We start from the raw sequence: 57,671 nt of genomic DNA, 5'->3' as shown, positions 1-57,671 counted from the left end.
TATGAACTAATGAAGCAAGCTATAGAAAAAGGAAATTTACCAAGTGCCATGATTATTGCAAGTGATCCAATGGCTATAGGTGCGTTAAGAGCTCTCTATGAAGAAGGTATTAATGTTCCAGAAGATATCTCACTTATTAGTTTTGACGATATTGAAGCAGCAGAATTCCTAAACCCACCCCTTTCTACTGTAAAAATTCATGCAGAGGAAATGGGTAGAATGGCAGCTAAGCTTTTAAGGGATCGATTAAATGGAAGAAATATATCTACTAGAGTGGTTCTTGATACAGAGTTAATTATAAGGAAAAGTTGTCAAGCCAAGTAACAAAATAGAATGTATAAAGAAGGAGGTGATCAAGTATAGCAATGAGTTAATAGAATTACATAACCCATTTAAGAATTACTACCACAAATATTCGAAATATTAAGTGATAATCATTAGGTAAGCGTTTACTGAAGTTATATAGAGAATTAAAGGGGAGAAGAGATATGAAAAAAACCTTAGCGCTATTAATGACTAGTGCCTTAGCAGTTTCCGGACTTGCAGGATGTGGTAATGAAGGAGCAAGTGGAGATGGAAAAGTAAAAATCGAATTCTTTCAATATAAATCAGAAGCAAAAGGAACCTTTGATGACTTAATTCAAAAATTTGAAAAAGAAAATCCGAAAATTGATGTAGTTCAATCTAATCCACCAGATTCCCTTACTGTATTAAAAACACGTGTAGCAAAGCGTGATCTTCCTGATGTAGTTGGGATTGGAGGAGACTCAGCATTTGGGGATATTGCGAAAACAGGTGCATTTGAAGACGTGTCTAAAGACGACCTGGTAAAAGATATTCAACCAGCATACACCAAAATGCTAAAAGATGTGTCTAAACAAACGAAACTATATGGAATACCCTATTCAGTAAATGCCGATGCCGTTATTTATAACAAAACAATGTTTAAAGAACTGGGACTTTCAGTGCCACAAACATGGGACGAGTTCATTGATGTAGCAGAAAAAGTAAAAGCAGCTGGAAAGACCCCATTCTATTTTACATTTAAAGATGCTTGGACAGCATTACCTTCTTACAATGTAATGGCAGCTAACACACAAGGAGAAAATTTCTTCAAAGAGTTAGACAAAGGAAAAACTACTTTCGCAAAAGGACATAAAGAGGCGACAGATAAATTTTTAACACTTCTTAAATATGGCCATGATGCTCAAAATGGGAAAGCATATAATGATGGAAACGTAGCATTTGCTAAAGGTGCATCTGCAATGTACCTTCAAGGGATATGGGCTATTCCAGAAATCAAGAAAGCTAATCCAAATATTGATTTAGGAGTGTTCCCATATCCGATCACAAATACACCTGGTGAATCAAAAGTAGTTTCAGGGGTTGACTTGCTACTTGCCCAAACATCTACGACAAAGCATCCAAAGGAAGCGAAAAAGTTTCTTCAATTCTTATTGGACGATGAAAATATCAAAACATACATCAAAGCTCAAAATGCATTCTCTGCAAAAAAAGGAATTGTACAAGAAGATCCAAGTGTAGAAGGTTTAAAAGAAAGTCTTGCAAAAGGAGCTGTAACTGATTTTCCAGATCATTACGTACCAATAGCAGTAGGGTTAGAAAAGCAGTTACAAGTATTAACAGAAAATAAGGATGCAAAGAAATTTCTAAAAACATTAGATCAAGAATGGAAAAAAGTAAAAAATCGCTAACAGCAATAAAGAAGAAAGGAGAAAAACTCCTCCTTTCTTCTCCTTTGCAAAAGGAGGACAATCATGAAAAAGAATGATGCTCTAGTGACTAGGCTTGATAGTAGCCCTTCAATTCGTATTAAACCAAGGAAAAAAATGAAGAATATCGCTTTTTACTTAATGACATTACCTGCTGTTTTTCTATTTGCTGCTTTTCACACATTCCCAGCTGTTCAGGGAATTTACTATTCGTTTACCAATTGGGACGGATTAAGCTTTACCTATGATTTTGTGGGATTCAAAAATTACTTGAATTTATTTAAGGATGGAAACATCTTAAATTCTTATTTATTTACCTTTAAGTTTGCTATTATTTCAACTATCCTCGTAAATATATTGAGTCTCTCTATTGCGGTGGGATTAAACGCAAAAATTAAAGGTAAAAATTTCTTCCGTGGCGTCTATTTCCTGCCGAATGTATTAGGTGTTTTAATTGTTGGTTTTATCTTCAACTACATTTTTTCAAATGTGGTACCACAATTAGGGGACAAACTACATATTGGGTTTCTTTCAACGAATATCTTAGGAAGTGAGCAGTTAGCATGGATTGGAATCGTGATTGTAGCAGTTTGGCAAGCGTGTGCATTCAATGTCATTTTATATCTATCGGGTTTACAAACAGTTCCAAGTGAATTGTATGAAGCGTCTAGTTTAGACGGGGCAAATAAGTGGCAAGAGTTCTGGAAAATCACCTTTCCAATGATTGCTCCTTTCTTTACAATCAACATGGTACTTTCTATGAAAAGCTTTTTAATGGTCTTTGATCAAGTTATTGCCCTAACAGGTGGAGGACCAGGACGTGCAACAGAATCTATCTCGCTTTTGATTTATAAAGGCGGATTTCAAGGTGGAGAGTTTGCGTATCAATCAGCCAATTCAGTTGTATATTTTATTGTGATTGTCCTAATCTCTGTATTCCAAATTAAAGTTCTTCAGAAAAGGGAGATGAATATGTAATGAAACAGAAAACCAATTGGCCCGTTACCATTTTAGTTGCCGTAGGATCATTATTTATCATCCTACCATTATACATTGCTATCTCTATTGCGCTTAAAACACCAGAAGAGTTAGCGAAATCCGTTTTTTCTCTTCCATTAGGCTTTCATATCGAAAACTTTACGAAAGCAATTGAAGCAACGAACTTTTTTTCTGCGCTTAAGAATAGTACCTTAATTACGGTTACCACGGTTATATTTACAATCTTGACAAATTCATTAGTTGCATACGCCATTGCGAGAAACATGCATCGTAAATTTTTTAAAGTGCTATATTACTATTTTGTCAGTGCTATGTTTATCCCTTTTCCCATCATCATGCTTCCTCTTGTTAAACAAACATCGGCACTTGGGATGGATAATCCAGGCGGATTAATCTTTTTATATATCGTATACGGAGCTGCGTTAAATATTTTTATTTACGTAGGATATATTCGTTCTATTCCAATGGAGCTTGAAGAAGCAGCTATTATGGATGGATGCAGCACTTGGGGAGTCTTTTGGAAGGTGATTTTCCCGTTACTAACGCCCATTAACGCGACAGTTGGAATTTTGACTTGTTTATGGGCATGGAATGACTTTATGTTGCCACTCATTATTTTAAATGACCCAGCAGACGCGACACTACCATTGGTACAATATATTTTCCAATCTGAGTTTGGAACAGACTTTAATTTAGCGTTCTCTTCTTACTTGCTTGCATTATCACCAATGATTATTGTCTACATCTTTGCACAAAGATGGATTATTGGTGGGGTAGTAAAAGGAGCAATTAAATAAGATATTTATACGTAGAAATATAATGAAATAGGAGTTGGATATATTTATGGGAATTCAGTTTAATGAAAAGGATAAATTGTTTCATTTACAGGGTAAAGATACAAGTTACGTGATGCAAGTTATAGGGGATGGTTACCTATCTCACCTGTATTGGGGGAGAAAAGTAAAAGAATATCATCATTCAAATCAACTGCAGTTTATGGATAGGGGCTTTTCAGGTAATCCCTATCCTTCAACGGACCGAACATTTTCATTAGATACATTACCACAAGAGTATCCAGGTTATGGGACTACAGATTTCCGAACACCTGCTTATCAAATACAGCTGGAGAATGGTACTACGGTGACCGATTTACGTTACAAGCATCATCGTATTTTGAAGGGAAAACAGGGTCTTGAAGGGTTGCCTTCTACTTATGTAGAAAGCGAAAATGAAGCAGAAACATTAGAAATAACTTTAGAAGATTCTGTGTCTTACATAAAGGTTGTAGTAGCTTACACTGTTTATGAACAACGTAACGTTATTACACGAACAGCATGTATTGTTAATGAAGGCTCTAGTACCATTAAGTTACTACGAGCATTAAGTGCAAATGTGGATTTCCGTGATGCAGATTTTGATTTTCTTCACCTATCCGGTGCTCATGTAAGAGAACGATATATAGATAGACATGCCCTTCGTACAGGTATGCAGTCTATTGAAAGTCGTAGGGGAGCGAGCAGTCATCAACAAAATCCATTTATTGCACTGTTAAGAAAAAATGCCACGGAAGATACAGGAGAAGTCTTTGCTTTTAATTTGGTCTATAGTGGGAATTTTGTAGCGCAGGCTGAAGTAGATCAATTCAAAAATACACGTGTGTCTTTAGGAATTAATCCATTTGATTTCAGCTGGATGCTTGAGGCAGGTGACGCCTTTCAATGCCCAGAAGTAGTAATGGTTTATTCCCATCAAGGGATAGGAGATATGTCCAGAACTTTCCATGATCTGTATCGTACCCGCCTTTGCCGAAGTGAGTTCCGTGATAAAGAAAGACCTATTCTCGTGAATAACTGGGAAGCAACCTACTTTGATTTTGATGCAGACAAAATTGAGGAAATTTCCACAGTCGGTAAAGAGTTAGGAATTGAACTTTTCGTGTTAGATGACGGATGGTTTGGAAAACGTGACGATGATAAAACATCGTTAGGAGACTGGTTCGTGGATCAAGCAAAACTTCCAAATGGCCTAGGGGATTTAGCAGATCGTATTCGAAAGATGGATATGCAGTTTGGGCTATGGTTCGAACCAGAAATGATTTCAGTTGATAGTGATCTTTACCGAAAACATCCAGAATGGTGTCTTCATGTACCAAATTACAGTCGATCAGAAAGTCGAAATCAGTTGGTATTAGATTTATCCAGAAAAGATGTTTGTGACGCCCTAATAAAAATGGTTTCAGATGTATTAGCGAGTGCACCCATTACTTATGTGAAATGGGATATGAATCGTCATATGACAGAAATTGGTTCTGCTTTACTACCGACTGATCAGCAAAGAGAAACAGCACATCGCTATATGCTTGGTTTATATAGAGTAATGGATAAAATTACATCATCTTTTCCACATATCTTATTTGAAAGTTGTTCGGGTGGTGGAGGCCGATTTGATCCAGGTATGCTTTATTACATGCCACAGACATGGACAAGTGATAATACAGATGCGATTTCAAGGTTAAAAATTCAATATGGTACTAGTCTTGTCTACCCAATCAGTGCGATGGGCGCACACGTATCCGATGTGCCAAACCATCAGGTTCATCGATATACTTCACTTGACATGCGCGGAGATGTGGCCATGTCTGGAAACCTAGGATATGAGCTTGATTTAACGAAACTAACTGAGGAAGAGAAAGAAATTGTGAAACGACAAGTGAGTAAATATCAAGAGGTTCGACAGTTGATTCAATTTGGTGATTTCTATCGTTTACTCAGTCCATTTGAAGGAAATGAAACAGCATGGTCATTTGTGAATAAAGATAAAACCGAAGCAATGATTTTTTATTTCCGTGTACTGGCAGAAGCAAATGCACCATTTGAAAGTTTTAAAGTAAGAGGGCTTGACCCGTCCAAAAAGTATAGAGTGGTAGAAACAAACAGTGTATATGGTGGGGATGAACTTGAATATATTGGTTTGAGTATTCCTGCAGAACTAAAGGGAGATTTTCAAAGCGTTGTTTACCGTTTGAAAGCACTTTAATTCAAACTAATATTCGGAATATATAAGATAACCCTCATTTTAATAACACCGATGACAGTACATATTGCTATGTCAGTCATCGGTGCTTTTTGTAAGATTAATAATTTGTTAATTTTATATGATTATAAGGAGAAAATAGGCGGAATATATTTAGGGTGCTTTTTGAAACTCAGTTCAATATTACTTTACTTTCTATTAAGGGATGATCATTCTTATGGGGAAATGGGAAGGGAAAATAAAAGGGTATAGTCAATCAGGTCGTTATGTGGGTACTTATCAAGCTACTATCGAACAACAGAATAATTTTCTTTATAAAATGACATTGTCTTTCGATGGTAATATTTATACAAAAAATAATCGAGAAACAAAGTATTACTTAAAGGAAGAGATGGTATATAGCTCTAGTTTAAGAGTTCTTAAAAGAAGATTTAGAGATGCTATACTCCTTAAAATTAAATCAAAAGTCATATGGAAAGAGAAATTGATAAGCTAGTAAGACTTTACAATCATTTGATACTGAAACACATAACTAATAAGGATAAAGTCCAGGTTATTACCTAATTTGATACATTCTTTCTTTTGACAAGTTTCTTCTATCTTATTATATGAGAAGTTAATGAACAAATTAATCTCTTTAAGGTGTAAAATGTATCAAAAGTAAATTTTATACTCACAATGAATATCTACTTACCTAAAGCATTTATATTATTTAATCTAATTAATAATTAATTTTATATTTTACGTAAAGGTAATTATTTATATCTTTTATAGGCAAGCTGTCTACTATTAATCATATAAGCCTTACTTGAATATAATATTGCCTATGTTGATTAATAAAGAAGGCAGAAACGTTGAATGCGAATTAAATAAGGTAGTAAAATACCAAACATAAGAAAGAGGAAACTTTAAAACGAACAATAGAACAACAGTTATCACTAGCGCAAATTATTAGTCAACTGTTGGTTATTATAAAGCAATTTTATAGGGGGGATTGGGGTGAAATTAGTAATCTATAGTTACAAAAATACATATTATAAAAAAAGAAAGGGTTGTGAAACGAAAGAATGGAAACCACAAGTTATAAACAATCTACTATTGTAATTCTTCTCCTAGCAGGGGCCTTTATCTCTATATTGAATCAGACACTTATGATTACGGCTATCCCACCTATTATGAAGGAAATGAATATTACGGCAAATAGCGCCCAATGGCTTACGACTGTATTTATGCTCGTGAATGGGATTATGATCCCTGTGAGTGCCTTTTTATTAGAACGTTTTTCAACAAGGCAGCTCTTTATATCGGCAATGAGTATTTTTGCCTTTGGAACATTAGTGGCAGGAATCGCTCCTAACTTTGAACTCCTATTACTCGGGAGGGTCATACAGTCAAGTGGAGCAGGCGTTATGCTCCCACTTATGCAAACGGTATTCTTAATGATTTTTCCCGTTAATAAGCGTGGTGCAGCCATGGGGTTAGTTGGGCTTGTTATGTCTTTTGCACCGGCTATTGGTCCAGCTTTATCAGGATGGGTAACCTCCCATTATTCTTGGAGGATCCTGTTTTTCATTATTCTGCCGATTGCTCTTATCGATATCATAGTTGCATTTTTTGTAATGAAAAATGTAACAGAGGTAACGAAACCAAAGGTGGATATTCTGTCGGTTATCTTATCTTCATTGGGGTTCGGAGGCCTGCTCTATGGATTTACGTGCGCCGGAAATGATGGTTGGATAGCCATCAGCACACTTACTTCGCTAGGGGTAGGAGTACTGGCACTTGTATTATTTATTACAAGACAATTACGTCTAGAACATCCTATGCTTGAGTTTCGAGTGTTTAAGAATTCTATTTTTCCGTTAACTGTGCTTGTTGGAATGATTGTTTTTATGGGGTTGATTGGTGCAGAGACGATTATCCCACTGTTCATGCAAAACATGAGGGACTTTACAGCTTTTGAAGCTGGCTTAGCTCTTTTACCTGGGGCACTAATTACTGGCTTTATGTCACCTATTACAGGAAGGATTTTTGATAAAATAGGTGCAAGATGGCTAGCACTTACTGGTTTAATCATTATTACAGGGTCTTCATTTGCCTTCGCAAATTTAAATCCCTCTACATCTTTTACTTACATCACGGTTTTGTATGGAGTGCGGATGTTCGGCTTATCGATGGTAATGATGCCAGTCGCAACTGCTGGTTTAAATCAGTTACCCAAACGGTTAATTCCTCATGGAGCAGCCATGGATAATACCATGAAAATGATTGCAGCGTCGGTTGGTACGGCAATTCTTGTTACCGTAATGACTAGAACTGCTGAGACTGCTCAACAACGACCAGAAATCGCCCATCCGGATATGTATGGGGCTAATGTGGCGTTTATCGTCATTGCTATTCTCTCCTTAGTAGGCGTTATTATATCTTTCTTTATTAAAGGAAGTAAGTTGCCAGAAAAAGAACTGGAGAAAAACAAGCAGGCAATATAAGTCTAAATGAAAGAGAGATTTAACATGTAGGTCCATCTTTAATAATGTATATCTCTTATTCCAAAAATGTTAAAAAACCTTTGCTTTAATAAGCAAAGGTTTTTTATTGTCTACTACGTTATCTAAAAATCATGTAGAATTGGTAGAGCTTTTTAACTGAACCATTAATATGAGAAGTTTACTTAACAGCTTCTTTTAATTCTTTTCCTGGCTTGAAGGCTGGAACTTTTGAAGCTGGAATCGTCATTTCTTCACCTGTTTGAGGGTTACGGCCTGTACGCTCTGCACGTTCACGCACTTCAAATGTCCCAAATCCAATTAGTTGAATTTTTTCTTCTTTTGCAAGTGTATTAGAAATCGTTTCAAACAAAGCGTCTACAGCTTTTTTCGAATCTTGTTTTGTTAGTTCTGCTTTTGTTGCAACTGCATCGATTAATTCAGCTTTTTTCATAGTTAAATACCTCGTTTCTTACTGGATATAGTATGTATAGGTAAAGAATATATCATATCTTCTATATACTGGTCAAACATACGTTCCTTCTCTAAAGTGATGTGAAAAATATATGATAAAAAATATGTTTGAGATTAGCTCTGTGGCGAAACGAAACCTGTTTAAGTTGGACAATAAAAAATATTGTGTTGCTGAGAAGCGCTGTGACGCAGTTAACTATTCATTCACAGGTATTCCCCTTATTCTTCGTGAATTTGAGCGCTTCTGATTTTATAATTTAACTGAAAAAGAGCAGGAGGATATTTAAATGCCAAACTATGTTATTATATCTCTTATCACAACCTTAGCAATTATTATTGTGTTTCAAGGAATCAGTAAGATGAATAAAAAATTAGAAAAGGACTATATTGCGAAGAGTCCAGAAAAAATTAAAGAGTATATCAAGAGAAATGAAGAGCTTTTAGAAAGAACAAATAAGTTAAATAAGAAAATACTTAATTTTTTAACCTTCACCATTATTGCAGTAATTGCTGTATTTATTTTATTTCCGGTTTTTACACCTATATTTTTCATAGCATCTTTATTTGCATTTACCCTACTAATTTTAAATATTATCTTGAGAAGTAGCTTAGAGGATAGGTTGAAAATTTTCAAAAATTTATCTTTGAAAATTAAAAATAAAAATAGCAATCTAAACGGCTAAAAGAACAGGAGTTAATTTGAAATGGATAATTTGCACTTTCTAGGAGAAAAAATCTTAGAAAAAAAATATAAAATTGCACAAATGGTACATACGCATAGATTGGCTAATCTTAAAGAAGTAAAAGACGTCAATGTTACAAAAGAAGAAATTATTGAATTGAGAGCAAACTTCATCAGTTATTTTGGGCAGGCTCTCATGGGAAAAATTGATCAAAAAACAATTTTTGATCAAATAGTGAAATGGGCAAAAGAGTCAGGCGAATTTGCATCAAATCTAGGTATTTCTCTGAGTGAGGCTTTAGAAGATACGACCTATTACCGAAAATTCATATGGGAAGTCCTTAAAGAAGAAATAAGAGATCATAATATACCTACAGACACAATATTTGAATTAATCACTATCATTGACCCTTTATTAGATAAAGCTGTTTATGTTTTTAGTTTGACGTATGTAAATATTCATCAAGAAACACTAAAAAAAGCAAAGAGTGCTTTCCTTGAATTATCCGTACCGGTGGTTCCAATCACCAAAGGTATTGCTATACTCCCTCTCATTGGAGAGGTAGATACGGAAAGAGCAGCGCTTTTACTAGAAGAAACACTGAGAAAAGCTAATGAACTAAAATTATCACATTTGCTATTTGACCTCTCCGGAGTGATGATTGTAGATACCATGGTTGCTCATCAAATTTTTAAAATTGTAGACGCATTAGGTCTTCTTGGGGTAAAAACGATATTAATTGGTATTCGTCCTGAAGTTTCTCAAACAATGATCCAACTTGGAATTGATTTTAGTAAAATAACGATAAAAGCAAATCTAGAGCAAGCACTTCTTGGTTTAAATTTAACTATAGATACTTTAGAATAAATGTTCTTATTCAATTTGGATGAATAAAAGGCAAATGAATTTCATATACATCTTTAGTTGATGCAATCACCGTTATTGGTAATCATATATTCATTCTTTCTGTAATAATTAGTTTCTTTTTTTATGTTTATTTTTCAACACAAAGGGTAAAGTAATACACTGGATTGGGATTCTAGAAGAAATATGTCTTTATTTGTTGAAGATTTGTTTCTTTCTTTTTATTAAGGGATACCAAATATATATCCTTAATTAGGATATATATGAAGATGATAGGGGAATTTTTAAATGATACTTATTAAAAATCAGGAAGAAGTAATTCGAGAAGCAAAATATCAACTACATACAACTATGGATGACTATCAAACAAAGATCATTTCCATATTTGATAAACAAGATATACCTATGAGTAAACGAATCGATTTAATGATTCTTCTATCAGACATAAAAGAGCAGGCTGTATTGATTGGAAAACAGGCTGCAATTAAAGGGAAATCAGAATACGAAGGACAAAATCAATTAATTACAGAAGTTGTAGATGAAGTTCCCTTCCAATACAGTGAAAAAACGGTAACTGATTTAGAAAATAATATACAAATTATCAAAAAGAAGATTGAAGATATGGCAAGAGAGTACGGATTAGATTCTGAACTAGTTAACCTAAAAGCCCTTTTACTTAATCTAAAGGTAACTAGTTATGTAAATGGGCATTATGAAATGTATGTAAAAGATAATAATTTATCTACTAAAAGAGCCTAGTGTGCTGGGATCGTTTTATTTGATAAAATGATTAAAATTTTATATTTGGAATAAACTATCCAAGATGCAATAGAGCGTCACCTAACGACTACCATTCAACGAATAGAAAAATACTGCCTCTTTTAATTGGGAAGAGGCAGTATTTTTCTGCTTTTACACCATATATTATATGCATTTTTCGTAATCATACTACCTCTTATAAGGAATAATAAAGCTCGTGAAATTGAAAAAATATAAGTATTGCAATAGAGTTGAGCTCTATGTAAGTGACGCAAGTAGACTGCCAAAATTACGGTAAAAAGATGTAAATAAAATATATGTTTAAAGGGTAAAGATAAAAAGTGCCTTATTAAAATTATATTTTTGAGGAGGTATTTACAATTGAGTAGTACATCTAGATTCAAAATGCAGATTTACAGTCCTCAATGGGGGGATAAGGACCTTTATCATTTTAAAAAAACCAAAAGAGGATGGGAATTTGAAAACTATAGATGTAAAGGTGAAGTAGATAAAGGGGGTAATCCATTATTTTATAAAGCCCTTGTTACTGAATCCCTTTCATATCCTAATCACTTAGAGGAATATCTCTCCATCGTTTGGGAAAAAGTTGAAGTTTTAAATAAGGAACAAGTTCAGAATATTTTTGATGAAATATCTGAATGGGTATCGACTAGCAAAAGTGACCTCAATTAACCCATTATAATTCTGAGAAATTAGGTGCAGTCATAGGAATATTACCAGTTGGATCGAAATCGACATACTGGACACGTTAAACAACGTATCAAATCTACACCTTCCTACCAATAGTCATGCTATTTACAATGTTACTAACTATTTCTTAAAAATTTATTAATTCACTTTAATTAAACGCACTTATACCACTCTTTAGAAGGTTAAAGAGTGGTATATATGGATGCTTCTAAATTTTTTTATAAAGATATTCACCCTTATTTTTCATGGATAAAGGGTACTTGATCCTTTTTGGTTTTAGTTAGATAAATAACCAAGCTTAAGATTACTAAAAGAAATATTGCACTTGTTCCCATTGTTCCTAATCCAAGTCCACCAGCATGATGAGGCTGTGACAGGTAGTCTCCTACAGAAGCTCCTAAAGGACGGGTTAAGATATAAGCAATCCAAAAAGAAAGGACAGCAGGAAGCTTAAAACGATAGTAAGCAATTGTTACAATTCCAATTAATACAGCAAATATTAAGGCTGACTTCCAATAACCCATGTGAAGGCTTTCTGCTATAAAGTCTCCTGCTGCAGTACCTAGCGCAAACGTAAAAAGAATTGCTAACCAATAAAATGCTTCTCGTTTGTGTGTGAAAATAGAGTGAATAGATAGTGTTTTTTCTTTTGCATACCATACAAAAAATGTAATGGACAGTAAGAGAGCAAAAACAATATTGCTAACCTCAAGAGACACTCCAAAATGATCAGTTAGGTTATCCGTAACGAGAGTACCCACGATGCTAATTAATAGGACCGTTAGCCAATAGATACTAGGTATATATTTTTTTACCTTAAATTGTAAAAATAACACGATAGCAAGCAGTATACTCATAATATAGGTTGTATTCGTTAATCCTAGATGTAAGTTTTCATTCAAAAAATCAGCAGCTGTTTCTCCAACCGTAGTTGCCATAATTTTAATAATCCAAAAGAAAATCGTCACTTCAGGTACCTTATTCAGTATTCGCTTTGTTAGAGAATTAGAATTCGAAGTGTTTTCCAATTGGGGCGAGTTGACATCATTATTTTCCACCTCTGAATTGAAATCCATTTATAACGCCTCCCCTGTCTTTTTAGTGTTCACTCTTATTTTTCTTTTTTGTTTTAATGTGTTTCATAAATTTAATTTAATAGACAGGGATGAAATTAAGATGAGAATAATATGAGAATTTCATAAAAAATATATTATCTATTGGTTCTAAATTGATTGTTATATTTTAGGGACTCAATTAGGACAAAGTAGGAATATCCGTTAATAAAGTTGTTTCATTAAATATATCTCTTTCGTTAAAACCTATTATCTTAACTAAGGTATATATCAGGTGCACCTTAAAATAATCTAAATCAAAAAATGAACGATGTTTTAAAACGTTTCTTAGATGTGAATATTATCTATAGACTTTCAAAATCGTATAGGATTGGATAAGTTTAGGTATATTAATTGAAGTATTCCGTCCTGATACATATTACAAACTTCTTAAAAGGTGGATGATGTAACATGCTTGATTCCAAGACAATTGAGATCGTTCAATCAACAGTGCCTGTTTTGAAAGAGCATAGTAAACAAATTGGGAAAAGATTTTATGAGTTATTATTTGAAAAGGCACCAGATTTATATAATATGTTTAATCAAACAAATCAAAAAAGAGGGATTCAACAGGAAGCTTTAGGTTATGCGGTATACGCTGCAGGAGAACATATAACCAATCTAGAAGCCATTAAACCCGTCATTGAAAGGATTTCACAGAAACATCGCGCGATAGGTGTAAAAGCAGAACAATATCCGGTTGTTGGTGAAACCTTACTTCAAGCAGTAAAGGATGTTTTAGGAGATGCAGCTTCAGACGATATTATTGAAGCGTGGGGAAAAGCCTACGGGTATATTGCCAATGCTTTCATTGAGCTAGAAGAAGATCTCTACAAAGAGACAGAGAGCCAACCTGGAGGTTGGGAAGGATATCGAAGCTTTTATATTGATAAAAAGGTAGAAGAAAGTGAGAATGTGACGTCTTTTTACTTAAAACCTAAAAATGAGAAAGCCATTGCCTCTTATAAAGCAGGACAATACCTTACATTAGCAGCAGCTGTTCCTGGAGAGAAATACACGCATATTCGTCATTATAGTCTTTCTGAAGCACCTGGAAAAGATTATTATCGAATCAGTGTAAAAAGAGAAGATGCACATGATGGTGCCCCAGCAGGGATTGTCTCAAACTATTTACATAACCAAGTTGAAACAGGAAGTACGCTTAAGTTCTCAGCTCCAGCTGGAGATTTCGTGCTTGATGATAGCGATCAGCCTGTTGTACTCATTAGTGGAGGAATAGGAATTACACCTTTGCTTAGTATGCTCAATACCATCGTAGAAAAACAGCCAACACGGCAGGTTACCTTTATTCATGCAGCCATCAATGGGAAAACACATGCTTTTAAAGAACATGTAGCCCAATTAGATAGTAATAACGAAAATGTCACCTCCTTCACCTGCTATAGTTCACCTAGTGAAGAAGATCAACTTGGTAATGATTTTGATAAAGAAGGTTACGTTGATTTAGAGTTGTTGCAATCGATTGTTCCTTCAAAAGAAGCCGGTTTTTACTTCTGTGGATCGATTCCTTTTATGGAAGCCATTCTGAAAGCATTGCATAGATGGGATGTACCAAACGAACAGATTCATTATGAGGTATTTAGCCCTGTAGCCATTTTAGGAGAAAAGTAAATAAAGTGACCTCCAATGCGTTTAATTATCTACAGGTCAAGCCCCTGAAATCTTTGTGAATTTCAGGGGCTTTTGATATTCTCGATATCCTTTCTTATATAGACTAGATACATGTAGGATATACATGACTTACTATCTAAATAGAGGGATTGTTTTTAGTTCTTAATCGCTTTTGTGATTAATCGGACAGTTCCCATTGATAATGTAACTTAATCAATAATGATGATTTAAAATACTCAACAGGATGTTTCTATGAAGCTTCCTTCACTATAGAACAGATTTAAGTATGTCTATAAGCGCCTTTATAATCTTTTACATATAATATTATAAGAAAAATAATATTTTTGATATGTTTGAAAATTTGTTAAGCTAATCGAGTAGTTTTCTGATTTATGAAGATAGAAGGGTCTCAAATCAAAAAACTTTTCATCTTAACTTATATTATTGATGCTAATTATATCCATAGTATTGTTCTATTCAATTTCAATAGATTTCTTATCTGAGAGTTTTAATTTTTATAACTTCTCTTTACTTTTTAGGGTTGCAATTAATATATGGGATATTCATTGTCATGATTTTTATATAGGAGGAATTTAAATGGATAAAGAGATGGTTAAATTTATAAGAAAAAGTTACAACATGAATCAACGTAATTTCGCTCAAGTAGTTAACTGTAGTTTTTCATTAATTGCTTTAGTGGAAGTTGGTAAAAGAAGAATAACCGAAAACCTATACAATAAAATTACAGATGCCTTTAATTTAGATGAAAAGCAATTGAAAGAAATTCATTCTCATTTAATAGAAAGTAATCAAAACAAACATTAAGGAAAATAAATTGACAAATGTAGGATAAGTTAATTTATTTTACAAAAGGAGCGAGTAATAGTGGATGTAAAAGAAAGCGAAAAAACTATTCGATTAAAAGTAATGCTTGAAGAATCTTTAAAGCCGATGACGGAAAAATTAGAAAAGCTAAATGAAGAAGTTGAAACAATTCGGAAAAACCAACAGAACTTACAGAAGATGTTAGAAGAAATAATAATAAAATAAAAGGAAAGAATCTTTCCTTAATGGCCTAATAATACGTCTACATACTCTAGTCTAGTTACAGAAAACTTATGATTTTTATTCCTATTTTAGCCTTCTATAAAATAGGAATAAAAGAGTTAGCAATGAATTGTCATTTAATTGGTGGATTTTCATCAGATAGAGAACATAACAACACATTATGATATACTTTTTAGTATAGATACTCATTTTCTTGTAAAGAGGTGTCTTTCTAATGGATTATCATTTAATTGGTTTATCATTTGTATTTTTTATTGTCTTCTATTTTATTGGAATAAAAAAGCATATTAGATGGCTATCAAGATGGAAACAATTTCGGGTCAAAGACCAGGAAAGGTTTGCTCAGTTAGTAGGAACATACTTATTAGTAGTAGGTATCTCCTTGTTAATAAGTGGCTTTGTAAATTACCCTTATGAAAACGCTATCATTTATATATTTACATTAGGTTATGGCGATTTACTTACCGTGTATATAAGTAACCATATTATTGAATAATCATTTTTAGAAAGAGCTCCCTAGAAGCTCTTTTTTTGATTAGAAAAAATGTTTGCTTTGAAATTCACTTTTCTAAATAGACTGGTACTTATTCAACTGTAAAGTGATTTAAAAAATATCTTGCAGCCTTGGTAAGACTATTTCTTTTAAGTGAAACAATAGCTGGCTCAATGTAGAGCTGGAAGTTTTCTATTTCAAAAACTTCAATATCATGTTTAAAACTTGCCTGAATTCCCGATTTTGGGACAATTGAGATACCTACCCCGGCGGCAACTAAAGAAAGTAATGTAGAAATATCTTTACACTCCATTACAATATTGGGGGAAAATTGATGTTTATGAAAATTACTCAACATATTTTCGTAAACAGAGTATCCTTTCATATGACCTAGCATAAGGAAGGGGTATTCTATAATATCTTTTAAATTTACAGTGTTTTTTGAAAAACGCTCTTTCCAACTTAGAGGGACTACTAGCACAAAGGGTTCTTCTGGCAAACATGTCACCTGGTAATTTTCTAATCTTTGGGGAAGAAGCATCAATGAAAATTCAATTTTTTGTTCAATTAGCAATTCTTCTAAATGAGAGGAGTCACCTTGCCAGACTTTAATAAATATATTTGGATAAGCTTCCCTGAAAGCATTTAGGTGTTTAACTAGATAAGAACCGCAGGTATAAGCTATACCGATAGATAAAGTTCCCCTGAGTCCTTCTTCCATTTCTTTAATTTCCTGTTTAATGATCTTGCTCTCTTGCAACATCTGCACAGCATGACTATACAATATCTTTCCAGTTTCAGTTAACTCCCATTGCTGGGTATAACGTTTAATTAAAGTTGTTTCAAGTTCTTTTTCTAAACGCTGAAGTTGTTGACTAAGTGGGGGTTGTGCCATATGTAACACTTGGGCAGCCTTCGAAATCCCTCCTTCATCTACAATGGTTTTAAAATATTTTAGTTGTTTAATATCCATGTCAATCACCCAATCATATGCAATATATATAACATTATAACAATAAATATATTTTTCATATAACATAAATATTGATAAGATACTTTTAGGATTCTTAATAATAGAACAAAGTATAGTAAAGGTCGGTAAATTATATATGTAAAGCTATATTTCATCTTTAAAATTACCATCATAGCAAATAATAGGCTTATTTTTCAGGTTCCATACATACTTCATTATGTCGATTATTTGCACAGCAAAAAATATGAAAGTTTATAGGGTAAATAACATTTATTCTTTTAATAACGAAGGTAAGATAATCTATCTTTAGTTCCAGAGTGATATCTAGTAACCTACTTAATCTTCGATATTACTACATGATGAAGTAGATCTATAATTGTTCAAGTAGAATATTAAATCCTACTTTATTTATGAGATAAATATGTTATAGGTAATTATACCAAGTTGGATGAGAGCCAAGAAAATGGTTAACGACATACTAGCAAAAGGAGAAGATAAATTATGTGGATTCGCTTTTTTATTATGGGTTTCTTTTCTTTAACAGCAATATCTCTCATAGGTTATCAAGTTATAGAGATTTTTCATGCATATGATGATTTTTTTTATAAGAGTCCTAAATAAGAACAATTAAATTTAAAATACTTAACAAGAAAAAGAATGATAATAAAAGGGAACGATATAAAGTATTAAAAAGAGAGAAACCTATTATACGGAGGAACAAATTGACTCTTTGTGTTTTTATAAAGCTTTGAAAATAACCATTTCTTATAAAGAGGTGTCTTTATACATGAATTATCGTTTAATTTGTTTAGCATTTTTGTTCTTTTTTCTTTATTACCTTATTGGTGTAAAGAAATATATTAGATGGTTATCTGGATGGAAGCAATTTCATATTAAAGATAAGAAACGATTCACGAAATTAATAAGCACTTATTTATTAGTAGTGGGGTTCACAGTTTTAATAAGTGGATTCATTGATTATCCGTTTGAAGCTACTATACTATATTGCTTTACATTAGGTTATGGTGATTTACTTATGGTTTATATAAGTAATCATATAATTGAGTAATAAATTGGATAGGTGGCATCCTGAAATGGAAACCTTCAAGTATTTAAGGAAGAATTAAAAAACTTGAAGAGCATATTAGCGAATTATCAATTATCCTTCGTTTATGTAAACCCCTCTGAAGAAGATGTAAAGGATATTCATTTTGGTAAACAAGGATATATTTACGAGGAATGGTTAAAAACTAAAGTTATTGACGGTGAAGCAGGTTACTATATTTGTGGTCCAGTTCCATTCCTTCGTTCTATTGTAACAAGTTTGAAAGAGTTAGGTGTTAATTCGGAACATATTCACTTTGAATATTTTGGATCTGCGGTAAATCTATAGGATGATTAATTAAGTATAAAAATACCTTATTATCTAGATGCAAAAGTAGGGGTTAATAAGAATAGAAAACAATGCTTTTTTAATAAGGTAGGAATGATAATAGATACCTAGTTTCAAGCCTGATGAGACTGAAACTAGGCTTTTTAATAAATTTATTTAACTGATAATAGGCCTAGTCTAGCCTAACTCTTATCCTAAAATAACTACATACTTCGTAATGAATCTTTTCTTTCGGTAATTCACATTTATTTAAAGTTTTATTCTTTGTTTCACTCGTTTTTGTACACTTTACAATATAAATTCGAACCATTAAATAAATTCAATTTAATTTTTAGATCTAAAAAACAATGAAAATTCAGATATCCATTTAAATAATCAGGGTTTTCTTATAAAATAACTTTATATGTTAGAAGTTTTGACAAAGTACTTGCCAAACTAGTTAGAAAGGATAATAGGATATTAAAATGGAGAAAAAACTTGAAAAGAATTGGAGTCATCACTCAAGCATAGGATTAGCTGCATATCTAAAAAAAATGAAAGGGACGATTAGACAAGAAGCTAAAGTTGATTATATTGATTCTATTATTTCAGCTGCAGGTGCACTTATTGCTATTATTACGGTTAGTTTTATGGCTATTCATCTAGGCTATCCTATGGCATTAGCTCCCCTTGGAGCGAGTTGTATCTTAGTATTTGGTGCTCATAAGGGTGCTCTTTCTCAACCAAGACATGTAGTTGGAGGGCATTTGCTTGCCACTACCTTTGCTATTATTATTTGGTGTTTATTAGGGAAAAGTTTATTCACTCTTGGTCTCGTATTAGCTCTTGTATTAATTCTAATGGCCCTTACACAAACGATGCATCCTCCAGCAGCAGCTAGTGCACTCGTTGCTGTTAACAATCAAGTAGGTTGGGGATTCCTTATTCCTGTTCTATTGGGTTCCCTACTGATAGTAGTTATCTCAATTATTTATAATAATTTATTTCAATCAAGGCAATATCCAAATCATTGGTTATAAAGGTGAATATAGCGAAACAAAGATCCTATGTTAAAGAGGTGATTTAAAAAATGGAAGAGTTTATTGGAAGTTGTACTATATGTATGAAAGAAATATATTGCATAAATGGCTTTTTGAATGGAATTATCCAGCCATATGGGGCGTTACGATGCTTTTCTTGTAATAAAGAGCAGTTCCTGGAAAGTAAACATTAACGAGGGTTTTGATTCAAAAATCCCAAGATAATTGTAAGTAACCTGAAGTTTTTGAATCAGAACCACTCTTACCAATTTGATTATAAATAGTTAAACTATTTATAATCAAATATTTTAACTATTCCTTACTTTGTAGAAAATTGTAAGATATTTTACCAAAAAGTCGGCTTACCGACCATAAACCAAAGCATAGTCATTAATAGAATGATGTAAATCCAAATAGATTGCTTTAGTTTAGTTGCCAGTTCTTTTTTATTATGCCCTTCCTCCTTGTACTTTCGAAGCGTGGGGGAAAATGCACGGGCCAGAAAGAACAATGAGCAAAAGAGGAAAATCAGTGTCATTATAATCCACGGAGTAGTCCATGTCCATGGACCACACATAACAAGGAGTATCCCTGTGATAACAAGAACATGGCCTGTATGTTTTGCGAGCCTAACGACAGATTGAAATGTGCTCAAATAGGCATTCGTTTCTTCTTCTCTTGAATTATGTAGTTTTTTAACGAGTGGTAAGAGAATAAAGAAAGGACCAATAGATAAAATGACACTAGAAATATGAATATATACTAATATACGGTACAACCAATCCATTTCTTTTACCTATCAATCGTTAACTGATCTGAACTCATGCACCCATACTCTCATTTGAGGAAGCCAGGGCATTCCAGGATGATAAGATAAAATAGATTGCTTATATTCCTCTACCGTATCATAGCCCTCCTGGCGAGCATTTTCATCCGTTAATTCACCTAGTGATTGAGAATAAACCCGTTCCACTATAAACTTTTTATCCCCTAAGACCATTATCTCTCCTACATCAGCATACCTTCCATTTCGACGGGTTGCTGTTTTGCTGCCCTTGAGTACTTTATTTACATCATCCGGCATCGTTACAAGTCGATCGATTGTACATGTTTTTGGTGGTAATTCATTTTGTGCTTCATAATTATTCATAAAAAAACTCCTTTCATTTCTTGTCTCTTATTTAATGTATCACACTTCCAATAACAAACTTCACTTGAATTTATTAGTTTGAAATTCCCTCTAATAAATCTGTTATAATTTATCCCTTTTCTTATTCGATGATCTAATAATAGAGCTTTTTCTTTAAATAAGTTCCCCCTTTAATCTACGGATGTTCATTTCCCTCTAAATTCCCTCTTTTTTAATTGCGTATTCCGCTAAAATCCATTATGGTGCGACAAGAAGTCGCTTTTATATAGTGTGGCTTACGCCACTGGTTTAGACGCAAAAACTATCCCCGTCCAAAACTGCGGGCCTGGTAACGGGCTCGTGGGTTGCATGCGGAAATGCGGAAACAGAGAGTCAGTGCACGACTCGGAACACTGCTAGGGGAAGATGAGTATGGTGAACATTAGTGAAGGTTTATAAGCTTCGTAAATTTTAGCTCAGGATAGTGCACAGATTTGTCTGGGTATTGGTAAGAGGTAAAGCAGATTCATAATGCTGCTGTGACGCGTCCCGTATCTTGCCCGGAGTAAAGAACCCACCTAACCTCGTCGTATCTATAAGATGCGGAACTTGGTAAGCCCTTTGTCATCTGTGTAAACAGTAGGGAGGTCGTAAAATCAAACGATGTGACAGAGGGTAAAGGATACGAGAGAAAGCGAATGCTGTTGTTTCGAAAGGGAACAGGAAAGCAGGAAACTGTATAACTGGACGGATACTATCATCCTTACGGACAAACCCATGATAGGCCCGAAAGGGAGCTGACTTCTTGTTGGTCTCTCGTAGGCACATAAGGTTGTGGCTATCTTTTGACGAAAGAAACGTACTGTTATGTATACCTCCACTCGGAGCGTCGGCGTACGTTTTACTTACCATTATGGTATGTGATGAAGATACGACAGCAAATGGACCTGCAATGGGAGGCTTGAGCCGTATGAGTTGAAAGGCTCACGTAAGGTTCTTAGGGGAGTCAGGGGCAGTGATGCCCCTCGCTTACCCGACTTAACTACAAATGCATACCATATACAGCTTAAAAAACCGAAAAACCAACCTCTGAGTCCTAAAGGTTGGTTTTTCTGCTCTTGGAGAAGAGATTCGTGTTGGATTATTGGATGCCTCACGGCGTCTTGAGTAGTTTGCTCAAGACGTTATTCATTATTCAATTTTGTAATTATTAAATAAAAAGAAACAGACTTGTTAGGAAGTCTGCAACTGCAACAAGAAATAAAGCTATTTACATACAACAGGTATTGTATATGATCAAGCGAACTTTAGCAGTCTACCCTATTGAGGAGATTTTATACTTTATTGATCTTATGTAGACTAGGTTTGTATACGGTATATATCTTTAAAAAAGAAAAAAGCTACCTCTTATCAGACAGAAGAGGCAGCCTTTTTCTATACAGTAACCACAATGTTGTGTTGACGCTTTGTCGCATCTGGAGTAGTTTGCTCTAAATATATAGCTTTATTCTTTTTTCCTAGCTAGTTGTTCCTTGTCTTTTGTTCCAGGTGGTTGCTCAAGCCAGTTATGGCTGATCATGATATCAGCGCCATCTTTAGCATATTGGGCAATTTCAAACGATAATCTTTCATAACTCAAAAAAAGGTCACTTCTTTGACTTGCTGCAGCTGCTGTTGCATAGTTTCCTGATCCTGCTGCAGTTAGAAAGCTCATATGAAACATGGTAAGCTTATCCGAAAATGCTGGTATTGTTGAATCACTAATAGCAATATCTGATGAAATAGGCGATTGTATATTATTATTAAGAAGAACTTTAGCGAAAACTTGAGTATGTTTTTCTGCGATTTTACTCCCTCTTATCATCCAGTCTTGAACATCCTTTCGTGGGGATGTTTGAGCAAATGCCAGTGAAAGCTTAGCACCTATGACGTTGGTTTGAATATTCATGAATAAATGGGATATTTCCATTGTATTCAATGGCCGTTGTTTACTAAAAAAGGAGAAGCCACTTAAATATTGTTTACTATCTACATAATCGGTTGTTGTTGGATAGGCTATATAGGGAGATCGAATGAATACTCCTTTTGAAAGTGCAGTACGTGAACTTTGATTGAACAAAGCCGATACCTCTTGAAGTCCTGTTATAAAGTACGTTCGGATATCTTCTCTAGCACTCATTGAAACAAACCCACTATAAGCTAACATGCCTGCTTTCGCCATGTGATTAATATATGTGAGCATAAAAGAATCTGTAAAAAGACGTGGCGCATTCAAATTAACATCATGTCCCATAGTGAAGGCTGTTGGAATGGGTAATTTCTCTTGCTGAAAAATATTCGTCAGTTTTTCTAAATGGGTAAACGAAATGTCATATGCAAATTGAATAACTGGACGAATATCCTCATCTTCTATTTGTTTTAGAAAATAACTTAATATACATTTGGACATACTATCATTCATGTAACCAGTCCAAATAGAAGCTATTTCGGATGAGGTAAGTTGTGTCTGATGCTTAGTCATACATGGTTTCCTCCAAAAGAATAATTTTAGACATAAATATATTCTTTACGGAAACCAGTATATTATGAGTCAGGGGCTTTACCCCTGACTTTTTCACTGTTGATTAGCTAGTATATTCGCAAAGATGTATTTTTTTCTTTTAAAACCAAAGACGCAATTTTTGATTACCTATAATACGTTATATGTAAACTAACTTTATGTATGGTATTCATAAAGTTAACGTCTCTTTTTCTCATGGTCTTTTTGGGTGTCTTTTAGTGTTTTAGCCATAGCTAGAAATATAATTAATACAATGATGATACCCAGTATAATACCTCCTGACAATAAGCTCAGCCCCTTTTAAAATTCCTGTTTTTGTTAATTATATCATGTAGATTAAAGAGGTATCTTAGAAGTATTAAGTACCTAGAACGCACATTATGGTAACTAGCTCTATAAACTACAAATAAAGCTAGCTGTGTTAAGCTAGCTTTATATTTTCATGGCGTTTTTCTATAAGTTTTTCAATTACTTGTTTATCTTTAAGTAATTCTTCTTTATTCTCTTTTACTAGATCTTCAAATGATTTTGTATGCTTACGCATGTTAGCACTTCTTTCTTTTATAGTGGATCGCTTTAACTATACCTTATCTAGGGAATTTCAGGTAATAAAACAACTTCACTGTTTACACTGGTTCTCGTACAAAATAGGTATATTCTTTTTATTTTCTCCCATTTTGAATTTCAATAAGATTTCCTTCAGGGTCTTTTGCAAAAAAATAGTTATAATACCAATATCTCGGTATTTTTTCAACTATCTCCTCCACTCTTGGTACAAAAACCAGAACTTCATGAGTGATGATACTAAAAGACGAAAAGAAATGATTTAATAGTAAGAAAATCTGACAAAGTGCTCAAGTGAAAAAGCCCGAATAAGGGACACTTTTTATATAGTGACCCTTATTCGGGTTATAGTTCAGCTAATCCAGGTATTTTTTTATTAAAATTGAATGATTTTATCGTATGGATATTCAATTTTTATCGAGGTTTGGTCTTTTGTTATTCAAATTCACACGCGATTTTTTATTGTCTAGTAGATGCTTAATTTCTTTGAAGCTTACAAAACGTTTATTTTTTTGATCTAAAAGTCGAAAACGAAGAGACTTCAAGCTTGTGCTTAGTGTAATGGTTGTTGCTTTCTGTAATGGTGGCGTAGACTCATGCGCCTTTTCTAAATTATAGTTGGGAACTCTTGGAGCCAAATGATGTACATGATGGAAACCAATATTACCTGTTACCCATTGTAAAACTTTAGGAAGCTTGTAATAGGAGCTACCATCAACCGCAGCCTTCACGTAATCCCACTCTTCTTCTCTTTCAAAGTAGGAATCTTCAAATTGATGCTGTACGTAAAATAGCCAAATTCCAAGTGATCCTGCTACAAAAAGGATGGGAGCTTGAACCAGCAGAAAAGCTTGCCAACCAATACCCCAACATAAAAGTGCATATACTGCAACAATTGAGAAATTGGTTAAATATGTGTTCAAACGTTCCTTTCGTTTTGCGTCTTTTCGATTCAATCGGTTAGAAACGAAGAAAAGATAGATGGGACCTAGTCCAAACATAACAATTGGATTGCGGTAAACTCGGTAAGCTAACCGGCCCCAGTAGGAAGCTGCAACATACTCATCAACCGTCATGACCCACACATCACCAGTTCCTCGTTTATCTAAGTTGCTGCTCGTAGCATGATGAATCGAGTGGCTTCGTTTCCACTGTTCATACGGAAACATGGTGATAACCCCACTGATTGTACCAAGGATATTATTCGCTTTTCGGCTTTTGAAAAATGATTGATGACAACAATCATGGAAAATAATAAAGATTCGGACGACGAACCCGGCTGTAACAATAGCTAATGGCAATGTTATCCAATAAGAAACGGACAAACTTTGATAAGCTAGAAACCAAAGTAGTAAAAACGGAAGGAATGTGTTTATTAATTGCTTTATACTCGATTTCGTATTGGGTTTTTCAAAAGGTGCTACATTTTTTCTTAGTTCAGTCGTTTTTTGTTTGCTCATGTTGTCCTCCTTAAATCTTTACCGTGTTTAATATACAGCTCTTCTTTATATTTATAGTAGAACATAGTAGCTGGTAATAAAAGATATAAACGTCAAGTAACTAGTATGACAACTGTCATACATGTGTGAATGTATTTTCTTAATAAAAGGAAAAGGGTGTGGGAAAAATTCAGTTTCATTAAAGCATTATTTCAGTCCTAGCTATGTAAAAGTGCTCATAAACCTGTACCTTTCCAAGAGGTATTGAGCTACTATTTTTAAAATATAATGCGAACAAAAAACCACCTCTACTATGATGACTAGGATTGAAGGTAGTTTTTTCAGAGCTATGAATGTTCAACTGTCGTTCATTTTGCTATAAAAACTCTTTAACAATTTCATCATGTTACGCCCAGAAGTTCTTGACATTTTATGATTATCTCCATCATCACGCGTACTCAGGTACCAGCTTCCCTTGTCATCTTCATTTAATCTATATACCTTGTTGGTTCTACTATCTGTATAAAAGTCTCCATCCTTCAGTCTCAAACGATCCCCCCTCTACCACGTATATACCCGGTATTATACCCAAGATATCAATTTTATAAAAAATTTCATATACACAAAAACAGCAGGTTTCTTAACACGCTTACTATTGATTTAAACTTAGTGAAGAATTTTCTCTGTTTTTTATGATAAATGGTCACTTGGTATGTATAAGAGATTTCTAGTTAGGGAGCCATAAAGATATAAAAGTGAAATAAAAAAGGGAGAAGAATGATGAGTGAAAACAAACAAATATGGTCTGATTTTATTGAGGAGGACCGATTTGAACTACATTCGTACCTTACTTATTTATTTAAACAATGTCACGATGAGAACCTAAGACAGTTAGAAGGTGAAAATATAAAAGAATAAACTTATAAATAAAGCAAATCGGAAGGATAAAAAATGAAAATGAATATAATGTAGGCGACCTTATGATTCTAATCGGATGAATAGGTCGTTTATTGCTGTTATAAACCTTTTTATAAGAAGCTGATTTGATGTCAAAAGAAAACGAAATGTTAAATTCGAGGATTAATTTATGTAAATAGATTAAAGATTTACTAGAAGAAACAGAGCAGGGGAATTTAGTTTAAAAAAGAATATATATAAAATAAAACCTCCTAATTCTCTTTGAAGCTGGTAAGGAGAAAGTCTACTTATTAGTTTATCAATGATTTCTTTTTAGTGATCTTAATATGGTATTAGTGCAAAAATCATCAAATCAAGCTAATTAAATTGCCCATTGGATTAACATTCCTTTGCTGCAGGGATAATTTTTCTCTTCCCCACTATCTTCTACACGTATCCATACAAGTTCCCGTTTTCTAATATAATACGCTTATGTAACAGCTTGCAATATTACGTAGCATTTTCATTATAGAAAGTAGAGTGTTTTTTCTATACGCAGTTAAAAAGTTTTCCCGTTCAGCTTATAGTAACTATGTGTTATCCGGTTTTTAACCGTCTGAATTTTAGGAGGAGGAATACCTTGTGAATACAGCTGTTAATGAATTGTATGATTTTGGAACAGTCGTAAAGAGGAAGCTATTAAATAATAATCTTTATGCTCATTATTTGAGTGATGCCATGAGAAGAGGAAATCATTTTGATTTTTTATATTATTTTTTGACAGCAACTATAGATAGTCGAACACCTATACCTGAACATGTCTCTAATGTTTTTTTGAAGGTTCTTAGCGATAAAACAAAGTTGAGTGATCTTACTCCATTTATCATGGGAATGGTCGGGAAATAAACAAAAGTTAAGAGGTGTATGTCTTAAATCCTTTAATTGAGGCACCCATTTAGGAATCGATTTAATAGTTCAGTTTAATCGGGATATGAATATGATTTAAAGATACGTCAACTACATTCGTTCCAATGATCAAATAAATCGATTAAATAACAGGAGGAGCACTTTATATGGATACTATATTAAGAGTATCATCAATATCAAATCCAAATTCAGTTGCAGGTGCAATTACAGCAGTGTTTAGAGAAAGAGGTAATGTAGAAATTCAAGTAATGGGAGCCGGCGCTTTAAATCAAGCGATTAAAGCCGTTGCGATTGCAAGGGGATTCGTAGCTCCCAGTGGTGTTGATTTGGTTTGTGTTCCTGGGTTTAGAAATATTTCAATCGATAATGAAGAACGAACAGGAATCACATTAATTTTAAGCCCAAGAAAAAAACGATAGATTTTCGTTAAATAAAAAGGACTTTTTAGCATGTTATTGCCGATAATTGCTGTTATGTAAACTAAAAAAGCATAAAGTATACATTTTCAAACGCAAAAAAAACTACCTTCTGTGGTAGTTTTTTTGAGAATATACACCATAATAAAATTGGAGTTGATGTTTCCATCTCTATAATTAATTTTCAATTTATAGTGATTTTATTAATCAAAAACTATAGTGATTTAATAGCTTCTTTTAATTCTTTTCCTGGTTTAAATGCAGGAACTTTTGAAGCTGGGATGGTCATTTCCTCACCTGTTTGAGGGTTGCGACCTGTGCGCTCAGCACGTTCACGTACTTCAAATGTGCCAAAGCCAAGTAGTTGAATTTTCTCTTCTTCTGCAAGTGTATTAGAAATCGTTTCAAACAACGCATCTACGGCTTTTTTCGAATCTTGCTTTGTTAAGTCGGATTTTGTAGCAACTGCATCGATTAATTCAGCTTTATTCATGTTTAAATACCTCATTTTTTACTGTACATACAGTGTGTATATGTAAAACATATCATAGTCTTTAGAAAATGTTCAAACATAAGCTCTTATTCTGATGGTTTAAAGGGTCATCATCAAGATAAATACTGAGATTCGCGTTGTGGCGAAATGAACTCCGTTCAAGCTGGATAATGAGTCATTCGCTGCAAAATCCCTCACTATAATGTATATCAAGTTATAAAACTGGAAAGATTAATAACTGACTCGACCTTTGTTAAATAAGCGTGTATCTTACTATTTAAGATACACGCTTATTTTATGACGAGTTTCTTCTATTTTATTATGTACGGCTTAATTTTTAGTAGATAAGATAAATATGAATAATTTAACCTTTTTAACTAACTTGTTCAAATTAATTCGGAAAATTATTTTTATTAAAAATGATTAAGGCAAAGAATAAAAGATAAATTTCTATTTGTGTATCTTAAGGTACAACTTTTTATACAAGTAAACGTCAAAGTAAAAACAGTAAATGCTGGATAAATAGAAAATATCTATTTGCGTAAAGAAGATATTATATTAATCTTATGTATTAAGTGATAATTAAATTTATATTATACATTTGAGTAATAGTTAACGTATTTTATTAAAAAGTAGTTTACTTATTACCTATTTTGTAGAAAAACTCACAATTTGTCGTCACAGGAAGTAAATGATAAAACATTAATAATATATAAAATACTTTAATATTTACTCAGGTGATGAAATAACTTAAATAAGGTTATTTTTTTAAAAAAAGAATCGACCCCACTATTTATTTTTAAAGTTATGTGTATATGAATCTACAAATCTGGACAGACTAATAACGTATTCCCCCTATTCCAATAAATTTGAAAAACCTCTGCCTAATATGGGCAAAGGTTTCTTTTTTTGTTATATGTAAGTTTATGGTGAGATTATGTAATGTTAATTACTGAAAATAAAAAGTAGTAACTTTTCATAACTTCTAGTAATAAAAATTTAAACTTCCTTTAGGAATGGACTACTTATTATGGTATATCTTGAAGTAAGACTCTTATAAGAGATTTCTGTAAAATTATTTCTTTTCTTTAATAAAAGGGTGTGATGTTTATCGTCTTTTTCTGTTAAGGTGTACCCTTTCTTTTTCATCATTTCGATGTACGTATCTAAATGTCCTTTAGGTACTACATACATAATATTATTATCAACATCTGTTGTTTCAGCTATATCCTTATCTTTAAATTCTAACTGGTACATCGCTTTAACATTTGCTATAGGTCTAGTGTCACCAAAGATATGCTCCCAGTTAATAAAAATAACAGAGAGTACGATAATGGTTGATATAAGAATAGCTAAAAACAATACCAAAACCTTTTTTATTTTATTCATTATTCTTTCCTTTCAGAGACGCTTGTTTATGCATTTTTCCTTCTTACCAAGACCTCTCTTAACATTTTTGTTTTCAAACTCATTCCTATATATACAATCCCCCCCACAAAGACACAGAATAGAGACGTAGTAATAGCTAGATGATACATACTAAGTTTTGTTGCTAAATAAGTCGTTACAAGATAATTTGCTATTAATACGACTATTGACATCACGATGACCAATGAGACAGGTAAAGCAAATGCTCTTACTAAAGGGAATAGCTTGTAGTTAATCGCTTTTCTTATGAGGTAGAAATTATATAAAACCGAAACCATGTACCCTCCGTATGTAGCAAGAACGGGGCCAATTTCTTTAAAGTTAGTAAGCAAAATAAAGTTTAAAATAAGTTTAATAACAATTCCTAAAAACATACCTATAATCACTTTTTTCTGTTGGTTAATACCTTGAAGAATAGAAGCAGTTACTGTAAATAAAGCAAATAAGATAGCCATTGGAGCGTACCATTGGAGGATAAGGCCACCTAAAACCGGACTATTTTTCATACCAAAGATCATGATATAAATAGGCTTTCCTAGTAAACATAGACCAATGGCTGCAGGTAACGTAAAGAACATTAAGATTTGAAATGTTTTATTCATCTTTTCTTTAACTTCTTTTAAATTGCCTTTTACGTAAGAAGAAGTAATACCTGGAAGCAAAGACATCCCAAATGCAGTGGCTAGAGATACAGGGACCATAACTAATATCTGAGCCAGACCAATTACTGAATTAATATTCTCAGCTTGATCTTGTTTGTACCCTATAGATTGGAATAATACGTTGATCGTAAATGTATCAATGTTTTGATAAATAGGTATCGCTAATCCAACAAGGACAAAGGGGATAGCATAGCTAATTAACTCTTTAAACATTGGTAAAGGCTTGATTTTTTGATTAAAGTCACTTTCTATCAATTGCTTGTTAATTAAGCTGCGGCGCTTACGATAAATGATTGTTAGAAAACCTAGACCAGCTATGGCACCCACAAATGCTCCAAACGTACCAATGCCTACAGCTTCTGTCACACTATGACCAAATTTGATAACAATATAAGCACCCAGAACAATAAAAATTACTCTCACAACTTGTTCTAAAATCGTACTTAGAGCAGATGGTCCCATAGATTGATTTCCTTGAAAGTATCCTCTCAAGAGACTCATTGGAGGGACAATTAGAAGAGCAAAACTTACTAACCTGATCACATATATAACGTCTTCTAGTTTATTTCCTGTTGAATCATGTTTACTTATGACCATTTCTGCCAAAAAGGGTGCAAGTGAATATAGAATAATGCTGGATAACATCCCTGTAAAAATCATGAGATAAAGTCCAAACTTTAATAAATCTTGTCCTGCACGATAATTTCCCATTCCATTGTACTTTGATACAAATTTGGAAACAGCAAGTGGGAGACCCATAGTAGAAATGCTTAACATTAATGTGTAGGGTCCATAGGCATACTTATATAATGCATAGCCTGTGTTACCTACTAATGCCGTAAAGGGAATGATGTAGATAAAACCTAATATCTTAGAAATGAGGGTGGAAGCAGTTAAAAAGAACGTACCTCGAATAAATTTAGTGTCCATGTAAAAATTCTCCTAATTTACGAAATTAACACATACAATTATTACATAAATTAGTAAATATTTAAATTTTTATTTTAAAAATAAACCCAAACGTATACCTAAGTTCGACATAATGTAATTTATTAGCATCTTTACATAATAAGGAATTTTATAGTAATGTAGGATCAAGATAAATTAATAATAGAAAGATAGGTAATTACATGATTCGTGAAGCTGAACCAAAAGACAGTAGTGTAATTGAGAATCTATATAAAAAATTAGCACCTCATAGTAAAAATCTCAAGGTTTTACCAGAAAGGATTGAACAAGTAAGAAATGACTCTAATAATTTCTTATTTGTGTATGAGGAAGATCATGTTATTAAAGGGAGTATATTTATAACTTTTTGTCTTGATCCGGGATATGAGTTTAGACCTTATACAATTGTAGAATATGTAATTGTAGGTGAAGGTTACAGAGGGGAAGGGATAGGCAAGAAGTTATTAAAACATGTCGAAAAAGTATCAATTGTAAGGGACTCCACACGAATTGTCTTATTAAGTAGCGTGACCAGAACAGAAGCACATAAATTTTTCACTAACAATGGTTACGATGGAACGATTAGTAAAGGTTTTAAGAAATACATCCCCATTGTTTAATGACTATATTCTTACTCAGAAATCCTGTTTATTTTCTTAGAAATGAAACAGGGTTTCTTATATGTTATAAATTAAAGGCGAATATTCAGCTTTAAACTTCTTAATTAGCTTCCGAGGCATGCACCAATAGATCCAATAAAAAATATAAAAATAATCCCTGTGGAATAAAATCTCAAAGGGATTATTTCGGTAATAAAGCAACTTTAAACCTTTCTTTGTTTAACTTCCTATTTGCTCAACATTCTGTTGCTCTTCAGCTGTTACATGAATTTTGACGTCTTTATTCTCTGGTTGCAGATTTTCACTATTTTTAAACATACTTGCTCTAACACTATTTAATTCTGCTTGTTTTTGTTGGTCTGCCGTTATATGAAGTTCAACAGCTTCATTCTCTGGTTGTAAGTTTTCACTACTTTTCAAGAGACTTGCTCCAACACTATTTAATTCTGCTTGCTTTTGTTGCTCAGCTGTTATATGAAGTTCAACAGCTTTATTCAAAGCTAAATTTGATTCAGTAGACGATGAGTGAATAGTACTTTGAATAAGAGCTCCTGCTGTAGACAGACCCAAAATACACGTACAAATTAATAAATGTTTTTTAACGTTAATTTTAACCAATCCTTTCCCTCTATGTGATCATTATTTTCAACTATACCATTATATCTTTTATTTTACATAAAAGTAATTTATTAACCAATTATATTTCCATTTACACTCTATATTTAATCTTGTATAAGTTATACAAAGTTAGTTACCATAATGTACTTTATCGGTATGAAATAGAAAAGACACCTTTTAGTTTTAATATTAAGTAACCGTTTTCATTTTCTGCTTTCTCAAAATGATTTGATAGGTTATAATAAATATCTACAAAAATATTAAATGATATGTAAGTAACAAGCAATTACACCCTTAATATTTAGCTAAAAGAAAAGCCCACCTCGGACAAATCAGGTGGGTTTTTCTTTTTAGATGTATATGATACACATTCTTAGTTAAGTCGGGTAAGCGAGGGGCATCACTGCCCCTAACTCCCCTAAGAACCGTACGTGATCCTTTCAACTCATACGGCTCAAGCCTCCCATTGCAGGTCCATTTGCTGTCGTATCCTCATCACACACCATATCGGTAAGTAAAACGTACGCCGACGCTCCAAATGGAGGTATACATAACAGTACGTTTCTTTCGTCAGAAGATAGCCACAACCTTATGTTCCTACGAGAGACCAACGAGAAGTTAGCTCCCTTTCGGGACTATCATAGGTTTGTCCGTAAGGACGATAGTATCCATCGAGTTATACAGTGTTCCTGTTCTCTTTCGAGATAACGGCTTTCGCTTTTTCTCATATCCCATACCCTTTTCCACATCGTTTGACTTTGCAGTCATCCTACTGTTTACACAGATGACATAGGGCTTACCAAGTTCCACTTTCCACAGATACAATAGGGGTAGGTAGGTTCTTTACTCCGGGTAAGATGCGGGACGCATCAGAGTAGCATTATGATTCTACTTTTCCTCTTACCAAAACCTAAGTGAAACTTATGCATTATCTTAAGCTAACGCTGACGAAGCTTACAAACCTTCACTTTCGTTTACCATGCCTATCTTCTCCTAGCAGTATTCTGGACCATGCATTTGTCCTCTGTTTCCGCATTTCCTCATGCAACCGACAGACTCGTTACCAAGAATGCCGTTTCGGATGGAGATCATCTTCGCGTCTAGATGAGTAGCGTTAGCTACACTGTAAGAAAGCGACTTCTTGTCGCACCATAATGTGCGTTATCGGTAGTAAAATCTTTTTAAATAAAAGGATTTTACCTTATTTATTTTTTACGTGTGCTTCTTAGATATTCATTAGACTTGTATGTCTAGCAATCGAGGGAGTTCAATAGTGTGTGGTCTTTACTATGAATGCGCTTTGTTACCATAATGCATAAGTGTAAAATATTAGGATAATCTATTGTGTAGCATTTATATCTTATCGGAGGTAACGAATTTGAGCAGAAACGACAGTAGATTAACTTCCTCAGAAATTACAAGCCTGTGGGTACAATATATTCGGGAAACAATGGCGATTTGTATTAGCAAATACGTATTAGCAACCGTTAAAGACTCCGAAATTCGATCCCTTTTCGAATTTTGTTTAAGATTATCTGAAAAGCATCTTAAAGTGTTAACGAAGATTTTAAATAACGAGAATTTCCCTCTACCAAATGGCTTCACGGATAAAGATGTAAACCTGCAAGCTCCTTCTTTATTTACAGATTCCTTTTGGCTACAGTACATACATGATATGACAATTCATGGATTATCAGGACATGGTATGTCGTTTAGTGGCTCAGTTCGAAAAGATATACGGGATCATTACTATCAATGTAATATTGATGCGATGGACGTTTATAATAAATCAATTGATATTCTCTTATCTAAAGGAATTTATGAAAGAGATCCTTATTATTCTACGCCACAAAATAGTGAATTCATTACGGACTTAGGGTATGCGATGGATATATTAGGGAAGAAAAGGCCTTTAAATACGATGGAGGCTTCAAATATATACTTTAATTTGAGAAAGAGTATTGCAGCAAAGGGGATTATTCTTGGTTTTCAGCAAGTAACTAAGGATAAAAAAGCATATAAATTTATGGGTGATGCTTTAAATTTGTGCAACAAACATATTGGTATTTTTTCTTCGATATTACATGAAGACAACCTTCATTCTCCAGGGTTATTAGACACCCAAGTTACAAATTCGAAAGTAGCTCCTTTCTCAGATAAATTAATGTTATTTCATGCCGGGTTTATGTTTAATTTAGCAATGGTATATTACTCCAATGCTATGGCTGCAAGTATGAGGGTAGATGTAATAACACATTGTGAAACATCTATTCTAAGGGATTTAAAACTTACTACAAGTTGGGGAAACATTATGATTGAAAGAGGATGGATAGAGAAACCCCCTCAAGCAAATGATCGAAAGGAATTGCCTAATAATTAAAGTTTAGAAAAAGATATCAAGAAGTTAATCGAGTATCATACTTTACCAATGAACAGGTTGAGATTTATTTAAATAATTTTTTCTGGAAATACTATAGTTTAGGGATTAGAAGAATGTATATTCTTTTAATGGTAAATCTAAGAAAAAATCGGTTTAGGAGATTTTATATGGAAAAATTAAATTCTGCGGAAATAGGTAAACTTTGGGCTACATATATGGGCAATAGCATGGCTACATGTATTCTAAGTTATTTTCTCCAACATGTTGAAGACCAAGATATAAAGAAGCTATTAGAAAATGCATTAAACTTGAGTAAAGAATTTCAGAGTACTATAAAAGATACTTTCATAAAAGAGAACATTCCTATTCCACATGGTTTTACAAAAGACGATGTTAACCTTGAGGCTCCAAGATTATTTGAAGATGAGTTCTATATACATTATTTGAAATATGTAACTAAAGTAGGGCTTAGTCTTTACAGTGTAGGAATACCGTTAATGTATAGAGAGGATATAAGGAAATTTTCTCTTTATTGTATGGAATCAACTATAAAATTGGGGGAACATATCAAGGATATGTCAATAAATAAAGGGTGGGTTATTAAGTCGCCTATTATTCCGATACCACAAAAAGTAAATATAACACACAAAAATTATTTAAAAGGTTTTATTGGAGATGTGCGACCTTTACATGCATTAGAAATTGCCCATTTATACGATAATCTAGAGACCAACGTGGCAAGCAAAGCCTTAGTAATGGCGTTTAGTCAGGTTACAAAAACGAAAAAGATTCGAGAGTTATTTATAAAAGGAGAAGAACTTACTTATAAAGCGATTGAAGGTTATATAAAAAAACTTCATAATGATAACTTGCCTTCCCCGGAATTAATTGATCATTTAGTAACAACTTCAACATCTTCTCCTTTTTCCGATAAATTAATGGTATTTCATAAAATGGATATGTTTTCGATGAGAGTAAGAAATTTTGGGAATTCAGTAGCTGTAAACGGAAGACGCGATTTAGCGCTAATGTATGCTAACTTTTTAAAGGATATATCAGGATTTGTTAATGATGCAGCCGATATTATGATAGAAAATGGATGGATGGAAACACCACCCGAAGCTGCGGATAGAGAAGATTTATCTTCAAATTAGGGACTACACAATTTTCAATGGTAGGCGGTCCGGGAAGCATCATCATGCTAATTCTCCCGTTTCCTTACGAGAACAGAAAAAGCTACTGCTGAGGACAGTAGCTTTTTTCTGTTTTTAACCTGTATATTATACACCTTTAGTTAACATAATCACAGTTATCGGAAATAAAAAAAGGATTTCCAATTCGATATTATCTACTCTTATATAGTAAACAATAAATTTATTGAAATGAATCTTTAAGTTCGAATGAATTAGAATAGAATTTAGCTTTTTATGATTGAACACTGCTGATAAATAGTACAATAGATACCAAAAACATTATAAATGCCCCTGAAACTACAACAGATCGTATAGATACAAGCTCAGAAGAAATACCATAGATTGCAGTAACGACAATAATTAAAAAAGCCTCAATAAACCCGTAAATACTTACAACTCTCCCCATCATATCAACAGGTATATTGTTTTGATAAAACGTGTAAAAACCAGTGTTAGCAAAAGCAGTAGCAAATGACGCAACAAAAACTCCTACAGCTACTATAAAAAAGGTATTAGAAGATGTAAAAACCATATAACCTACTGCAGCTATTAAGGAGCCCATACCAATAAGCCATGAAGTAGGTGTTTTTTCAATAATTATTGCATTGGATAAAGAACCTGCTAATACTCCTGCTCCAGCAATACTGACTAAGACTTCGGCAGTGCATAATAGTTAAAAGCTAAATCCAGCAAGGCACTTGCTTCTTGACGCAGTAACAGATCTTTCGGACGGAACATAAAGGATCCGTCAGCATTGATGGAAGTATCAGGGTCTAGAATTCCTTGGGAGGCAAGTGCCTGAATCGATTGAATTGCCCAGTCATCCGCAGCATCAAGTAATTTAACTTTAATAGCTTTGTCAGGTTGAATCGGTTTCATGTCATGAATTTGCTTTAAGTTTTGAATCATGGTTGCTGCGACCTGTCGGGTAATCGGAGTAGCACGGTCATACCCTGGAATTCCTTTCATAACTTTTTCCCTTGCCTCCTTGGAGTCGTCTGGAAAACCGTTCCATCCATAAGCAAGTAACAACGTATCCGCAAACTCTCCTTGTGTCATGATGTCCATCGGATTGAATAGATTACCTGTTTTAGCACCCATAATATTTAGAGCATGAAGATTATTAATGTGACTTCTATAGTTACTCTTTTGTGGAACATCATCAAAAGGTGGTTTGTTGTTAATTCTCTGGGCATCTGCTACAAAATCAAGGCTTTTAGGAGAGTTGTAGTGAAAATATGCGATTTCTCCAGCTGAATTCTTTTTGAAAGCAACTTTGCTGCCTTCCGAATCTTCAAATAACAACGGATGAATCATTTTGAGAACTTGTTTTCCAGTTCCACCCTCCATGACCAAGTTCCCATTTTCATAAGTAAAATGAGTGCGAAGTGCAGCGAAACGCGTATTTTGGAATAGGCCCAAGTATTTATGAGCTTCTTTTTCCTCTAACGGGAGATAACTTGTTTTTCCTTCATTCTTCTTAGCAGGGAAATAGTGATCCATGAGAGCTTCATATATGTCTACACTCATCATTGAATCATTATTGTAAGACATGAAGAATGCTGTTTTTTGTTCAGGCACTAAAATCAGCAACGATTGATGTCCAGGCATGCTCCCCCCTTTTATTACAACGTGTTGACCGTTAGCAAATTCATTAAAAGGCGTTTCAAATCCAATTGTCGCAACAGGAATCGTCTTATCATCAAAAACTTGATAGGCATGCATCATATCCATGCTTTTTTTACTTACAATTTCCTTGTCTTTAAACTTTCCTTTCTGTAGTTGCATAATCATGTATTTTGACATGTCTTCCGCAGTAGATAAAATACCTCCTTGTGGTGTATCCCTTAAACCGCTTCCACTTGTTGGAATCGGATCGCCAGTGGGACCATAAGGTGTAGCTAGTTTTTCGAGAAGATCAGGCGTAAAGCTCATGCTTGTAGATTTCATATCTAATGGTTTGAAAATATTCTTTTCCATATATTTCGAGAAAGGGGTGTTAGTAACATTCTCCACTGCAAACCCTGCGAGCGCAAATCCGACGTTGTCATACGTATAAACTTCTCCTGGTGGCCGTACCACAGTTGGCATATGTTTAGAGAAAAATTCTTTCATCGGTATACTATTATTAATATATTCAGGTCCAGTTATGTTTGTGAGATCGGGAAAATCTACCCCGCTGGTATAAGTGAGCATATCAAACAGGGTAAGAGGTTTCCCAGTTTGATTAGGCATTTGTAATCCACCAAAATATTTCTGTACGTCTTGATCTAGTTTAAGCTTTCCTTTATCGACTTGCTGCATCACAGCTAAAGCAGTAAAAGTTTTCGTGACTGAACCGATTTGAAAGACCGTGTCCTTAGTGACGGGGATTTTCTTTTCTTTATCGGCATATCCATACCCTTTATTGACAACGACCTTTCCATCATGAACGGCGACAAAACTAGAACCGTTCACATTGTACTTCTTCATTTTTTCTTCAAATAACGGATCAGCAAAAGATTCTATTTCTTTTTTATTATTAGGTCCTTTCGTCATTTGGATATTAGTCGTGGATGCCGATGGTTTTGATTTTCCTGCTTCTAACGATTGTTGGGAACACGCAGAAATCATGTTTGAAGAAGAAAGAAGAATTGCAACGATCCCCAGTTTGTTAATTGCTTGTTTCATTTTTGTACGCTCCTTTATTTGGTTGGAATTTTTTGTTACCACAACGAGTTAGCTGCTCGTTAGCGTATGAACAGAGTGTAGCAGGCAGCGAGTCATAGTCGATAGTGAACTTTTGTCATATTTATAAAGAACAACAAAAGGTGAACGGATAAGGCTGTATTGATAGTTATGTCATAAAAATCATGACATTTTGACACTACCGTATGTGACAGAAAAACACTTAGAATCAAGGAGCAGTTTTTAACACATTAACAATAAATGAGGAAGGGAGATCTACATTGTGTATGTTAAAAATATAAAGAGGCTTGAAAGGGGAAACAGGTATGACCTATTTATGAAAAACAAACCAGTAACAAGAGTGTTCTAAGGAAAGGAAGTAATTTCTAGGGTTAACATGTATATGGAAAAAGAGGGATTTACTTAGGACAGAACGGCGATTGTAAAAATAATAATTATGAATATGATTACGAATTCAATTTTGACCTTTTGTCATTGGTGGAGATAATAGCTGTGTGGTTAATACGAAACAGCAAGCAACTAACTATACAAGATAAATAGAGATGAGGAATACCTTATGAAAACACGTAGCCAAATTACATTTGCAAGTCTTGCCCTTTTAATAGCTGGAAGTTCCCTGTTATACACAACGCCAACCTCAATTGTAAAAGCAGGGCCTCCTAAAAGTGTATCTAGTTCGTTACAAACAAGTACTCAACGAGATCGTACTGCTGTCAAGCAAGCAATGCGGGATACGCTACAACTTGGATACCCTGGGATACTTGCTAAAATTCATAAGGGTGGAAAAACGTGGAGTTATGCTGCTGGGATAGCAGATCTGAGAACCAAGAAACCGATGAAAACAGATTTTCGCTTTCGCATTGGCAGTGTGACGAAGACATTCATTGCAACAGTTCTACTTCAATTAGCTGGAGAGAACCGCTTGAATCTAGACGACTCCATTGAAAAATGGTTACCTGGTGTCATTCAAGGAAACGGATATGATGGTAACCAGATTACTATCCGGCAGATATTGAATCATACAAGTGGTATCGCTGACTATGTAAATTCAAAAGACTTCGATATTATGGATACAAAAAAATCGTATACAGCTGATGAATTCGTAAAGATGGGGATTTCCCTTCCTCCAGACTTTCCCCCAGGAAAGGGGTGGTCTTATTCAAACACAGGATACGTAGTACTGGGGATGCTTATTGAAAAAGTAACTGGAAACAGCTATGCGGAGGAGGTTGAAAATAGAATTATTGAACCACTTGATTTGTCAAATACATTCCTACCTGGCAATTCAAGCGTGATTCCAAGCACCAAGCATGCCCGTGGCTATTTCCAACTAGACGGAGCAAGTGAGCTAGAAGACGTTACTTATATTAACCCAGGTAGCTCGGATGGAGATATGATTTCTACTGCTGACGATTTAAACAAATTCTTCTCTTACTTACTCAGTGGTCAATTATTGAAGGAACAGCAACTAAAACAAATGCTTACTACAGTTCCTACAGGAAGAGAAGGAACCGGATATGGTCTTGGAATCTATGAAACTAAGCTTCCAAACGGTGTCTCGATATGGGGACATAGAGGTATCGTTCTAGGGTTTACCACCTTTGCTGGAGGCACACTTGGAGGCAAGCATACATTGGCCGTCAATTTGAACAGTTTTAAAGCCGATAGTCCTGATCCGTTTAAAAATATTTTACTTGCTGAATTTAGCAAGTAGGCAAAAAGGAAAACCGGATAAGTTTTGTCATAGTTTTTATAGTTTAAAATATGCCTTTCTGGTTCAAAAAACAACTTACTCTAAAAAAATTGAATAGAGCAAGTTCATAAGAACCTATTAAGAAATAAGTGAGTATTAGGAAATAGAATAAATTTATCTTAACAGTAATAAGAGAGCTAATGGTTTAAACGGAAGTCCTTAGAGCATGTCAAAAATTAATAAAGAAGTATTTCAGGAGGTTTTTATGAAAAAGAAAATGATTATTGCAATTGTTACTTCTGCTATAACACTGACTAATTTTGTAGGAAATACTTATGCAGATTCGAAAACAGAAGCTTCTGTTACAGCTCCCTACAATACAAATCAAATAGTGAAATGGTTAGAAGCAAATGCAAAGCCTTTAAAAACAACTAATCCAACCGCATCCCTTAATGATTTAAAACCACTTAAGAATATGGTAGGTTCAGCTTCAATTGTAGGTTTAGGTGAAGCTACGCATGGGGCTCATGAGGTTTTTACAATGAAACACCGTATTGTTAATTATTTAGTATCTGAAAAGGGCTTTGTCAACTTAGTTTTAGAAGAGGGATGGGACAGAGCTTTGGAACTTGATCGATATGTTCTTACCGGTAAGGGAAACCCAAGCCAACATCTATCACCTACATTTAACACGAAAGAAATGTTGGATCTATTTAGTTGGATTCGACAATATAATGCTAATCCAAAACATAAATCTAAAGTGCGTGTCATCGGGATGGATATTCAATCAGTAAATGAGAATGTTTATAATAATATAATAGAATATATAAAGAAAAATAATTCGGATCTTGTGCCTAGAGTAGAAGAGAAGATAAAAGGTCTGATTCCTGTAACAAAGGATATGAATACTTTTGAGAGCCTTACGCAAGAGGAAAAAGAAAAGTATGTTTCAGATGCTAAACAAATTAGTGCTTTATTAGAACAAAATAAAAGTTCTCTAAACGGGAAATCCAAAGAGTTCGCATGGATAAAACAAAATGCTCGTATTATTGAACAGTTTACTACAATGTTAGCATCACCCCCTGATAAACCATCGGATCTTTTTTTAAAACATGATATTGCAATGTATGAAAATGCGAAGTGGACTGAAGAACATTTAGGGAAAACCATAGTTTGGGGACATAATGGACACATTTCAAAAACAAATATGCTTCCTTTTATATACCCTAAAGTAGCTGGGCAGCATTTAGCAGAATATTATGGGAAACGGTATGTATCTGTTGGAACATCAGTTTACGGAGGACAATATAATGTCTATAATAGCAACGGTGAATTTGGTCCATTTGGAACATTAAAATTAGATGATCTAAATAGTTATAACTACATTTTGGGACAGGTCAAAAAAGATCAATTTTTTATTGATTTACGTAAGGCGAACGGAGTGGCAAAAACTTGGTTAAACGAACAACATCCAATTTTCGCTGGAATAACTAAAGAAGGCCCTGATATACCAAAAACTGTTGATATACCATTAGGTAAAGCGTTTGATATACTTGTTCAAATTCAAAAAGTGAGTCCATCTCAACTACATCAATAAGAATCTCTTAAAATATAATACTATGTATTATTTAGTAAATAAAATGAGGGACTAAGGAATTTATAAGTATGATGCACGAAATCAAGGAATTGATTATGACACTTCGTTTCTTTCAGGAATCCTTATTATAAGGATTCCTTCTTTATATCAAAAAATCTGCAAAGAAAAAAGATAAGATTGGGAACACAATCTCATTTTTAGCACAACGAGTTAGTGGCTCGTTAGCGTATGGACAGAGTGTAGCAAGCAGCGAGTCATAGTCGATAGTGAACTTTTTGTCATATTTATAACCGATAACAAAAGTTGAGTGGGCTAAGGCTGTATTGATAGTTATGTCATACAAACCATGACACTTTGACACTACCATATGTGACAGAAAAATACTTAGAATCAAAAAGTAGCTTTTAACGCATTAGCAATGAATGTGGAGGAGAGATTTTAATGACGAAAACATCAGCTCAAAAAACTTTGCAAGATTTTTATTTCTTGTTATTTACCTTTGTATCCGGATTCTTTTACTTTTGTTTCTATCTGGTCAGCATTACATTGGCATTAGTAATGACGATTATCTTTTTGGGTATTCCCTTGTTGGGATGGGTGCTACAAACAACACATACGTTTATTCAGTATGAACGTATTCAGACGAAGGTTTATACAGATATATCGATAGATTTATTCGAACCAAGAATAAAAGAGGAGGGAGATAGATGGATTAAAGCGAGAGATACAATCCTTAATAATAGCAACTGGAGAGCTATTTTTTGGCTCATGCAGAAATTTTTTGTCGGAATAATGAGTCTTATATGTGCTGTTTTACTGTATGTAATGCCGCTAGTATGTATCGTTACCTCCTTACTTTTTCGATGTTTTAATATATACTTATTGGGCATTGCTGTGAATTCATGGGAGAAGGCAATTTTTGTCATGATTGTTGGTTTCATTCTCATTTGGATACATAATCTTATTGGAAACTGCTTAGTTCGAATTATTGGAATGTACACGCGTTCCATGTTTAAAGCTATAAAGGAGTGATAACTTGTTTAAGACTTTGAAACTATGGTTTTGGTATGATTGGGCCTTACTTTGTATACGTTTTATCATTTGGCTATCATTGATATTTGCGACTACCCGACAACAAGATCATTTGACAGTACCACTTTGGATCATAATTCTTTGGGAAGTCGTTTCATTTTCAGTACCTTGGATTTGTTTAATGTTCAGTTATCGCTATTATTTGTTGACTGAAATAATATTATTTGGCGGAGTGTGTTTCTATTTAACTTTATTATTTCCGTCAGCGTATCTTGCTTTTTTAATGCCAACTTTTATGATTGCGGCAAATAGCGCTCATAAATCTTACCGCTGGTCGGGTCCTATCACAATTATTTTGTTTCCGTTGCTCATTGCGATATTTTCCAAAGTAACAGATTTATGGGTAATCATCCCACACCTCAGTTTAGCTTTTGCTATGGGCTCTTTCTTTCGTTTACTAGCTATTAATTACCGTCAAAGTGAAACCATTCGGAACCAGAAACATGTATTGGAACAATACGTATCCCAGGTTGAACGGATTACTTTACTGGAGGAACGTGATAGGCTCTCAAAAGACTTACACGATACAATGGGGCATTCCTATACTTCAATTATTATGGGTATGGAAACATTACGTATGGAATTAAAGACTAAAGGAGGAGAGCAACAGCTCGATTCATTATTACAATTGACCCGTAACAGTATGGAAGAAGTAAGACTGTATTTGCATCAAATGGATTTATCACAAGAGTCGCTTCCCTTACCTATCACATTACAACAATTGACAGAGGAATTTAAGAAACATACAAAGGTAAATGTACGTACTCGAATAATAGGGGAAGAGTATATGGTCTCCAAACAATCAAAAATGACACTATATCGGATCTTGCAGGAATCACTAACAAATGCTGTTCGCCATGGGCATTCCACAGAAATTACTGTGTCACTCCACTTTGAACCACAACAGATAAGATTGGATGTACAGGATAATGGATGCGGGGCGGAAGAGTGGAAGGATGGTTTTGGATTAACTGCAATGAAAGAGCGCGTGAGTCAGTTACAAGGAAGAGTTATTGTTTATTCCAAAAAAGGGGAAGGTACGTTAATTTCATGTGTATTACCGAAACAAGTACAACTGTCTAGTGAACAAATCCGCCTGTGTATTGTCGATGATCATTCATTTATTCGAGAAAGTCTGCATACAATTTTGGATGGGCAGGAGGATTTACAAGTAGTGGGAATGGCTGAAGATGGAGAACGGGCTATGGAATTGTGTGAAAGACTAAAGCCAGATGTAGTATTAATGGATTTAGAGATGCCTAATTTGGATGGACTTCATGCGACTAAAATGATTAAGGAACAATGGCCGGACATTCGTGTACTCATTCTGTCAACCTTTCAGAATACAAAAAGGGCAAAAGAAATCATACGAAATGGTGCGGATGGATATTTGTTGAAATCCATAGATTCGCGTGAACTAGCTGAATCAATTCGTCTAGTCTATCGAGGAGGTACGATGATTAATCATGACTTGTTCCATAGAATGTGGGAAGAAAATGAAGAAATAGGATCATTTGAATCAAAATCAGATGGAAAAGAGTATGGATTAACGAAACGAGAATTAGAGATTTTGGAACTATTATCACAAGGAAGCCGTTATAAAACAATAGCTTCGAAACTTTACTTGTCAAACGGAACGGTAAGAAATTACGCCTCCAATCTCTATGAGAAGCTAGGAGTTAAAAATCGAGAAGAAGCCGTGCAAAAAGCAAAAGAAACAGGATTACTTTTGTAAGAGGGAGCGTAGTCAACTGCTAGGATACGTAAACAATTCTATATTTAAGAGCTATATTTTAAAAAGTGTAATTTGAATGTCTCTATTTGGGATCCACCTAATAAATATGGCTTTTTTTAGAGAAAAATGTTACTATCTATCCAGGAATATAATTCCATAATGATATCCCAAAAGCTATCTCACTCCACCACTAAACTACTATTAGTAAAAAGGAGATAGCTTTTTTGTTTTGTTAACGATAATAATTACTTTTACATCTTGTAATAGATTTAAATATCTTGTCCGTAAAAGTATACCTTTGTAGAAACATGAAAGTCGCAGTAAAAGAAAGGACTGTCAATTAATAATTCATACTCCGTCATTTAGAAGTGTAATATTTTGTAGAAAAAATGTAATTTTGTCTACACTAGGTGTAAAAGTAAAACCATAAATATATTATTTATACTTTAGTATATATATCTTATTTTAAGTAACTGTAAAATAATGATTATTATGGATGATGCCCTTTCCGGAGGTTAAACAAGTAACAGGCTAAGGCAAGCGAGCTGTCAATTTTCTTTCTAAAAGAAGATTGACACACATTGATTACATGTGTAGTATTGTATTACACGTGTAATCAATGTGTCGAGAAAGGAGAAGTTGACTATATTTATTAAAAAGAATTTTAATAGAGATTAAACTTCAAAGAGAGTGTGACGTATATGTGGAATAAAAAAAAACTAAACTTCTTACTATTATAGGTCTTACTATCATAGTACTCGTTAGCTCCATAGTGTATATATATTTTACTGGTAAAATGAGGCGAGAATATAATAATGCATCAGCTGTTGTAGAGAGTTTTACAGAAAAACTTACAACACAGAATTTTAATAGTTTATCTGAAGATATTTCTATCGATTCATTAAGAAACAATAATTTAACACCAGAAAAATACAATGAAAAGTACAGGAACATCTTTTTAGGTATTCATGCAAAAAATATAAAAGTAACTGATTTAAATGTTAAAAGGCATAAGCCAACAGGAAGATACACATTTTCTTATAATCTGACCATGGATACAAGTTTAGGAAAGATGAAAAGGCAATCTTACCACGGTTTCCTAATAAAAAAAGATAAAGAATGGAAAATACAGTGGAAGCCTAACTTAATTTTCCCCACGATGCAGCAAGGGGATCGAGTTAAGTTTGTGACACAAGTCGCTACAAGAGGAAAGATTTTAGATCGAAACGGCCACAATTTGGCTGAAAATGGATATGTTCAAGAGATGGGGATTATTCCTAGACGGTTGGGATTAGGAAAAGAAAAAGAGCAGGCTATTCATCATATAAGTATGGAATTTTCTATCTCTGAAGAGGATATTCTAAAAAAATTAAATCAGAGATGGGTAATGGAAGACAGCTTTGTTCCATTAAAGGTACTAGAAAATAATACACTTTCTAATACTTCCACTGTAAAGGGAGTAATCTATTCTAGGAAAGAAGTACGGGTATATTCACTTAATGAAGCAGCTGCTCACTTAATAGGGTACGTAGGGAAGGTAAGTGCAGAGGATATACAGAGGCATCCTTCTTACTCTGAAGGAGAATACATTGGAAAATCTGGCTTGGAATATACTTATGACAAAGAGTTGCGTGGGAAAAATGGTGGAGAAATTCAGATTGTTAACCCACAAACAGGGCGAGAAACGGTACTGCAGTCTTTAAGTAAAAAAGATGGGAAAGATATTCGTATAACCATTGATGCTGGGCTGCAACAAAAAACATATGATCAATTAAATGGTGAAATTGGAGCTTCTGCAATTATGAATCCACAGACAGGAGATTTATTAGCATTAGTGAGTACTCCTTCTTATGATCCTAATCTAATGACTAGGGGTATTTCGTCTGAACAATATGCGGAGTATAGCGAAGATCCAAGACTCCCTTTCCTAGCTAGATATGCTACTCGCTACGCACCTGGTTCTACATTCAAAACAATTACTGCAGCAGTAGGGTTAGAAACTGGTGTTACAAAACCAGGAGAAAAACGTCGAATATCTGGACTAGAATGGAAAAAAGATACCTCATGGGGTAATTACTTTGTGAAGAGAGTACATGAAGTAGACCAAGTGAATATGATAGATGCCCTTGTGCATTCAGATAATATTTTCTTTGCACAAGAAGCACTTAAAATAGGTAAAGAGCGATTTGAAAAGGGTGTAATGAAATTTGGTTTTAATAAGGACCTTTCTTTACCTTTTAGTATGAAAGAATCACAAGTATCTAATAAAGGAATTTCGTCAGAAGTCCTTTTAGCAGACTCAGCCTATGGCCAAGGGGAGATGCTATTATCGCCTATACAACAGGCAATGGCCTATTCACCATTTGCAAATGGAGGAAAACTAATTTATCCGAAATTAATTAGTAATCAAAAAACTCCTAATTCTAAAAGAATTATAGAAAAGAATACCGCAAACACTATTAAACAAGCTCTTCATGAGGTGGTTTCACGGCCAGATGGGACAGCACACTCTTTACAAATCAAGGGGCAATCTATAGCTGCAAAAACAGGAACGGCTGAGTTGAAGAAAAAGAAAGGAACAGATGGGAGAGAAAATGGTTTCTTATTCGCATTTGATGACAAACACTCTAATTATGTAGTTGTGAGTATGATCGAGAATGTAAAAGGAAGAGGAGGAAGCTCCTATGTTGTTCAAAAAATGAAACCTGTTATTGAATTCTTCTATCAAAAGTAATCAATAAGTTTTTTAAGAAAGAGGTTAGATATTAATGAAATCATGGAACACAATCTTTAGGATTTCTAAATTTAAAAAAATTGTACCTGTATTACTTCTCACATGTGTAACACTTGCAGGATGTTCAGAGGGTAATGACCAATCCGTTCAAGCTAAACAAAAAAATAAAGAGTCTGTAATTAAACATCATTTTGTCAAACTTGAGGATAAATTTGATGCGAGACTGGGTGTTTTTGCTTTAGATACTAGTACAAATCAAACAGTTACCTATCGAGCAGATGAGCGTTTTACATATGCATCTACCAGTAAAGCTCTAGCTGTAGGAGCACTTTTACAACAGAAAACAATAGAAGATCTTAACCAAAGGATTACCTATACCCAAGATGACCTTGTCAATTATAATCCGATTACAGAAAAGCATGTTGATACAGGAATGACTCTTAAAGAGCTTTGTGATGCTACTCTTCGGTATAGTGACAATACTGCCATGAATCTCATACTTAAGCAAATAGGTGGACCGAATGGATTAGAGAAAGCACTAAGAGATGTTGGAGACAATGTTACTATGCCTGAGCGATTTGAACCTGAGTTAAACGAAGTTAAACCAGGAGAAACTCATGATACTAGTACACCAAGGGCACTTGCTACAAGCCTTCAATCCTTCACATTAGGGGACGCACTTCCAGTTGAAAAACGTGGACTTCTAATAGATTGGATGAAGAGAAATACCACTGGCGATTCATTAATTAGGGCTGGGGTGCCAAAAGGTTGGGTGGTAGCTGATAAAACTGGAGCAGGCTCATACGGAACGCGAAATGATATTGCCATTATTTGGCCACCAAAAGGAGATCCTATTATGCTTGCTATACTGTCTAGTCGAGATAAAAAAGATGCTAATTATAATGACAAACTTATTGCTGAGGCAACAAAGGAAGTAATTAATGCTTATCAAGCTAATCACAAATAGAATCTTAATTAATAATTAAAATTCCTATCTAATCTAAATAGAAAAAATACTGTTCTCCAGGGAACTGACCAAAAAAGTTAGACGATTATCTATCCAGCTAGTAAGGATTGAATTCTGTATTATACAGAGCTCAATCCTTTTAATTTATTCGTTTTCATAATAGATAATATAAGACTTATTATGATGTCGATATTAATGTCATAAGGATTAGTCAGAACAATATTAAATGTTTCATCTATAGTTTTATGATAAGTACTCTTTTAATAAAGTGTAGGTGTTAGTATGAAAAGGAAAAGGAAGTTATTGCTAATGAGGTAAATTAACAAGTATAAAAAAGCGCTGAATATTCAGCGCTTTTTACTAACCCATTTTTTAAAGTAAGCCTAGTTATATTAAATAAAAAACACACTGAGGTGTGCTTTTTACGAGTTTATCTAGTAGAAAAGGTTCTGCATATTATAAAGTGTTATGAAAAGCCCATTAACATAAATAAGATAATGAACCATCCCAACTTTTGTCTTCCACTAACTTCCTTCAATTTGTTCTTCTAAGATTTTTTAGACTTCTCATCCAAAATGGAGCGTAATTCTTTAATATCCTCACCAGATAAGGGCTCCTCCTGGATGAACTGAACTAACATTGACTTCAGCGTTCCCCCATAAATTCTCTTAATGAAAGACTGTGCCTCGGCTTGCTGGCATTCATCCTGCGAATAAAGTGGAAAAAAAGTATACACTCTCTGATTTTTATTTACACCGACCACCTCTTTTTGGACCAGACGATCTAAAAGAGTGCGTACTGTTTTCGGCTTCCAATCCTTTTGCTCTTGTAAAGAAAAAGTCACTTCGTTGGCCGTTTGGGGAGCCTTTTCCCAAAGTACGTTCATAACTTCCCATTCTGCTTCTGAGATGCTGGGGACTTTTTTAGACACTCTTTTCCTCCTCCTTTGATTACATACGTAATATATTAAATTATTTGATTTATAATATAGAGATGTCAACCCTCTTTTCCAATTCGACTAAATGAAAGTTATCCAGTTTTTTACTTTCTCAGCAACTGCTTAATATATTCCTTTATCTCTCAGAATAGATAATGTTATTTCTGCTGCCTTACTTCCGTTGCTGTTATCTTCATTTTGTATATTAGTTGCAAAGAAATAAGTGTCGTCTTTGGTCTCTACATATCCAATAAACCAACCATTCGTATCTTTATTGTTTACAGTACCTGTACCAGTTTTTCCAGATAATAATGAACCATCTTTAGATTCTAATTTAATAGCATCTTTAACAGCTTGAATGTTTTTGTCTTGAAATCCATGTTGATTTGTATAAAAAGCTTTTAATAGTTGTACTTGTTCTATAGGAGATATCTTTAGAGAAGACTCTAACCAATATTGACCTGGTCCACCAGACAGGTTTTGATTTCCATAGCCTATAGTCTTCAAATAGAATTGTATATCGCTCTGATTCGTCTTTTTATCTAAACTTTGGAAGTACCAATTCACCGAATTCTTCATTGCTGAATCTAAATCCTGATCTGCATTCCAAGAAGTATAAGGATAACGAATTCCGTTCCATTTCATTGTAGAATTGTCAACCGTTATTATATTTTTTTCTAACCCAAATAAAGCACTATAAATCTTATAAGTAGAATCAGGCGAAACTCTTAGCGTACTGTTACTCTTATTATAGATACTATACTTATTGGCTTGCAAATCATATAACACAAAGCTTCCGTCATATTTTGAAAAATACCTACTCAAATCGTCGTAGGCTGTCCGTTCACTTTTAAAATGGTAGCGATTGTTATCATCAGCCATCACAGAAACGAGTGGAATTTGACTTGCAACAAATACTCCCATAAGCATAAAGATAGCTATACTCTTTATCTTCAACAACTTTGATTCAACCGTAAAAGATGCAATCCTTTCAATTCTTCTTTTTATTTGCTCCTTAGAACCGTTCAACTCATTGGCCAAAGCGAGATTCTTGGGTAGTGATACTCTATCCACAAAATTAATGATTGCATTCCCATATTCTGTATAACAACACTCATCTAAAGATTTTAAAACAGCATTATCACAAGCTATCTCACGATCCAGTCTCATCTTCTTAAAAGCAATCCAAACAAGAGGATTGAACCAGTATAAAATTTGATAAATGACAATTAGGTAATTTGTTGCCATATCTTTATGTTTATAGTGGTTTAATTCATGTAAAAAAATGTATTCAATGTCTTTCATAGAGAGCCATTTATCAAAATGAATGGGCAACACAACATAAGTTTTAAAAAGACCGAACATCATAGGGGATTTAACAAGAGGCGATTCCCCCACCATCAATTTTTTTGATATACCTACACGTTTCTTGCACTTTTCAAATAAAATTAGAACTTCTTTCGTTTTCAGTAAAGATGTAGTGTCTTTAATTTTTTTTATCTTTAACCAAGCATTTATGAACAGAACAGACAAAATTAACACCCCAACAATCCATGTACATGCTACAATTATGTTCACGGATTTTAAACTTGGGTGGTTTACAGATATCGTAAAGTCCTGCATCCAATTTCCATTTTTTAAATTATGATCACTAACAGAGATATTAGAAGAGCTTGTTCCATTGCTCTGATTAAGATCCAATAAAGTAAAGTAATTTCCAAAATTGAATAAATGATTCGGTATAAAAGGAAGCGTTAATGCAACCAATACCAAAAACCATAAATTATATTGCCATTTCGCTGATAGTTGTTTTTGGAATACTTTTTTAACAATCATAATAACTGCAATGGTAAAAGAAGAAACTATGAAACTTATTAAAAAATGAGTAAAAAACATACTATTCGTCTCCGTTTCTAAATCTTCCCCTGTATTATTTTACATTATTTTATAGTTGTTTTTCAAAAAAATATCATCTTATATTCTTTTTTTAAGATTTGCTGTTGATAATTTTCTATTTAAAATATGAAGTAAATTAAGGAAATTTAATACGTGACTTTTATCGTTTAACCTTATCAGTTTATTAATCTAACAATTTTTTAGGAACAAGTAAATAGTAATCGAATGGAATCAAGAGTTCTAATGTGAAAATATTTGCTAAAGCTGTATTTGAGGTGATATATCTTAAACAAACCAATTAAATACAAGAATTCTTGGGGTAGTAAGCTTCTACCACGTATTCTTTTTTGGAGCGTCTAACTTTTGCATATTTTACGGATATTACAGCCCTTTAAAATATAGTATTTTTTGAAAAAAATCATGTTATTATGCGTTCTCCCATAAATTTTATAATGAAAATCTACTTGTCTTGCAAGCACTAGGTGGCTTTTTATTTTGTTAAGGATAATAATCACTTTAACATCTTGTAATAGATTTAAATGTTTTGTCCGTAAAAGTATGCCTTTGCGAACAAAAATAAAATTCAATTAGCGAACGGTTTTTTATGTTCGTTTAAGTGTGAAAGTACTATACGAACACCTTTAATATAACACACAACTTTTATGAACGTTTTTAGTTAACTTATATAAATGATAAAACCTTTTATAAAAATAAGTTTTATTTATTATCTATTTTGTAGAAAAAGATCATATTTGTCGTCACTTAGTGTAAATGTTAAAACATTAATAATGAATGACGTAATTTAGTGTTTACTTAACGAATGATAAAACGGAGTCGAGGTTATTTTCTATAAATATAGTTAATGACAACATTTGTTTTTAAAGGTATATGTATATGAATCTACAAATCTGGCCAGACTAATAACGTACTCCCCCTATTCCAATAAATTTGAAAAACCTTTGCACTTGTAGCAAAGGATTCTTCTTTATTTCATTTCATACTCTTTACTATTCTCCCACCCTCGTTTTCCCATTCGTCCAGACTTACAGTGTCATTTGAATCAGGAGATTTCTCGCTGTTTTCTGATATGAGTAACCATTTCTTTTCCATAATATAGCCCCCAGTATATAAGTTAACTAAAAACAGTGTTTTCCTAATTTTTATCGTAATTCTTCCATTGTACATACACACAGCCCCCAGAAAACTTATTCATTACTCATATAAATATGATATATTTGTAGAGGAATTGATTATTTTTTTACAAATTTCATCTAATATTTAAAAATAAAAGGCTACATCATTTCAGGATGGTATTGCCTTTTATTTTGTTAACTAGATTAGTCACCTTTAGGGTGATTTTTTATTTAATATAACTATGTATAGTTAGTCTACGGGAAGGGTTTCCCACTATAGATAGTCCCAAAAGGTACACCTTTTTAGATTCCGGAAAAATCAATAAAAAAATGTCTATTTAATCTTAAAAATAGATGTTTCTGTACGTATAAAAAATAATTAACCTTTATATACGATATGTCATATTCAATTTTAGATCATTGCATACTTGCGATAATGAATAACATTCTATATGTTGAGCAAACTACATAGGAGCGTGAAAACTCCATGCGCGAAAATCCTTTTTTCTTTTTACACAAAAAAACTATCCTACTCCCATCGGATAGTTTTTTCATTTGCTGTTAGTATATTTTTTAGGAAATAGGAACAAAATGTAATCGAATACCTTCCGACATTGGTATTTCCAACCCACTTTATTTAATGAAAAGCTACTGTTGAGGCACAGTAGCTTTTCTATTTTAGGCTGTATATGATATACAAGGTTAGTTTACATAAGACCAATTATAGGTAATTGTTTATTTTATAAAATCTTTATTTATCCTTTAGGTTCTTATTTTTGCTTATAAGTTTCTCCGTATATTCGTTTGATTTCCCCATAGGGACAGAAAGGCATTTCCATTTCTCGTTTTTAAGCAACTTTCCTACATATACAATTTGGCCAATGTGATAGGAATAATGGGATACTTGTCTTTCAATGGCTTCAATAACTGAATGTGCCTCCCCTCGTATATAAATTGTTTTTTCTAAATCTTTTTCTTCCAAACTATTCAATGTTATAAATAAAGCATCCCATCCTTGATTCCATGCTTGATATAGGGATACCTTAGAGGGAAATCCACCACTAAACTCTTCATCCCGATTTCTGTTTATTTTTTCCCCATCTGTTGTTAAAAAATCGGTCCATCTAGAAAGCATATTTCCCCACATATGTTTTACAATAATCGCGATACTATTGGACTCTTCATTCGGAGATATATGAAGTTCTTCTTGATTTAATTGATCCATAGCACGTTCACCTAATTTTTTCATGGATTGAAATGTTTTTAATGTGCAACGTAAATAATTAGTTTCAATTCCCAATAGAACCATCCTCCTAAAAAAACACTTTTTATAAGAGATTAAATATTCACCATTTTAAACCTTTAATCTATATTTATTATGTAAAAGAGGAGAAAAGTACATTGTATACCATATACATGCCCAGTTAACATAATGTTCCTTATCGGAAATGAAAAAGGATAGATGAGCAGTAAAAATATGCTCCAACTATCCTTTTTTTGTCCAACAAATGACCTCAGTTACTAAAACAAACAAAATATTGTCGTGTTAACGCACCGGTTGGTATAAGTGCAATATTTTAAAATATGCTCAGGTAATGATCAAAATGTAAGTACTACTCTTAATATGATTTATTTCTCATAGGTCTTCTTAACAGATTGTTTTTTTATGAAGGACGGTTTCAGCTCAGCAATTAAGATTGCTACCATAATCAATACCGCCCCTGTAACCATACGTGCGGTTAATACTTCGTGTAAAAATAAAACAGAAAACAACATCCCAAAGAAAGATTCAGTAGATAAAATAATGGCTGCTTTTGAAGCTGTGGTATATTTATGTGCTTTATTTTGAAAAAGATAGGCAATCGTCGTCGAAAAGACTGCTAAATACAAAATCGAATAAATTCCTTCACTCTCCAACGATGTTGGTATATCTCCTTTAATGAGGACCACAACAACACTTAATAGGGACGCCGTTATGAATTGTACAATGGTTACTGATATAGGATCTTCTTCTTTGATAAATAGATTTGTATAAAAAATATCGAAAGCAAAAGCGACTGCACATGCAAGTGATAATACATCACCAAAGTTTAGAGTCATAGAACTCTGTAGTGATAGCAAGCCAATACCCACAATGGCATTGACTGAGCCAACCATTTCAAATCGATCAATTTTTCGCTTATATAGCAAGTAAGCAATGATAGGTACAATCACAACATTAACGGCAGTTAAAAATGCATTCTTAGAAGGCGTCGTATGTTGCAAACCAACCGTTTGTAAAACGAAGGCAAGAAATAAAAATGTGCCTAGTATGGTTCCTTTCCACCAAACTGATTTGGTAAATGTTTTAAATTTGTATCCGAATGTTAACGTAAGTAAAAGTGTAGCTAAAACAAACCTTCCTGCCATTACCTGATATGGAGTTAAATATTGCAATGCAATATCGGTTACAACAAATCCACTTCCCCACACAATCGCTGTAATCAACAGCATTCCATCACCTAAATAGTGTTTCAACTCTTTCCCTCCTTGACTAAAACTAAGAATACCATAAGAGAGAAAGCAATAATTTGATAGTGATTCTAAAATTTTTCGCTTATTTTTGTAATTATTCCAAAAGGGGCCCTTCAATTTCTTTATGGAGTAAGTACAATTTTACTACTGCGGATAGATTCTCATAAAAAACAAACTCATTACCAAAAGGCTCTAGTAGTTGACGTATTTTCGCCATACGATAACGGATCGTGTTGGGATGACAATAATGAGCGTCGGCTACTTCCTTCACATTGCCTTTCTTTAACACAAATGTAACTGCGGTATATAGTAAATCTTTATCTGTTTTTTCAGCCAGAAGAGGTCCCAAATATTCTTTCACGTACCTGCTCGTGAATTTTGCATCTTTTCGATAGAGTTCTATCAGTAGCCGTTCTGATGCTAGTTCCGCATAGTTACAAATAGACTTTGTTTCCATGTCTGCTATAATCCGGGCATAGTACGCTTCTCTGACAGCTTGATGGAGTTCTGTATGTGTCTGGTGCACTTGACCGTAACCAATTGTCAGCCCATCGGTTGAAATTCCATATAGGTCCATCCATTCCTTTAGTAATTTGGAAAACTGGAGCTTCTCGGATTTGTCAGTCAACAGGATCAGAATACTGTTTTTATAGGTGCAGACAATACCTGACTTCAAAAATGACTGGAATTGAAGAAAGGAGTCCATCCATTTAGAGTTCTGTGATTGTATCATTCGAATATTGGCGGTAAATACGTATTCTTCAAACGGTTTATTCATTTGTTGTAAAAAGGACTGTAGTTGTGACTCTGATACCTCATCTTCGATTAGACACCGCATGATTTTTTGTAAAAAGAGGTCATTTTCTCTGCTTTTAATATAAGTCATCACTTCAAAAATGACCTCTTCAAAATATTCATCTCCACCAAAACGTAAAATCGGAAAATCTTGCTCATTTGCGAACTGTAAGAGCTCGTCCGGTAAATCCTCATAAATAACCGGCTTATAGGCTAAGGCACTCACCCTTAACTTAATCAGCTCTTTAATTGTCTCAATTAAAAGTTCCGGCTTTTGGTTAGCAAATAATAAGCTGCTGAGTACAAGGCTATGAGGTTCAAAAGCTGCCTCTCTCATTGGCTGAATCCCCTCAGTAAATTCAAAATCCAAAATTCCGACACTTATAATTTTTTTATGTAATGCATTGTAGCCAGCTACAACTGAAAAATTCTTAGTAAGGGACAGTTGAAATAAGTCCTTCACGGTCATCATAAAAATCACCCTTCTTTATAATAAGAGATAATCTCATTATAAAGTATCCTAGTCATTGAAACATAAAGAGTCAATCAAATCGTTCGTAAAATTATACGTTTGTAGTTAACATAAAACAGATTTCAGGAACACATTACAATCTTCAACATCTGGACTATTCTTTTTTTACTCTTTTAGCAGTACTGTTATCTATAAAATTGAATGTACCATCAATTATACGGCCCATACTACCACATTTGGGGCATGGTCCAGCAATATTTCCCGAAAGAGTTGTTTTTGAGCCCTCTATAGATATTCCTGAAGGAAAAGAGCTTTTACAGTTATCACAAATTGCAGACATCATTGGCATATAATTTCCTCCCATTCTGAAAATGTATAAGCCATCTATTTTATAAACTTCGTTTGTATATGATATATGGATCTAGTTAACGTAATCACCGTTTTAGGAACAAAAGTAGCCCTTACAAATCAAGAGGATAGCTCCTTGTTTTTTAAGACAAGAGGCTGTCCTCTTGGTTTGTAAGCTTAATTCATCGTTGATTAAAATGCTTTTTCTCTCTTATAAATTTAAACCTTAAATAGGGAGTAAAGTTGAGTCTTTAATTTCTCTTAGAGCTAAGCTAGTTTGAATCCTTGTTATACCAAGCTTATTTAACTTTCTAATAAATGTTTCTAATTCCTTTCTATCTCTATTGGCGATTTTTAGGAGATAATCATATTCTCCAGTTAAACAATGACACTCCAAAACTTCTGGCATAGAGCGTAGGGCATTTTCTAACGCATCTAGTTTTTCAGCTTGATGTATATTTGTACTCATAAAAATAAAGCATAATAAGTCAAAACCTAATTTCTCTTGGTTCAAAATAGCAACTTGTCTTTTAATAAAACCTTCATTTTCTAGACGCTTAATCCGTATATGTACTGCCGGAGGAGATAAATTAACGCGTTTTGAGATCTCTATATTACTTAACTTAGCTTCTCTTTGTAACAAATCTAAAATTTGGATATCTAATTTATCTAGAACCTTACTCGTAACGGATTCCACAGTTTATCATTCCTTTTACAATTATTTTAAGAACGCTCCCTTAAAAACGATTTTAATTAATTTTATAAATGAAATTAATTGATTTATTTTTTAAAATTTTGTTTTCACTTAATTATACAAAATATTTAAATGTTAGTCGCGTGATAATGTTAAAATAATTAATAAGAAGTATCGTTGTGCACAATGGCTTCAATCTTTTTCGTTATCTCAATGAAAATAGAAAAGGAGCTAAATGATATGAGATATTATTTGTTATTACTTATCACGAGTTTACTCTGGGGAGGGAACTTCATTGTAGGAAAAACACTTACCAATCACGCTTCTCCTACAACATTAACTAGTCTAAGGTGGATGATTGCTATCGCTCTTCTAGCCCCTATCGTTTTTTTGACAGAAAAAAAGATTTTCCCTCATAAAAAAGCTATTATTCCATTGATTTTCATGGGAGTTACCGGGGTAGTCCTATTTCAAATATTGCAATTTATGTCCTTAGCAAAGACATCAGCTATTAATGTTGGACTAATATCAACACTAAACATGCTTTCAATTGCTATTTTTTCCTTTCTATTCTTAAAAGAAAAGATTAATGTATTACAGCTTTTCTCTATGATCCTTTCCATCTTTGGAGTTATTCTTGTACTTTCAAAAGGGAATCTTCATTTTATTC

48 protein-coding genes and 3 pseudogenes (1 of these 51 running past the window's edge) are annotated in these 57,671 nt (G+C 33.7%); 30 read left to right on the top strand and 21 right to left on the bottom strand.

Annotated features, from left to right (window positions below):
• The 7 genes from POF52_RS26375 to POF52_RS26345 form a co-directional block, all read left to right on the top strand.
• On the top strand, positions 1 to 324 hold the 3' end of the coding sequence (locus POF52_RS26375) for a LacI family DNA-binding transcriptional regulator (RefSeq protein ID WP_271996400.1). Its footprint begins 711 nt before the window's first position; the window shows 324 of its 1,035 coding nt (coding positions 712-1,035); its start codon lies off the left edge, out of view; the stop codon is at positions 322 to 324.
• A gap of 164 nt (positions 325 to 488) precedes the next feature.
• Entirely contained in the window at positions 489 to 1,715 is a 1,227-nt protein-coding gene (locus POF52_RS26370) for an ABC transporter substrate-binding protein (RefSeq protein WP_271996398.1), read from the top strand.
• 135 nt (positions 1,716 to 1,850) lie between these two features.
• Positions 1,851 to 2,711 carry a carbohydrate ABC transporter permease gene (locus POF52_RS26365; protein ID WP_050691401.1) on the top strand — a complete coding sequence of 287 codons (861 nt, stop codon included), beginning with the start codon at positions 1,851 to 1,853 and terminating at the stop codon, positions 2,709 to 2,711.
• The gene (locus POF52_RS26360) at positions 2,711 to 3,529 is read left to right on the top strand and encodes a carbohydrate ABC transporter permease (RefSeq protein ID WP_271996397.1); all 819 of its coding nucleotides are present in this window, start codon (positions 2,711 to 2,713) and stop codon (positions 3,527 to 3,529) included. Before POF52_RS26365 ends, POF52_RS26360 begins: the two co-directional genes overlap by 1 nt.
• A gap of 46 nt (positions 3,530 to 3,575) precedes the next feature.
• Complete coding sequence (locus POF52_RS26355; RefSeq protein ID WP_271996395.1) at positions 3,576 to 5,768, top strand: alpha-galactosidase; 2,193 nt, start codon at positions 3,576 to 3,578, stop codon at positions 5,766 to 5,768.
• A gap of 214 nt (positions 5,769 to 5,982) precedes the next feature.
• Positions 5,983 to 6,261 carry a hypothetical protein gene (locus tag POF52_RS26350; RefSeq protein WP_271996393.1) on the top strand — a complete coding sequence of 93 codons (279 nt, stop codon included), beginning with the start codon at positions 5,983 to 5,985 and terminating at the stop codon, positions 6,259 to 6,261.
• A 571-nt stretch (positions 6,262 to 6,832) separates the two neighbouring features.
• Positions 6,833 to 8,254 (top strand): DHA2 family efflux MFS transporter permease subunit, encoded by a 1,422-nt coding sequence (locus POF52_RS26345; RefSeq protein ID WP_271996391.1) that lies wholly within the window; start codon positions 6,833 to 6,835, stop codon positions 8,252 to 8,254.
• A gap of 178 nt (positions 8,255 to 8,432) precedes the next feature.
• Here the strand turns inward: POF52_RS26345 and POF52_RS26340 are convergent, their stop codons facing one another.
• The gene (locus tag POF52_RS26340) at positions 8,433 to 8,705 is read right to left on the bottom strand and encodes an HU family DNA-binding protein (protein ID WP_050690234.1); all 273 of its coding nucleotides are present in this window, start codon (positions 8,703 to 8,705) and stop codon (positions 8,433 to 8,435) included.
• Positions 8,706 to 9,012: 307 nt separating this feature from the next.
• On the opposite strand from POF52_RS26340, the gene POF52_RS26335 reads away from it, so the two are divergent.
• From POF52_RS26335 to POF52_RS26320, 4 genes are all read left to right on the top strand, one after another.
• A complete protein-coding gene (locus POF52_RS26335; protein ID WP_271996387.1) occupies positions 9,013 to 9,408 on the top strand; it encodes a hypothetical protein in 396 nt (131 codons plus the stop codon).
• A gap of 21 nt (positions 9,409 to 9,429) precedes the next feature.
• Positions 9,430 to 10,275: an STAS domain-containing protein gene (locus POF52_RS26330; protein ID WP_271996386.1), complete on the top strand. Its 846-nt coding sequence runs from the start codon at positions 9,430 to 9,432 to the stop codon at positions 10,273 to 10,275.
• A 285-nt stretch (positions 10,276 to 10,560) separates the two neighbouring features.
• The gene (locus tag POF52_RS26325; protein WP_192998523.1) at positions 10,561 to 11,031 is read left to right on the top strand and encodes a hypothetical protein; all 471 of its coding nucleotides are present in this window, start codon (positions 10,561 to 10,563) and stop codon (positions 11,029 to 11,031) included.
• A 381-nt stretch (positions 11,032 to 11,412) separates the two neighbouring features.
• Positions 11,413 to 11,724 carry a hypothetical protein gene (locus tag POF52_RS26320; protein ID WP_226897803.1) on the top strand — a complete coding sequence of 104 codons (312 nt, stop codon included), beginning with the start codon at positions 11,413 to 11,415 and terminating at the stop codon, positions 11,722 to 11,724.
• Between the two features lie 254 nt (positions 11,725 to 11,978).
• On the opposite strand, the gene POF52_RS26315 is transcribed toward POF52_RS26320, so the two are convergent.
• Complete coding sequence (locus tag POF52_RS26315) at positions 11,979 to 12,818, bottom strand: COG4705 family protein (protein ID WP_192998522.1); 840 nt, start codon at positions 12,816 to 12,818, stop codon at positions 11,979 to 11,981.
• 447 nt (positions 12,819 to 13,265) lie between these two features.
• Between POF52_RS26315 and hmpA the strand changes: the two genes are divergently transcribed.
• The 4 genes from hmpA (at position 13,266) to POF52_RS26295 (ending at position 16,050) form a co-directional block, all read left to right on the top strand.
• The gene (hmpA, locus tag POF52_RS26310; RefSeq protein ID WP_192998521.1) at positions 13,266 to 14,486 is read left to right on the top strand and encodes an NO-inducible flavohemoprotein; all 1,221 of its coding nucleotides are present in this window, start codon (positions 13,266 to 13,268) and stop codon (positions 14,484 to 14,486) included.
• A 597-nt stretch (positions 14,487 to 15,083) separates the two neighbouring features.
• Positions 15,084 to 15,311, top strand: coding sequence for a helix-turn-helix domain-containing protein (locus POF52_RS26305; RefSeq protein ID WP_192998520.1), 228 nt, complete (start codon positions 15,084 to 15,086; stop codon positions 15,309 to 15,311).
• Between the two features lie 60 nt (positions 15,312 to 15,371).
• Entirely contained in the window at positions 15,372 to 15,536 is a 165-nt protein-coding gene (locus POF52_RS26300) for a hypothetical protein (protein WP_271996381.1), read from the top strand.
• A gap of 232 nt (positions 15,537 to 15,768) precedes the next feature.
• Positions 15,769 to 16,050, top strand: a complete 282-nt coding sequence (locus POF52_RS26295) for a hypothetical protein (protein ID WP_192998518.1) — start codon at positions 15,769 to 15,771, stop codon at positions 16,048 to 16,050.
• 88 nt (positions 16,051 to 16,138) lie between these two features.
• Here POF52_RS26295 and POF52_RS26290 read toward each other — a convergent pair whose 3' ends face one another.
• Positions 16,139 to 17,020: a LysR family transcriptional regulator gene (locus tag POF52_RS26290; protein ID WP_192998517.1), complete on the bottom strand. Its 882-nt coding sequence runs from the start codon at positions 17,018 to 17,020 to the stop codon at positions 16,139 to 16,141.
• 1,120 nt (positions 17,021 to 18,140) lie between these two features.
• On the opposite strand from POF52_RS26290, the pseudogene POF52_RS26285 reads away from it, so the two are divergent.
• Together POF52_RS26285 and POF52_RS26280 are read left to right on the top strand one after the other, a co-directional pair.
• Positions 18,141 to 18,413, top strand: a pseudogene (locus POF52_RS26285) (nitric oxide dioxygenase); the annotation flags it as partial.
• A 464-nt stretch (positions 18,414 to 18,877) separates the two neighbouring features.
• The gene (locus POF52_RS26280) at positions 18,878 to 19,432 is read left to right on the top strand and encodes an HPP family protein (RefSeq protein WP_192998515.1); all 555 of its coding nucleotides are present in this window, start codon (positions 18,878 to 18,880) and stop codon (positions 19,430 to 19,432) included.
• 346 nt (positions 19,433 to 19,778) lie between these two features.
• Here POF52_RS26280 and POF52_RS26275 read toward each other — a convergent pair whose 3' ends face one another.
• From POF52_RS26275 to POF52_RS26255, 5 genes are all read right to left on the bottom strand, one after another.
• A complete protein-coding gene (locus POF52_RS26275) occupies positions 19,779 to 20,219 on the bottom strand; it encodes a DUF2269 family protein (protein ID WP_192998514.1) in 441 nt (146 codons plus the stop codon).
• Between the two features lie 12 nt (positions 20,220 to 20,231).
• On the bottom strand, positions 20,232 to 20,582 hold the full coding sequence (locus tag POF52_RS26270) for an ASCH domain-containing protein (protein WP_192998513.1): 351 nt from the start codon (positions 20,580 to 20,582) through the stop codon (positions 20,232 to 20,234).
• A gap of 1,483 nt (positions 20,583 to 22,065) precedes the next feature.
• The gene (locus tag POF52_RS26265) at positions 22,066 to 23,082 is read right to left on the bottom strand and encodes a DUF3231 family protein (RefSeq protein WP_271996375.1); all 1,017 of its coding nucleotides are present in this window, start codon (positions 23,080 to 23,082) and stop codon (positions 22,066 to 22,068) included.
• A gap of 460 nt (positions 23,083 to 23,542) precedes the next feature.
• Positions 23,543 to 23,665, bottom strand: a complete 123-nt coding sequence (locus POF52_RS26260; protein WP_268587541.1) for an FbpB family small basic protein — start codon at positions 23,663 to 23,665, stop codon at positions 23,543 to 23,545.
• Between the two features lie 427 nt (positions 23,666 to 24,092).
• Positions 24,093 to 25,145, bottom strand: coding sequence for a fatty acid desaturase (locus POF52_RS26255; protein WP_271996370.1), 1,053 nt, complete (start codon positions 25,143 to 25,145; stop codon positions 24,093 to 24,095).
• 759 nt (positions 25,146 to 25,904) lie between these two features.
• Between POF52_RS26255 and POF52_RS26250 the strand changes: the two genes are divergently transcribed.
• From POF52_RS26250 to POF52_RS26240, 3 genes are all read left to right on the top strand, one after another.
• Positions 25,905 to 26,042 (top strand): hypothetical protein, encoded by a 138-nt coding sequence (locus POF52_RS26250; RefSeq protein WP_192998789.1) that lies wholly within the window; start codon positions 25,905 to 25,907, stop codon positions 26,040 to 26,042.
• 621 nt (positions 26,043 to 26,663) lie between these two features.
• The gene (locus tag POF52_RS26245) at positions 26,664 to 26,927 is read left to right on the top strand and encodes a hypothetical protein (RefSeq protein ID WP_271996367.1); all 264 of its coding nucleotides are present in this window, start codon (positions 26,664 to 26,666) and stop codon (positions 26,925 to 26,927) included.
• Positions 26,928 to 27,094: 167 nt separating this feature from the next.
• Positions 27,095 to 27,367 carry a stage V sporulation protein S gene (locus POF52_RS26240; protein ID WP_116078971.1) on the top strand — a complete coding sequence of 91 codons (273 nt, stop codon included), beginning with the start codon at positions 27,095 to 27,097 and terminating at the stop codon, positions 27,365 to 27,367.
• A gap of 211 nt (positions 27,368 to 27,578) precedes the next feature.
• Here POF52_RS26240 and POF52_RS26235 read toward each other — a convergent pair whose 3' ends face one another.
• The 3 genes from POF52_RS26235 to POF52_RS26225 form a co-directional block, all read right to left on the bottom strand.
• Entirely contained in the window at positions 27,579 to 27,857 is a 279-nt protein-coding gene (locus tag POF52_RS26235) for an HU family DNA-binding protein (protein WP_193426227.1), read from the bottom strand.
• Between the two features lie 999 nt (positions 27,858 to 28,856).
• The gene (locus tag POF52_RS26230) at positions 28,857 to 29,246 is read right to left on the bottom strand and encodes a hypothetical protein (protein WP_271996362.1); all 390 of its coding nucleotides are present in this window, start codon (positions 29,244 to 29,246) and stop codon (positions 28,857 to 28,859) included.
• Positions 29,247 to 29,272: 26 nt separating this feature from the next.
• Positions 29,273 to 30,877: a putative polysaccharide biosynthesis protein gene (locus POF52_RS26225; protein WP_271996359.1), complete on the bottom strand. Its 1,605-nt coding sequence runs from the start codon at positions 30,875 to 30,877 to the stop codon at positions 29,273 to 29,275.
• Positions 30,878 to 31,077: 200 nt separating this feature from the next.
• Between POF52_RS26225 and POF52_RS26220 the strand changes: the two genes are divergently transcribed.
• Positions 31,078 to 31,515, top strand: coding sequence for a GNAT family N-acetyltransferase (locus tag POF52_RS26220; protein ID WP_271996357.1), 438 nt, complete (start codon positions 31,078 to 31,080; stop codon positions 31,513 to 31,515).
• A 219-nt stretch (positions 31,516 to 31,734) separates the two neighbouring features.
• On the opposite strand, the gene POF52_RS26215 is transcribed toward POF52_RS26220, so the two are convergent.
• A complete protein-coding gene (locus POF52_RS26215) occupies positions 31,735 to 32,133 on the bottom strand; it encodes a hypothetical protein (RefSeq protein WP_271996355.1) in 399 nt (132 codons plus the stop codon).
• 1,378 nt (positions 32,134 to 33,511) lie between these two features.
• Between POF52_RS26215 and POF52_RS26210 the strand changes: the two genes are divergently transcribed.
• A complete protein-coding gene (locus POF52_RS26210; RefSeq protein ID WP_271996354.1) occupies positions 33,512 to 34,513 on the top strand; it encodes a DUF3231 family protein in 1,002 nt (333 codons plus the stop codon).
• 167 nt (positions 34,514 to 34,680) lie between these two features.
• Positions 34,681 to 35,667, top strand: a complete 987-nt coding sequence (locus POF52_RS26205) for a DUF3231 family protein (RefSeq protein WP_271996352.1) — start codon at positions 34,681 to 34,683, stop codon at positions 35,665 to 35,667.
• 271 nt (positions 35,668 to 35,938) lie between these two features.
• Here the strand turns inward: POF52_RS26205 and POF52_RS26200 are convergent.
• Both POF52_RS26200 and POF52_RS26195 read right to left on the bottom strand, forming a co-directional pair.
• Positions 35,939 to 36,361: pseudogene (locus POF52_RS26200) on the bottom strand (MFS transporter); the annotation flags it as partial.
• Positions 36,355 to 38,376 carry a beta-lactamase family protein gene (locus POF52_RS26195; RefSeq protein WP_271996349.1) on the bottom strand — a complete coding sequence of 674 codons (2,022 nt, stop codon included), beginning with the start codon at positions 38,374 to 38,376 and terminating at the stop codon, positions 36,355 to 36,357. The pseudogene POF52_RS26200 and the gene POF52_RS26195, both read right to left, overlap by 7 nt.
• A 574-nt stretch (positions 38,377 to 38,950) precedes the next feature.
• On the opposite strand from POF52_RS26195, the gene POF52_RS26190 reads away from it, so the two are divergent.
• The 6 genes and pseudogenes from POF52_RS26190 to bla all read left to right on the top strand — a co-directional run bounded on the left by POF52_RS26190 (position 38,951) and on the right by bla (position 48,212).
• Positions 38,951 to 40,108 carry a serine hydrolase domain-containing protein gene (locus tag POF52_RS26190; RefSeq protein ID WP_271996347.1) on the top strand — a complete coding sequence of 386 codons (1,158 nt, stop codon included), beginning with the start codon at positions 38,951 to 38,953 and terminating at the stop codon, positions 40,106 to 40,108.
• Positions 40,109 to 40,352: 244 nt separating this feature from the next.
• Positions 40,353 to 41,684, top strand: coding sequence for an erythromycin esterase family protein (locus tag POF52_RS26185; protein ID WP_271996344.1), 1,332 nt, complete (start codon positions 40,353 to 40,355; stop codon positions 41,682 to 41,684).
• A 441-nt stretch (positions 41,685 to 42,125) separates the two neighbouring features.
• Complete coding sequence (locus POF52_RS26180; RefSeq protein WP_271996342.1) at positions 42,126 to 42,716, top strand: sensor domain-containing protein; 591 nt, start codon at positions 42,126 to 42,128, stop codon at positions 42,714 to 42,716.
• A 4-nt stretch (positions 42,717 to 42,720) separates the two neighbouring features.
• Positions 42,721 to 44,511 carry a hybrid sensor histidine kinase/response regulator transcription factor gene (locus tag POF52_RS26175; RefSeq protein ID WP_271996340.1) on the top strand — a complete coding sequence of 597 codons (1,791 nt, stop codon included), beginning with the start codon at positions 42,721 to 42,723 and terminating at the stop codon, positions 44,509 to 44,511.
• 721 nt (positions 44,512 to 45,232) lie between these two features.
• A pseudogene (gene pbp4 / locus POF52_RS26170) lies at positions 45,233 to 47,245 on the top strand (penicillin-binding protein PBP4(5)); the annotation flags it as partial.
• Positions 47,246 to 47,279: 34 nt separating this feature from the next.
• Positions 47,280 to 48,212, top strand: coding sequence for a class A beta-lactamase (gene bla / locus POF52_RS26165; protein ID WP_074896124.1), 933 nt, complete (start codon positions 47,280 to 47,282; stop codon positions 48,210 to 48,212).
• 547 nt (positions 48,213 to 48,759) lie between these two features.
• Here the strand turns inward: bla and blaI are convergent.
• The 7 genes from blaI to POF52_RS26130 form a co-directional block, all read right to left on the bottom strand.
• Positions 48,760 to 49,143 (bottom strand): penicillinase repressor BlaI, encoded by a 384-nt coding sequence (blaI, locus tag POF52_RS26160; protein ID WP_271996332.1) that lies wholly within the window; start codon positions 49,141 to 49,143, stop codon positions 48,760 to 48,762.
• 129 nt (positions 49,144 to 49,272) lie between these two features.
• The gene (locus POF52_RS26155) at positions 49,273 to 51,045 is read right to left on the bottom strand and encodes a BlaR1 family beta-lactam sensor/signal transducer (RefSeq protein WP_271996329.1); all 1,773 of its coding nucleotides are present in this window, start codon (positions 51,043 to 51,045) and stop codon (positions 49,273 to 49,275) included.
• Between the two features lie 1,884 nt (positions 51,046 to 52,929).
• A complete protein-coding gene (locus POF52_RS26150) occupies positions 52,930 to 53,478 on the bottom strand; it encodes a DUF1572 family protein (protein WP_223272408.1) in 549 nt (182 codons plus the stop codon).
• Positions 53,479 to 53,807: 329 nt separating this feature from the next.
• A complete protein-coding gene (locus tag POF52_RS26145; RefSeq protein WP_271996325.1) occupies positions 53,808 to 54,695 on the bottom strand; it encodes a DMT family transporter in 888 nt (295 codons plus the stop codon).
• A 91-nt stretch (positions 54,696 to 54,786) separates the two neighbouring features.
• Entirely contained in the window at positions 54,787 to 55,959 is a 1,173-nt protein-coding gene (locus POF52_RS26140; protein ID WP_235565654.1) for a PucR family transcriptional regulator, read from the bottom strand.
• A 154-nt stretch (positions 55,960 to 56,113) separates the two neighbouring features.
• Positions 56,114 to 56,308: a hypothetical protein gene (locus POF52_RS26135; protein ID WP_271996321.1), complete on the bottom strand. Its 195-nt coding sequence runs from the start codon at positions 56,306 to 56,308 to the stop codon at positions 56,114 to 56,116.
• Positions 56,309 to 56,533: 225 nt separating this feature from the next.
• On the bottom strand, positions 56,534 to 57,004 hold the full coding sequence (locus POF52_RS26130; RefSeq protein ID WP_271996318.1) for an Lrp/AsnC family transcriptional regulator: 471 nt from the start codon (positions 57,002 to 57,004) through the stop codon (positions 56,534 to 56,536).
• A 237-nt stretch (positions 57,005 to 57,241) separates the two neighbouring features.
• Here POF52_RS26130 and POF52_RS26125 point away from each other — a divergent pair.
• Positions 57,242 to 57,671, top strand: a 430-nt coding sequence (locus tag POF52_RS26125; protein WP_271996315.1) for a DMT family transporter, incomplete at its 3' end; no start/stop codon positions are given.

The sequence above is a fragment of the Priestia sp. AB genome (assembly GCF_028369225.1).
GTDB lineage: Bacteria > Bacillota > Bacilli > Bacillales > Bacillaceae_H > Priestia > Priestia megaterium.
This window is presented reverse-complemented; position numbering and strand designations above follow the sequence as displayed.

Bases quoted from the DNA above. Each gene is read 5' to 3' on its own strand.
- POF52_RS26205 (WP_271996352.1), top strand. From the start codon at position 34,681: ATGGAAAAATTAAATTCTGCGGAAATAGGTAAACTTTGGGCTACATAT.
- bla (WP_074896124.1), top strand. From the start codon at position 47,280: ATGAAATCATGGAACACAATCTTTAGGATTTCTAAATTTAAAAAAATT.
- POF52_RS26340 (WP_050690234.1), bottom strand. From the start codon at position 8,705: ATGAAAAAAGCTGAATTAATCGATGCAGTTGCAACAAAAGCAGAACTA.
- POF52_RS26355 (WP_271996395.1), top strand. From the start codon at position 3,576: ATGGGAATTCAGTTTAATGAAAAGGATAAATTGTTTCATTTACAGGGT.
- POF52_RS26260 (WP_268587541.1), bottom strand. From the start codon at position 23,665: ATGCGTAAGCATACAAAATCATTTGAAGATCTAGTAAAAGAGAATAAA.
- POF52_RS26360 (WP_271996397.1), top strand. From the start codon at position 2,711: ATGAAACAGAAAACCAATTGGCCCGTTACCATTTTAGTTGCCGTAGGA.
- POF52_RS26315 (WP_192998522.1), bottom strand. From the start codon at position 12,818: ATGGATTTCAATTCAGAGGTGGAAAATAATGATGTCAACTCGCCCCAA.
- POF52_RS26270 (WP_192998513.1), bottom strand. From the start codon at position 20,582: ATGAATAATTATGAAGCACAAAATGAATTACCACCAAAAACATGTACA.
- POF52_RS26290 (WP_192998517.1), bottom strand. From the start codon at position 17,020: ATGGATATTAAACAACTAAAATATTTTAAAACCATTGTAGATGAAGGA.
- POF52_RS26250 (WP_192998789.1), top strand. From the start codon at position 25,905: ATGAGTGAAAACAAACAAATATGGTCTGATTTTATTGAGGAGGACCGA.
- POF52_RS26305 (WP_192998520.1), top strand. From the start codon at position 15,084: ATGGATAAAGAGATGGTTAAATTTATAAGAAAAAGTTACAACATGAAT.
- POF52_RS26275 (WP_192998514.1), bottom strand. From the start codon at position 20,219: ATGGATTGGTTGTACCGTATATTAGTATATATTCATATTTCTAGTGTC.
- POF52_RS26255 (WP_271996370.1), bottom strand. From the start codon at position 25,145: ATGAGCAAACAAAAAACGACTGAACTAAGAAAAAATGTAGCACCTTTT.
- POF52_RS26220 (WP_271996357.1), top strand. From the start codon at position 31,078: ATGATTCGTGAAGCTGAACCAAAAGACAGTAGTGTAATTGAGAATCTA.
- POF52_RS26230 (WP_271996362.1), bottom strand. From the start codon at position 29,246: ATGAATAAAATAAAAAAGGTTTTGGTATTGTTTTTAGCTATTCTTATA.
- POF52_RS26185 (WP_271996344.1), top strand. From the start codon at position 40,353: ATGAAAAAGAAAATGATTATTGCAATTGTTACTTCTGCTATAACACTG.
- POF52_RS26240 (WP_116078971.1), top strand. From the start codon at position 27,095: ATGGATACTATATTAAGAGTATCATCAATATCAAATCCAAATTCAGTT.
- POF52_RS26265 (WP_271996375.1), bottom strand. From the start codon at position 23,082: ATGACTAAGCATCAGACACAACTTACCTCATCCGAAATAGCTTCTATT.
- POF52_RS26140 (WP_235565654.1), bottom strand. From the start codon at position 55,959: ATGATGACCGTGAAGGACTTATTTCAACTGTCCCTTACTAAGAATTTT.
- POF52_RS26335 (WP_271996387.1), top strand. From the start codon at position 9,013: ATGCCAAACTATGTTATTATATCTCTTATCACAACCTTAGCAATTATT.
- POF52_RS26225 (WP_271996359.1), bottom strand. From the start codon at position 30,877: ATGGACACTAAATTTATTCGAGGTACGTTCTTTTTAACTGCTTCCACC.
- POF52_RS26280 (WP_192998515.1), top strand. From the start codon at position 18,878: ATGGAGAAAAAACTTGAAAAGAATTGGAGTCATCACTCAAGCATAGGA.
- POF52_RS26190 (WP_271996347.1), top strand. From the start codon at position 38,951: ATGAAAACACGTAGCCAAATTACATTTGCAAGTCTTGCCCTTTTAATA.
- POF52_RS26365 (WP_050691401.1), top strand. From the start codon at position 1,851: ATGAAGAATATCGCTTTTTACTTAATGACATTACCTGCTGTTTTTCTA.
- POF52_RS26330 (WP_271996386.1), top strand. From the start codon at position 9,430: ATGGATAATTTGCACTTTCTAGGAGAAAAAATCTTAGAAAAAAAATAT.
- POF52_RS26180 (WP_271996342.1), top strand. From the start codon at position 42,126: ATGACGAAAACATCAGCTCAAAAAACTTTGCAAGATTTTTATTTCTTG.
- POF52_RS26345 (WP_271996391.1), top strand. From the start codon at position 6,833: ATGGAAACCACAAGTTATAAACAATCTACTATTGTAATTCTTCTCCTA.
- POF52_RS26350 (WP_271996393.1), top strand. From the start codon at position 5,983: ATGGGGAAATGGGAAGGGAAAATAAAAGGGTATAGTCAATCAGGTCGT.
- POF52_RS26235 (WP_193426227.1), bottom strand. From the start codon at position 27,857: ATGAATAAAGCTGAATTAATCGATGCAGTTGCTACAAAATCCGACTTA.
- POF52_RS26295 (WP_192998518.1), top strand. From the start codon at position 15,769: ATGGATTATCATTTAATTGGTTTATCATTTGTATTTTTTATTGTCTTC.
- hmpA (WP_192998521.1), top strand. From the start codon at position 13,266: ATGCTTGATTCCAAGACAATTGAGATCGTTCAATCAACAGTGCCTGTT.
- POF52_RS26135 (WP_271996321.1), bottom strand. From the start codon at position 56,308: ATGCCAATGATGTCTGCAATTTGTGATAACTGTAAAAGCTCTTTTCCT.
- POF52_RS26195 (WP_271996349.1), bottom strand. From the start codon at position 38,376: ATGAAACAAGCAATTAACAAACTGGGGATCGTTGCAATTCTTCTTTCT.
- POF52_RS26155 (WP_271996329.1), bottom strand. From the start codon at position 51,045: ATGTTTTTTACTCATTTTTTAATAAGTTTCATAGTTTCTTCTTTTACC.
- POF52_RS26325 (WP_192998523.1), top strand. From the start codon at position 10,561: ATGATACTTATTAAAAATCAGGAAGAAGTAATTCGAGAAGCAAAATAT.
- POF52_RS26370 (WP_271996398.1), top strand. From the start codon at position 489: ATGAAAAAAACCTTAGCGCTATTAATGACTAGTGCCTTAGCAGTTTCC.